This window comes from Streptomyces sp. NPDC057616 (assembly GCF_042800575.1).
In the GTDB taxonomy this organism is placed as follows: Bacteria; Actinomycetota; Actinomycetes; order Streptomycetales; family Streptomycetaceae; genus Streptomyces.
The window spans coordinates 113,241-156,295 of sequence record NZ_JBHVGU010000024.1 but is presented as its reverse complement, the minus strand read 5'-3'; the positions used below and the strand labels follow the sequence as shown (position 1 = coordinate 156,295).

Below are 43,055 nucleotides of genomic sequence, written 5' to 3'. Positions count from 1 at the left end.
CGACCGCGACGGAACCTTCGAACCGAAGATCGTGAAGAAGCGACAGCGACGTCTGACCGACGTCGACGAGACGGTCATCTCACTCGCCGCGAAGGAGAAACCATGAACAACTCCTTACCCAAGTCTGCCTAGGACACCAGAGAGGTGTTCGCCGGTCTCGACTGGGGCGAGAGTCACCACCAGCTCTGCCTCGTCCACAAGGCCGGGCACGTCGTGCACCAGGGCCGGTACACGCATACCGCTGACGGCCTCGAACGCCTTGACCGGCACCTGCACCGCCACGCTCCGCTGATGGGGATCGCCATCGAACGGGGCGAGGGCCTACTCGTCGAGCGCCTCCAGGCCGCAGATCACACGCTCTACTGCGTATCCCCGAAGGTCTCCGCCAGGGCACGGGAACGCTATCGGATGGCGCCGAAGAAGGACGACGCCTTCGACGCGTTCGTCCTTGCCGACAGCCTCTGCCACGAGTTCCGGCACTGGCGGCCGCTGCCCGTGGCCTCGCCGCAGCTGGCCGAGCTTCGGGCTGTCATCCGCGACCGGGAGCGCGTTGTCTGGAACCAGCGCGATCTCGAGAACCAACTTCGGGCCATCCTGCAGTCCTACCACCCGGCTGTACTGCACCTTTTTCTCTTCCCCGGACCGGGACATCAGCCTGCCATTCCTGAACGACTACCCCACGCCCGAGCAGGCCCGTCGGGTGGGGCCCGAGCGGATGAAGGCGTTCACCGGCCGTCACGGGTATTCCGGACACACCCGATCTGAGGTGCTGGTCGAGCGGCTGCGGACCCATCTGTTGAGCGCGGCTCCGGGCACGGTCGCCGGCAAGCAGCTGACCGCCGTGCTCTTCGCCGAGCAACTCGCCCTGCTCAACGACCACATCCGCGTCTTGAACAAGCGCGTGGACGAGCTGCTTGCCGTTCATCCCGACGCGCCGATCTTCCTCAGCTTCCCCTGCATGGGACGCTCCTGCGCGGCGTTCCTCCTGGCCGAGATGGGGGAGGACCGCGACCGTTTCCCCACCCCGGCCGCGCTGACGGCCGAGACCGGCGTCGCTCCGGTCACTCGGGCTTCCGGCCGAACCCGACAGGTTCGCTTCCGCTACGCGGCCAACAAGCGTATGCGGCACGCGGTGGACTGGTGGGTCTTCAACATGACCCGCGAAGTCCCCTGGGTCCGAGAGGCATATGAGCAGGCCAGGAACCACGGGCAACCCCACCATCGCACCATTCGAGGCCTCGGTGCCCGCTGGGTCCGTGTCCTCTGGCGCTGCTGGCAGGACCGCACCTGCTACGACCCCGCCCTGCACCACGGGGCCCCGCAGGAGGACCGACTGACCGGCTGAGAGCGATCTGACGCATCCGCGGGACGATCACAGCCTGGTCCCGCGGCGCTTCACCATGCCCCCGGACCCACTTCACTCGCCCCGGCTTCCAACAACATCCAAAAAAATAGGGAGGTTGACAGTGGGAGTCTGCGTGGTTCACCTGCGCAACTCGTTCCGTTACGCCGCCCGTCGGGACTTGGACAAGGTCGCAGGGGCCCTCAAGCCCGTCTACACCGCACCAGCGAGGACGCGGCCACGGAGCGGTTCCTGGAGTTCCAGGAGTCCTGGGGGAAGAGGTATCCGGCGATCGTGAAGCTGTGGTCGGACGCCTGGGCCGAGTTCGTGCCCTTCCTCTCCTTCGACGTCGAGATACGCAAGGTCATCTGCAGCACGAACGCCATCGAGAGCGTCAACGCCCGCATCCGCAAGGCCGTCCGCGCCCGCGGACACTTCAATGAAGCCGCCGCCCTCAAGTGCATCTACATGGCGCTGATGAGCCTCGACCCGACGGGCAAGGGCCGCAAGCGGTGGACCATGCGCTGGAAGACCCCGCTGAACGCCTTCCAGATCGCCTTCGAGGGCCGCCTGACCCCGAGCAACAACTGACCTTCAACAACCAAGATCAGGCGTTAAATTGACACACCCCCTCGACGGCCAAGGCGCCCTGCGCCCGGAAAACCCCTGAGTCCCAAGCGGCTCTTCAGACAAGACCAGCGCGAGAACCCGCTGAACAGCAGACACCTCCGAACGTCACCGTTCGCTGGCGTCGCCTAACGGCCGGGTGCACGATACATCGCTCGTGCACCCGGCCATCGTCATCCTCCGAGTCAGAAAGACCGGCTTGGTCCACCGCAAGGCACCCCTGACCGAAACCGGCCACCTGCGCCTGGCACAGTGCGTCGTCGACGATCAATGGATACTCCGCCGAGCGGCCGAACGCTTCCAAGTCTCACCCACCACAGCGAAACGGTGGTCTGAGCGCTACCGCGAGCAGGGATCAGCTGGGATGACGGATCGCTCCAGCCGCCTGCGCCTCAGCCCGCGACGCACGCCGACCCGCACCGAGCGGCGCATCATCAAAATCCGCGTCCTGCGCCGCTGGGGCTCAGCCCGCATCGCCTACCTGCTCGGCCTCAACCCCTCCACCGTGCACCGAGTGCTCAGCCGATACCGAGTCGCCCGGCTATCGCATCTGGACCGCACCACAGGCCGCGTAATCCGACGCTACGAGTAGTCCGCACCAGGCGACTTGGTGCACGTCGGCATCAAAAAGCTCGGCAACATAACCAACGGCGGAAGCCGTCAGGTCCTGGGCCGTCAGGCCGGTCGCAAGAACCGGATCGGCGGCGGTTACAGCTACATCCACAACGCCGTCGACGACCACTCCCGCCTGGCCTACAGCGAGATTCTCACCGACGAGAAGAAGAGACCACCTCCGGATTCTGGACCCGGGCGCAGAACGTCTTCGACCGGGCCGGGATCACCGTCCAGCGTTACCTGACCGACAACGGCTCCTGCTACCGCTCGCGCGCATGGTCCAGCCCCCTGGCCGACGCAGGAATCACCCACCAACGCACCCGCCCCTACCGCCCGCAGACCAACGGGAAGGTCGAACGCTTCAACCGCACCCTCCTTGACGAATGGGCCTGGGGACGCCGCTCAGGGGCTCCCCAAGCTCCTTCGGGTCAGGACGTTCCCTTCACACGCTTGAAGAGCCGGCCAGCGAGGTCAACGCCGGTGACCAGACCACTGCCGTCGCGGGAGAAGTAGCCGCGCTGCCCTTCGAGACCGCCTTCGGTGACGATGTACTCGTCGCCTTCGCCGGGAAGGAAGCCGATGCCTGCGGCCGGGTGGTCCGGAGGCATCTCCTCGTCCGATGCCGCGCGGATCTCCGGTTTGATCTCGACCGCCAGGGTGAGACGGGTGCCGTCGGTGGCGATGTCGAGGTTCAGAGCGTCGATCTCGTAGCGGCCGACGACTTGTTGGGCATGGCCCTCGTCGTACGGGAGTGGCTCCGCCGTCTTCTCGGCGACGCCGAGATAGTGCTCGAGGGCCCACCGCACGACGGACTGGTTGAACTGGTAGCCGTCCGGGCCGACGTTGGCCAGGGAGACCACAGCGAAGTCGCGCTCGGGCACGATGAGCAGTTCGGCGAACTGGCCGTTGCCCGAGCCGCCGCTACCGATCCCGTGGAGGCCGTCCAGGTCGTGCAGGAACCAGCAGATGCCGAAGCCGTCACCGAGCGTGCTGGCTCGCAGCTCGACCGTCTGCTCCCGCATGCGGTGCAGCTCCGCGGCGGGCAACACACCTTCTCCGTCGCCGAGTTGGAACCTGGCCCAGCGCAGCAGATCGCCCACCGAGGAGGCGAGACCACCGCCGGGGTTGTCGCCGCGCGCGCCTTCCTTGAATCCTCCCCAGGGTCGGGCGGGGCGCAGTTCGCCGTCGTCGCCGCGGTTGTAGCCGACGGCGAACTTGCGGACCATCACCTCGGACAGGCCGTACACGGTGTCCGCGAGGCCCACGGGCTCCAGGACGAGCGAGGCCATGGCCTGCTCGAAAGGCAGGCCCGTGACCTTCTCGATGATCCGTCCTGCCAGGTTGTATCCGGCCTGGCTGTACGAGGCGCGGGCCCCGGGCGGCGCGATCAGCGGCAGCTGGGGCAGCTTCGCCACAAGCCCAGCCAGGGAGCGGTCGCCCTCACCGTCGTCGATCAAGTTCCAGTCCAGACCCGAGGTGTGATTGAGCAGGTTCAGGACAGTGATCCGCTCCGCGGCCCGCTCGTCGGCGAGCCTCAGCTCGGGCACGTAGTGGCGCGCCGGCGCGGCCAGGTCCACCTTTCCCTCGGCGACCAGACGCATCAGTGCGGTCGCTGTGAAGGTCTTGGAGACCGAGGCCAGCGGGAACAGCGTCTTCTCGTCGACAGGCTGCGGGTTGCTCAGGCTCGTCACGCCGTGCAAGGCGTAGATCTCCTGGCCGTCAAGCAACACCCCGACCGCCACACCGGGAACGCCGAGCTCCGCGGCCTTCGCGTCGACGTACTCCGACAACTTGTCCTGCAACATGGCTCCCCCTTCGAGTACTTGCACTAAGTGCAAGGCGGAGCATAGATACCTGCTCAAACCAAGCGCAAGAAGATTTCATGAACTAAGTTCAAGTAGAGTTGTGACCATGCCGCGAGACACGCTGACCGTAGACCGGATCGTCCGTGCGGCCACCGAGCTGCTTGACGACGAGGGCCTGGACGGCCTCAACATGCGAAGCCTGGCGACGCGGCTCGGCTCGGCCGCGACGGCCGTCTACTGGCACGTCAAGGGCAAGGACGAGCTGGTCCGACTTGCCGCCGACGCAGTCTGGCACGAGGTCGAGCTGCCCGATCTCGCCGCCACCGACTGGCGCACCGCCGCCACCGCGCACGCCAACGGCATACATGCGATGCTCACCCGACACCCCTGGCTCGTCCAGGCATTCAGCAGCCACCTCCTGTACGGACCCGGCCAGGCCCAGCACCACGACCTGGGTCTCGCCATCTACGAGAAGGCCGGCTTCGCCGCCGCCAACGCGGACCGGGCAGCCGCCACCCTGTTCACCTTCGTGCTCGGCAGCGCACTCGGGCCCGCCGCACAGGTCTCGCTGCACCGCCGACTGGGCAAAAGAAGCGCAGGTGCCGAGCGTCTGATGGACGAAGCCATGGCACACGCCACCGAGACCGCCGCGCAGTTCCCGCGGCTGCGCGAACGCCTCGGCACCAGCGCCGCCTCGGAGTACGCCGCAGCGCCCGACGACACCTTCGCATTCGGCCTCCAGTCCATCCTGGACGGCTTCGAGGTCCGTCTCGCCGCTGACGACGCAAGCTACCGCGGGTGACCCACCCGCGGGCAGACCATCCATCCCCGCGCTGCCGGCAAGAAACCACTGGGACGGCCTGACCACCAACTCCAGCCACCGCGCCGCCACCAGTGACGGTCCGTCACCGTTCCCCGGAATCGATGACCTGGGACACCGCTGTAGGTGAGTGGTGCGCACAACCGAGCACTTGGTGGAGCGCCCGGCTCGGTACAGGGATGTCGGCGGTACGTCCCGCACCGTGGCGATGCCGAGGTCGCCGTGCGCGCGGAGACCGTCGCCTCGATGGCTGCCGTCGACTGGAGATCCACGCCCGCGAGGCGCTGGGCATCGACCCCGGCGACCTGCCCTCCCGAAGCTCGCTGCGGCCCCTCCTTCGACTCTCCGAGCCCCGCTCGCTGCCCGTGCCGTCGTACCTCCTCGGCGCCACTACACCGCGGCCCGTCGGTCCTAGCCTTGGCCCGCCGGCCTCTTCCTGCCGTGCCATTGTCGCCGAAGCGACCGCTGGCACCTGGTGGTTCAGCGATCTGCGCCGCCGCGTCCTCGGCGGCGCGGCGCTCGGCGTCACTCGTCTGCAGGGCAGCCTGAATCGGGACGGTCATCGGCTGGTCCGCGGCACCACCGTCGACTCCGCCGCTGGCCGATCCGTCAACGGCGTCCGCGCACGGACGGGGGGAATCCCCGCGCCAGGAACTCGACTGCGTCAGCGGCCGGCCGGGCGGAAAGAGCTTGAAGTGCGCGGCCCATGGTGCGGCAACCTCGGCAAACCGATTGCGGTCCGGTCAGTGCCCCGGATACGGTCCGCACATGTCTGCTCTGCTCTGTGACGTCTAGCTCGGATACCGGCCTCGACACCACCCTTGTATCCTCGAGCTGTCACGGAGCGTAACTTAAAGTGAAAACCTTTCGTGGTCTCGGCCTGCTCCGAAACCGGGACTTCTCCCTGTTGCTGAGCGGCCAGCTGGTCTCCTCCATAGGCGATCAGGCTCAGTCCATCGCCCTGCCGCTGATCGTGCTGACCCTCACCGGGTCGGCCACCCACGCCGGGTACGTACTCGGCGTCGGCACCCTTTCGTTCCTGGTCTTCGGGCTGATCGCCGGAGCGCTCGTCGATCGATGGGATCGCAGGCACACCATGATCTGGTGCGAGCTCGGACGGACCGCGCTCACGGCCGGTGTCACCGTAGAGCTGTGGCTGGACAGGCTCACGATGCCTCAGCTGTATGCGACGGCCGTGCTCTCCGGGATCCTCACCACCCTCTTCCAGGTGGCCAACACCGCTGCGCTGCCCAATGTGGTCGGTCCGCGGCAACTGTCCGCCGCGCTCGGCTATTCGCAGTCCGCCGCCAATGCGGTGCGCGTCTTCGGCGCCTCACTCGCCGGGGCGCTCTACGCCCTCGGACGGACCGTGCCCTTCGCCGTCAACGCGGTCTCCTTCGCACTGTCCGCCGCCTCGCTGCGCCTCATGCACGACCGGTTTCAGGTGGACGGGCACTCCGCGCGTACGAAAGCCGGTCTCGCCACCGAGATCCGCGACGGGCTCGGCTGGCTCTGGCACCAGCCGGTCATCCGCTTCCTCACCCTGGTATCAGCTGCCGACAAGCTTCGCTACGGCGCGGGTTACCTGCTGATCATCACACTCGCCCAGCAACTTGGGGCCTCCTCGCTGTGGATCGGCGTCATCTTCAGCGGTGCGGCGGTCGGCGCATTGGTGGGGGCGCTGGTCTCGGAAAGGGCCACACGCCACTTCCCGCTCGGACGGATCGCCGTGGTGATGTTGTGGTTGGAGGCGCTGATGTTCCCGCTGTACGCGCTCGCCCCCAACCCGGTACTGCTGGCCGCGGTCGCGGCCGCCGAATCACTGGTGGCTCCGGTGTACATGGTGGCCATGACCACTCACCAACTGGCCATTACCCCCGACGAGTTGCGGGGCCGTGCGACGAGTGCGGTCTCGACGCTCACCACGGGAGCACTGTCCGTCGGCACGCTCACAGGCGGTGCGCTGATCACCGTACTGGGCGCCAGGCCTCTGGTCTGGCTCTGCGGGGCATGGCTGCTCATGTTGGCCGTCCTCACCACGGCCAACCGGGCTGTGCGGCAGGCACCACCGGCAGGCGCGATCCCGCAACACACGGCCACTGTCCCGGCCGATGCCACGGAGATGGCCGGCTAGCCACCCCGGGCTGCGGCCACCGCTGCCCCTCAGTGGGAGCGAGGACGGTGATGGATCAGCGGTGGCCGCGGGTCACGCCAGGCACTCCAGCCGGGCTCCGGGCGGCCTCCACGTCCTCGCCCGGGAGCTGTCGGTGCCGACGTCGGTGACGACCTCGTGGGAGCAGCGCGTGCCACGCACCCACTACGCTGGTCTGGGCCATCAGGTTCGGCGTGAGGGTACGGCGCCGAGAGCCGAGAAGCCCGCGGCGCGGTGAACATCCCACGTTGCCGTCGGCTGGACCTGTCCATGAGACCGAGCAGGTGCGCGAGCCGAATGAGGTGTCTCGAGCGGCAGATGACAGCGAGCGCCTCACGCCCCACGATCTCGGTTCCTCCGCCAGCAGGCGCAGCCCGGACCAACGACGTCGGCGGTGGTCTCGCGGCTCCAGCGGATCCTTCGGCAGCGGCGGCTCGGTTGACACGTGAGATCTCCCGAACTACGCGGAAGCCTCGGCGTCCTCGTCCCGTGGCGGCCGCCCGATGCACGCCGGTGGACCGCCGTTTGTGTCACCGTCCGCTTGTGGGTGATCGACGTCGGCCACCACCGTTTCGCTCACCAGCACACGGACGCGGCTTGGCGCTGTTCGAGCACGGTGGTCACGAGCTCGTGTCCGGCTCTTGTCAGGGTCAGCAGGACCTTGCGCCGATTGGCGGGATTGGTCCTGCGGTCGACCATGTCGACGGCTGCCAGGCGCTCCGCCATGCGCAGTGCGGTGAACGGATTGACGCCGAGAGTGGCAGCCAGCGCGGTGAGGGTAACCGGGCCGCAGGTGTCCAGAACGACCAGTGCGCGGAGTTGGGGCAGAGTGAGCGACTCGGCGGTGGCGGCGAGTGCACGGGCAGAGATGGCCACGAACAGCTGGGAGGCGGCCATCACGGCGGCGCGCGAGAACTCCCTGAGCGGCTCGCAGCCGATAGAGGACGTTGACCTCCAGGAGGTGGTCGATCACGTCCCGGCAGGCGTCCCCGACTTCGGATGCCTGGGTGCGACACCAGACCGGTGTCCGCATCTGGAAGGCGATCTTCTCCGGTGGATAGTCGTGCTTGTCGGTGCGTTTTCCCTGTTCGAGGGCCGCGTGCGTCTTCACGAGCTCGCCGTCGCGGAAGATCTGCACCATGGTCGCCGTGGCCCGGACATCAACCTTGCGGCCGATCAGTTTCCAGGGAACCGAGTAGAGAGTGCGGCCGACCTTGATGTGGATGTCCGGTCCGACGGTCGCCGTCGACCAGCGGGCCAGGACGAAGCGGGTCTGCGGCAACGGCAGCAACTCGGCGGCTTCCAGGGCCTCGAAGACACCTCGGGTGCGGCGCCGTCGAGGGGACGGCACTTGCGGCGGCCTGCGACCTGCAGGCTCCAGGCCACGGCTTCGGCCTGCATCTGCTCCAGCGACGTGAACTCCCGACCCCGCCAGAACGAGTCCCGGACATAGGGCATCGGCCGCTCGACTCGCGGCTTGTCCTTCGGTTTCAGCGACCGGGCCGGATCGACCAATGCGCCGTAATGATGGGCGAGTTCACCATAATCTTTGTTGATCTTCGGGTCGTAGAGGTCCGGCTTGTCGACGCCGGTCTTGAGATTGTCGGGGACGAGCCGGCGAGGAACACCACCGAAGAAGTCGAAGGCCGCGACATGCGATTCGGTCCAGGACTGCTGGTCCATCCGCAGCACCGGACGCACGAACATGTGCCGGGAACACGGCAGCACCATCACAAACGCCCAGACCCGATGCCGTCGTCCCGTCCGCGGATTGGTCCACTGGCCCAGGAATCCGTAGTCGGTCTGGGCTTCCTCGCCCGGCGGGACTTCGTCCCGCAACACCGTGACCTGGGACCGCATGACCTCGTCCGGCAGGGTGGCATGCACCCAGCGGCGAAAACTGGAGATCGACACATCCAACTTCCGCTCGTCCCGCAGGCGTTGGTGGATCGTGGAGACGGTCACCGTCCCCAGCAGGCTCTTGAGGTAGTCCCGGTGTTTGTCGATCTCGGGCCAGGTCACCTGCCGCATCTGCCGGTCGGCCAGTCCCGGGAACCACTCCTCGATCAGCTTGGCCCAGTCGGCCTCGGTCATCGGCGGCCCGCCCGGGGTGATCCCGGCGGCCTCCGCCGGCGCCAGGTACTTCCTGATGGTCTTGCGGTCCACCCCCAGCGACGTGGCCAGAGCACTCTTGGACCGGCCTGCGTACCAGTGGATGAAGATCTCGGTGATGTCGACCACGACGAACGTTCTCCTCGCCATCCGGGCCTTCCGAACAACGAGACAGCGGACACCAGCCGCCTCCGCGACGACCAGGTCCACCAGTCCCGGCCTCCGCGCTACCCATGGCCACTCAGGTGGAAGCGACCTGGGGAAATACGTGATCGTCAAACCACACGTGCTGGGGAAATACGTGATCGTTCACAGGTAGGCCATGTACAGCGCGGACAAGCCGACGGCGAACTCCGCGATGGCGTCTACTGGCACATGGGCGACGACAACGCGAACGACGCCGGCGTCGCCGGCGAGTGGATGCGGGAGCCGACGATCCGTGCACGGCACGACCGTCACCGTGGACCTTTGCGGGGGCGCCCATGATCAGGGCGGAGACGGTGGTCACCGTGAGGGGCCGGCGCTGGTGCCGATCACCAGCGCGGTGCCGGGCATCATGCTGTGGTCCGTTCAGAGTGCAGCCGTCCCTGGGGGACGACACCGGCAGCGCCGACCCGGCCGCCCTCGCCGCCCTGTGCCTCAACCTCGCCGCCTACAACCACTACACCCCCGGCACCGAACCCGCCGCCCAGCACGCGCCCAGCACAGCGGCCGCCACCAGCGAGGCGGAGGACGACGAGGACGCACCGGAGGACGAGGCAAAGGAAGACGAGGAGGCCAAGCACGCAGCTGCCCAGGAGGCCGAACGGGCCCGCGCCGAAGCCGAGACCAAGGCGGCCGCAGAGGCCGCCGAGCGGAAGAAGGAGCACCACCGCAAGATCGCGGGGAAAAAGGCCTACCGTGCCGCGATCGAAGCCCGCCGCACGTTCCTACGGCAGCTGACCGCACGCAAGAACGCGCCCCAGCCGCTCGCCGCGTGGGTGACCCGGACCCTGCTGACCTGCCCCAAGCCCGTGCAGTCCTGGACCGGCGACACCACCCGCTCCGCGATCCTGGCCGATCTACTCTCCATCGGCACCAAAGAGAGGAAGGCGGCCAGCGCACAGGAACGGGCGTAGCTGTCAGATCTTTTGACGGACCATGAGGTGGGCTTCGGGGCCTGCGTTCTCGAGGCCGTCTCCGCCTCCGTCTCCTGCTCGGCTTCGGCGAAGACCCGGTACAGCGAGGCGACCGATGGGTTCTTGTCCTTGTTCTTGCCGGTCTTGATGGTGAGCTTCTTCGCGATGTCGGGGACAGGGACACCCTTGTCCTTGAGCGCGAGGGCGAAGGTGAGCATGTCGCTGTCGATGACCTTGGGCCGTCCGCCGTGGTTGCCCTTCTTCGCGACGCCGACTTGGCCTTCGAGGGTCTTCTCCTGGATGTAGTTGCGTTCGATCTGCCCGGCGACGGCCAGGACCGCGAAGAACATGGCGCCCATGCCATTGGGGTCGTAGATGCCGGTGAGCGAGCCGGTGAGGAGTTCGAGTTGGATGCCGCCAGCCTGGAGCTCGGCGGACAGCGTCATCAGCTCGGCGGCGTTGCGCGCGAGCCGCTTGAGCTCGTGGACGGTAAAGATGACCGGGGTGTCCGGGGCGGCCTCCTTGAACTGGTGGGCCAGCTTGAGTGCGGCCTCCAGCTCGGGCCGAATCTTGATCCGGGTGCTGATCTGCTCGTGGATGACCTTTTGGCAGTCGGCCGCGTGGAGGGCTTCGAGCCGGCTCACCAGTTCCTGGCGGGCCGTCGACGTCCTCGCGTACCCGATACGGATGGCCTTCGCGGTGCGCTGTGCGGGCACCGCGGCGGGGGCCGGTCCTTGCTTCCAGGGTCGGCCGGGCGAGCGGTCGGCGGGGACAAGAACTTCGAGTTCCTCCCGCAGCGCGGCAATGAGGACGAAGCGTGGCGTGTGGTACTTCGTCGCGGTCTTCCCGCCGCGCGTGCGGCAGGCGCTCCCGGCGGGCACTTCGCACTTGGGGCAGTCGCTGCGTTCTACCGCGTTTGCGGCTTGATCGGGCGTCAAGTCCACGCGATCAGTGCGTCAGAAGTGTCTCGCAGAACGGGCGAGTTCTGAGAGGACTTCTGCGAACGGCGACCTGGGGAAACGGATCACGTTTCGGGGCTCTCGCAGAACTCGCACAGATGGTCATTTATGAGAATGGCCCTGCGTCACTTCGGCTGCGCAGAGGTACACGGCCTCGCCGGAGCAAGGATCGACGGCCCCCGAGCACACGGAAGGTTCATCCGGCGGGGTTCGGAAGAACCGAACCCCCTCTTCCGGGGGAGTACGCCATTGTGGCTCTGACCTGCGAATTCGTACCGTCGATGGCATGAACAACAACGTGCTTGAGCTGGAGCGAGTCAGCCGGTCCTACGGCCGCGGCGAGCGTGCGGTGAACGCCTTGTGCGAGGTGGACGTCCAGGTGCCGGAGCGCTCGCTCACGGCGGTGATCGGGCCGTCCGGTTCGGGCAAGTCGACGTTTCTGCAGTGCGCCGCCGGTCTCGACCGGCCCACCTCCGGGGTGGTGCGTCTCGGAGGCCGGGTGATCAGCGAGATGAGCGAGCGAAGTCTGTCCCGGCTGCGGCGTACACAGGTCGGATTCGTCTTCCAGTCCTTCAATCTGCTGCCCGCGCTCACCGTGCAGCAGAACGTGCTGCTGCCGCTCCGCCTCGACGGGCGGCGCCGCGACCCGGCCCGCGCGCGGAAGCTGCTTGCCCGGGTCGGCCTGGACGGACGCGAGGAGGCCCGCCCCGGCGAGCTGTCAGGCGGGCAGCAGCAGCGGGTGGCGATCGCCCGTGCCCTGATCACCGAGCCCGAGGTTGTCTTCGCCGACGAGCCGACCGGGTCACTCGACCAGAAGACCGGCGCCGAGATCCTGAACCTGCTCCGTGAGGCGGTCGACCAACAGGGGGCGACCGTCGTGCTGGTCACGCACGACCCCGCGGTGACAGAGCGGGCGGACCGGGTGCTGCGGCTCGCCGAGGGACGGCTGGTTCACGACACCGGGGCTGGAGCGGCCTCAGCCAACGGCATCACACGTTCCCCCGCAGCTGCAGCAGTGAAGGGGCAGATCCGATGAGCATCCTGCGTCCTGCCGGCCTCGCCGTCGCGGCGATCCGCTCCCGCCCGTCCGCGCTGGCGGGCACCTTCGCGGCTTTCGTACTCACCGGGACCGTGGTCACCGCGAGCGTCGGGATGACGGTCTCGGCGTCATCTGTACCGCCGGGGGCCGATGCGGTCTCCCGCGGGCAGCTTGCCGAGCTGTCCGACATGGGCATCGCCTTCGCCAACATGATGGCGTATCTGGCGATCTTCGTGATCGGTCAGGTGCTGGCGCTCGCGGTGGCCCAGCGCGCGCGGGAGAGCGCGCTGCTGCGCGCGATCGGCGCCGAGCCCAAGCAGGTCCGCCGGATGGTCGCCGCCGAGGCGATCGGTGCCGCGCTCGCCGCGCTGCCCGTCAGTTACGGGCTCGGGACGCTGCTCGGCCGCGCCTGGCTGGATGTCATGGTCACGAACGGCATGGCACCGGCCGGTGTCTCCTTCAGGCTCGGCTGGCAGTCGCTGGTCACCACGGCCTCGGTGCTGGTGGTCTGCGCATATCTCGGCAGTCTGCTCGCCGCCTGGCGAGCTTCGCGCACCCGGCCGGCAGCGGCGCTCGCCGCGTCTGTGGTCCAGGGCGGTGCGCGTACGGGCCCGGTCCGGGCGACGGCGTCTCTGGTCGCCCTGGCCGGTGCGGTCGTGATGACCGTGGTCGCGGCCGTGGGCCCGGCCGAGGAAGCGGGCGAGCTGATCCCGGTGGTGGTGCTCGGCTACCTGGTCGCGATCGGTCTCGCCGGGCCGTGGATCGGCCGGTGCGCGATCGCGCTGTGCGCTCCTGTGCTGCGGACGTTCGGTAGAGCGCCCGGGGAGCTGGCGGAGGCTGGCACGCGGGCCAGGGTGCGCCGGTTGTCCGCGGCGATCACGCCGGTCGCGCTGGTCACGGCGTTTGGAGTGGTCAAGCTGTCCTCGTTTACCGGGACCGGGGAAGGGGGCGGGGACTGGGGCGAGATCTTCGGCACGCTGCTGTACGTCGGCTTCGCCGCGCTGGTTGCCGCCAACACCCTGGTGATGCTGGGCCTGGAGCGGCTTCGCGAGTTCTCGCTGCTGCGCGTGATTGGCGCGGAGCGGTGGCAGATCGTGCGGACGGTCGCGACCGAGGGCGCGATCGTCACGGTGGCCGGGGTCGGCTCGGGGGTGGTCGTGGGCTGCGCGGTGATGGTGCCGCTCGGCGCCATAGTCGGAGCACCGCTGAGCGGGGTGCCGGTCTGGTCCTGGCTCGCTGTCGCGCTGTGCGGCGCAGTGCTGGTCGGCCTCTCCTCGGGTGCGCCGCTGCTGCGGATGCTGCGGGTGCGTCCGATGGACGGCCTGACCCGCCACAGCAATTGACGGCTCGCCAGGAGGGTGGCCGGCAACAATTGGAGCCGCTGCGCGGCCGCGTGCCACGAGGAGAGACGACCATGAATCCCCCACCCCACCGGCAGTCCCCCGCCCCCTCGGGGCAGCGGCGCCCGCAGGTGCGGCGCCTGCTCCGTACGGTCCTCGGCACGCCGCGCGAGGCCGCGTACACGCTGCTCGCCCCGCTGCCCGGGATCCTCTGCGGGACCGTGTTGCTGACGCTGCTCGCCACGGGTGTGCTCGGAGTGGTTGTCCTGGTCGGCCCGGTACTGCTGATCGGAGTGCCGTTCGTGGCGCGCGCCACTGGGGCCGTGCACCGCGCGCTGCTCGGCAGACTCCTGGGCGAACGGATCCAGCCGCCGCCGGGCCGGCCCCGTTCGTTTGGCGGCCTGTTGGCCCGCGCCCGCGCCGCGCTGACCGACGCCGACGGCTGGCGCGCGGCCGCCTTCACCCTCGCCTTCCTGCCGGTCGCGGCGCTCCTGCTCCTGGTGTCCATGACGATCCGCCTGTTCGGACTCATCGCGCTGAGCTATCCGCTGTGGTGGTGGCTGGTCGAGTCGGACGACGGTCGGCGCGGTCTCGGATTCGGCGGCATCCAGCTCGACAACTGGCCGGCCGCGCTCCTGACCGGCCTGGCCGGCCTCCTGCCGATGGCGCTCGCCACCTGGTGCACCCGGTGGCTGCTCGACCTGGCCGTGCGGCCGATGGCCCGATCCCTGCTCGGGACCGGCCGCCTTGAAGCCCGCGTCCATATCCTCGAGGACACCCGCGCGCTCGCCGTCAAGGACTCCGCCGCCACCCTCCGCCGGATCGAGCGCGACCTGCACGACGGCGCCCAGGCGCGGATGATCGCGGTGGCGATGCTGCTCGCCCGGGCACGCGAGCGGCTGGCCCTGGTGCCTGGCGTGGAGCCCGAACTCGCCTCCGGGCGCGAGCTGGTGGACACCGCCCTTGCCGAGTCCAAGACCGCGATCGGCGAACTACGCGAACTCATCCGCGGCATCCACCCGCCGGCCCTCAACGACGGTCTCGACGTGGCCCTGGAGACCTTGACCGCGCGGGCCGGGATCCCCGCCACGGCACAGACCGAGGTGCCCCTACCGCTGCCGGAAGCGATCGAGTCGATCGCCTACTTCTGCGCGGCCGAGCTGCTCGCCAACGCCACCCGGCATTCCGGAGCCACCGCCGTCCATGTCGGCGCACGCATCGAGACCGCACGGGGCGAGACTGCGCCCACCGAGACCGTCCCCGCCGAAGCCGTACTCCGCCTCACCGTCGAGGACGACGGCCACGGCGGCGCGCACCTGCCCCGGGAGGGCACGGCACGGGGTACTGGCGGAACCGGGCTCGCCGGCCTCGCCGAACGGATCAGTACCGTGGACGGACAACTGCTGATCGAAAGTCCCGACGGCGGCCCCACCACCGTTACCGTCGAGCTGCCGTTCTCCGCCGAGGGTCCGACGCCGAGTCGGACGTCTTGAAGTGGGTACCGGAGCCAAGGGAGAGCGCATGCCACCCACCGCACCGCTGCGGATCGTCGTCGCCGAGGACGCGGCCGTCGTCCGCGAGGGCCTGGTGCAGCTCCTGCGCGACCGTGGTATGGACGTGGTCGCCGCCGTCGGCGACGCCGATGCCCTGGTGGCCGCCGTCGAGGAGCAGCGCCCGGACGCCGTGGTCGCCGACATCCGGATGCCGCCGACCCACCGCGACGACGGCCTGCGCGCCGCGCTGAAACTCCGCGAGCGCCATCCGGACCTGGGCGTTCTGCTCTTCTCCCAGTACGTCGAGACCCGCTACGCCGACAGGCTCGCGGCGGTCGGCCTTGCCGGACTCGGCTACCTGCTCAAGGAACGCGTCGTGGACATCGACGAGTTCGTCGCCGCGCTGCACAGGGTTGCCGGCGGCGGCACGGCGCTCGATCCGGAGGTGGTCTCCCAACTCCTGGCCGCGCGCCGCACAGCCGAGGCACTGTCGCCGCTCACCGGGCGGGAGCGCGAGGTGTTGTCCGCCATGGCCGAGGGCCGCACCAACGCTGGGATCGCGGACGCGCTCGGCGTCTCCCGCCGGGCGGTGGAGAAGCACACCGCCGCAATCTTCGACAAGCTGGGCCTGCCCCGCACCGACGCCCAGCACCGGCGCGTCCTCGCGGTCCTGCACTATCTCGACCGGCTCGGCTGAACTCAACGCGGTCGACGAGGCAGTGCGCGACTGCGCCGCCGTGCTCGGTTACGTGAGCCGCCCGCGGACAGCTGGCCTGCACCGGCTGGAGCACGCCGCCCGCCGTGTAGCCGCACCCACCCCACCTGTCACGTGGGGTGATGCTCAGGGATGGAATCGGCGATCACCTCACGCACCGTCAGTCCGCCTGGCCCCTTCGCGCGCGAATCACGCCGACGCCCGCGGAACGGGATCGGCTGGGCCGTCCGGCTCGGCACCATCCGCTACTTGGGCACCTTCCTGGAGAACCCCGAGGAGGTGCCCGCCGTGGTGGTCGGCTATGTCGCCGAGCAGCTCGGCCTGGACCCCGGGGAGCTCGCCGGGTACGGCGCCGGTGAGGCCCGGTGGGACCACCACGACCAGATCCGTAAGGAGTACGGGTACATGAAGTTCGAGTTCGACCAGTGGTTCGCGCTCGCCCGCTGGATGTACCAGCGCGCATGGATCGGCAACGAGCGCCCCACCCTGCTGTTCGACCTCGCGACCAAGCGCCTGGTGGACAAGAAGGTGGTGCAGCCCGGGGTGACCGTGCTGGAGTGCCTGGTCTCCGGCACCCGCGAGCGCGCCGGGAAGCGGCTGTGGGCCACGCTCGCCGCCGCCCCAACCCCCGAGCAGGCCGCACGTCTGCAGCAGCTGGTCGTCGTGCCCGCCGGCAGGCGCCTCTCGGAGCTGGACCGCCTGCGCCGCTCGCCGCGCGACATCTCCGCCAGCGGGGTGGGCAAAGCGCTGGAGCGTTACGAATCCCTGCACGCCTTCGGCGGATCCGCGTGGAATCTGGACGCGATACCGCCGGGACGGCTGCACGCCCTGGTGCGGTTCGCCGAGGCCGCCCGCGCCCAGGCCGTCTCCGACCTCGCCGGAGACCGGCGCCTGGCCACCCTGGTGGCCTTCGCCGCGGTCAAGCCGCAGCTCGCCGCCGACGAGGCGATCGAGGTCTTCGATCTGGTGATGGGCGACATCATCCGCAGCTCCGCCACCAAGACGACCAAAAGCAGCGGCTGCGGACGCTGAAGGACCTGGACGCCGCCGCGATCGAGCTGCGCAAAGCCTGGCTGGCCACCTGCACCACGGCCGCTGATCCCGAGGGCGACATACGCGCGATGCTCGACGCGATGGACGTCGGCCCCGTCCACGCGGCGGCCGACACCGTCAAGGTCCTCGCCCAGCAGCCCGACGACGGCGCCGAGCAGATGCTCGCCGCCCGCTACAACACGATCGCCCGCTTCCTGCTCGGCCTGCTCAAGACGTTCACCTTCGAGGCCAGCCCGGCGGGCGAACCGGTGCTGGACGCGATCGGCTTCGTGAAGTCCCTCAAGGGCCGCCGCCACCCGATCCAGGCGTGGGAGGCCCCCGCCAAGGTCCTCACCTCGGCCTGGCGGCACCTGGTCGTCCCGCCGCCGCCGATGCCCGTGGGCAGCGTCGAGAAGTTCACGGCTCGGCATGAGCGCCGCTCGGTTCAGGAGACCCCAGCCATAAAACTGGGGGTTCGCCAGCTCGATACGATCTGCCTTCCACGCCACGGCAAGGTCTATCAGTGCATCCAAGGCATCGAGATTGTGCCGGTGCAAAACTGGGCTGTGACGAGTGCGGCGCCGTCCCGTTTGGCCTCAAAGGCCGGGTGGCCGGCAAGTTCGTCGGACCGGCGGGCATTGGCATGCTGTATGGACAGCTGCACGCTGTGCAGCCCGGTGTCCACCAGGGCATCTAGCCGTTCAGCCTACAGACCCACTCCGCTGGTGACCAACTGGGTGTACAGCCCTGCCCCCACCGCGGAGCCGGTTATCTGCTCAAGGTCTTTACGTAGCAGGGGTTCGCCGCCGGAGAGGTGGGTTTGCAGGACGCCGAGTTCTGCTGCCTGGTGGAAGATGTCAGCCCATTGGCTGGCTGTGAGTTCCCGCGACCGGCGGGTCAGTTCCAAAGGGTTCGAGCAGTAGCCACAGTGCAAAGGACAGGCATGGGTGAGTTCGGAGAGCAGTGCCAAGGGCGGAGTGGGAGCGCTCATCGCAGGCAACCTTCTGTATGGAGCTTGTTCAGAAACGAGATGACGTCGTCGCGAATCGTGTTCGGGACAGGAGCCGGCGCGAGAATAGTGATGATCTCCTCCACGGTGCGGGTGCCATCCACGAGCTCGAGGACGGCGCGTCCAGAGCCGTGCAAAACGATGACGCGTTCAGGGAGAAGCAGGACGCTGGTGTTGCGCACCTCGTCGTGACGCAGAAGGGCGGCAGTCGGTAGGCGGGGACGCCAGGTGGATGGGTCATGCATTGCGGTGGTCCTGACTTCCGACTCCTTGAACGCTGTCAAGCAAGCTCCACAGGACATCGCACTTGAAGGACAGCGCGGCCAGTGCCTGATCTTGCTGTTCGCACGTAACTGCCCACTCGCGTACCCAGCCCAGGGCTTCGCTTCCGTCGCGGCCCTGGGGGACGCGGCCACGGAAATAGACCAGGCCGGACGCCCCCGCGGCCGCCGGCCCGTACGCCCCGAAGGGCATCGAGGACCCGCCGGGCCGGTCATGGGCGGCAGGCCGGCGACGCGCTGGGAGTGGACGTCAGCGTGTGAAAGAACTATTCGAACTGGATCCAGAGCTGGCGGGGTGCGGGGACGACCTGTTGCGCTCGGCTCGTTCCGCAGCGAGGACGCTTTCCAGCACAGCGGGAAATCGTCGCAGAGCCTCTTTTCTCAGAGTCACGTAGCAGCGCGTGCCCTCCATCCGTTGCCAAGTGAGTCCCGCCTCACGAAGGGTCTTCATGTGGTGACTGAACGTGGACTGAGCGATTCGAACGGTGAAGTCTGTGCGCACATGCTCGTTGCCGTCCGCCAGGACGCCCATGACGTGCAGGCGGACAGGATCACCCAGAGCCGAGAGCACTGCGGCGAGGGTGACCTCTTCGAGGTCGGGGTGGCTTACTTCCTTGGGCACAGTGGGAAAGCATACATCGATAATCGACGATTTTCGATGTAGTGTCCTCTCGAAGACACCCGACTGTGCTGATGTTTGCCGGCCGGCCGTGTCCTGACGCCAGCCGTACAGCAAGAGGAAGACGCCTCATGGAACACCAGCCCGCCCGACCCCTTCATAACCGCGTCGTCATCGTCACCGGAGCCGGTACGGGGATCGGCCGGGCAACGGCGGTCGCGATGGCCGAAGCGGGGGCGCACGTCCTTGGTGTGGGGCGACGCCAGGTGGCCCTGGAGGAGACTGCCGCCATGCACCCCGGCATCGCGACTCTCGCCACGGACCTGCGCGTGGAGCATGCCCCTGAGCTGATCATCGGTACGGCGATCGACCGATGGAACCAGCTTGACGTGGTGGTGAACAACGCCGGCGCCACCGCACGTGTCTCGTTGGACGAGGTGACACGTTCGCGCATCACCGACCTGTTCGACCTCAACGTGATCGCACCCACCATGCTCGCCCAAGCAGCGTTGCCTCACCTGCGCCGCAGCAAGGGCTCGATCATCAACATCTCCAGCACCTACGGCCATCGCCCCCACCCAGGCGGTGCCCACTATGGGGCGACCAAGGCCGCCCTGGAACAGCTGACGCGGACCTGGGCCGTCGAGCTGGCCCAGGACGGGATCAGAGTGAATGCCATTGCTCCCGGGCCGACTGAGAGCGAGGCTCTGTCCGTCAGCGGGCTCACAGCGGAGGAGGTGATGAAGGTCAAGAAGGAGCAGGCATCCCGGATTCCTCTGGGAAGGAGGGGAGAGCCGGAGGAAGTCGCGTCCTGGATCGTCCGCTTCGCAGATCCCACTGCAACGTGGCTGACGGGCCAGGTTCTCACGATCGACGGAGGCCTCGAACTGATCTGAATACGCTTTTCCGGTGATCCACCGGGCATCAGGCACCAGCAGAGATGCGACGGCTGCCGCGATCTCGTCGGCCTCGCCCATCCCTCCGAGCGCGACACCCATGCTGGAAGCATGCCGTCGGTGAGCATCTGCTCGCTCCCGTGTGACGCGGAACGCGGCGACCACGCCGGCTGCCGGCCGTCGTCCGTCCAGCCCGGCGTGCGGACCGGTCCGGGCGACATCCCTGGCCCCGGGATGCCACAGGTCGCTAACCTCTCCGGCACGTGGCCGGCGACCATATGAAGGCCGGTCGCGGTAAGAGAGGTTGGTCAGCTCGGCCGTGTGGTGCTCCGTGTCGGGTTCGTACATGTCCCAGGTTGCCGCCGCCACTGCCGCCTCGAGCGCAGGGTCACCGGCTGTTGAGAAGGAGCCGAAGTCCAAGGTCGCTGCCGGGACTGCGGCGTCGACGACCCGGATGTTGGACGGGACCAGATCACCGTGGACGGCGGTTCAGAGGTCGTCGGCAGGGCTCGCAGCGATTCAGTGGTCCCACTGGACCGGTCAGGACAACCGGGTCACCGCAGCGGTGAGCACGTTCCGGTGGTCGCGGGCGGCACGCTCGGCCGGAGCGGCCAGTGCCTCGGGGAGCGGGTGTGACCGTCTCGCAGGGGGCGGTCGTCGCCCTGCACGGTCAGCCGCCGCGTCCCGGGCGATCCCGGCACAGACGCCACATGCCCGGCCGCACAGTGAGTGCTCGGCCGGTCCCACACTACGATCAGGGCTTTCAGCAGATGGTGGGCGTCGTCCAGCAGACGCGATGGAGTCACTCTCGGCGAGAGAGCGGCGTCCGGCTGGCCACGTGCGCGTCGAACCGCTGCTGTTCCAGCAGGTTCCGGCCGAGACAGAGCGAAGAAGTTGGCGGACGAGGCCCGGCGCGGTCTGACCGCCCTGGTGGGGGCCGATGTCAACCCGTACGGCACCTTCCGCCCGGACCAGCGGGGGCGAGCCGCCTCCCTGGCTTTCAGCGTGCAGGTACGTATGCCGTTGGACGCTTTTGTGCCTGTGTGAGCCGGGGCGGCTGGCACTAGCCGCCCCGGCTGATCCCACCAGCTATTGCACGGCAGTGGAGTTCGCCAGCCACCGTGACCGCCGGTAGTTCCGTCGAGGTCAGATGCCCACCGGGTAGCGGCTGGTGATGGCGACGCGGTTGAAGGCGTTCATCACGGTTGCCAGCCAGGCGACTGCCGAGATCTGGTCTGCTGTGAGTATGTCCGCGGCGGCGTTGAAGTCCTCGTCACTGACGTGTCCGTCCGGCACGCGTGTGATCGCCTCGGTGAGGCGCAGGGCGGCGCGGTCGGTGTCGGAGAAGTAGCCGGTCTCTGCCCATGCGGGCAGCACCGCGATCCGGTCAGGGTTCTCGCCCTTCTTGAGGGCGTCGTTCGTGTGCATGCGCAGGCAGAACGCGCAGCCGTTGATCTGGGAGGTGCGGATCCTCAGCAGTTCGACCAGAAGGGGGTCCAGGCCCGCTGCGGTGGTGGCCTTCTCCACCTCCGCCGACAGGGCGATGAGGGTCTTGTAGGCGGCCGGGTGCTGCTCGCCGATGTTGACGCGCTGGGGGTCGGTCATGGTTCCTTTTGCTTCCTTCGTGCGGTGCGCGCTGCGCTTGTCGGGCACGTCTTGGTGGTGGATGGGAGCGTGCTCCGGCGGGGCCGGAGTTCGTGAAGGGTGTTGCCGCCCCTCTGCATGCCCCCGGGGGTTACGACTTCGGGTCTTCGACCTTGAGGTTGGCCCCGGTGTCGGAGACGAAGACGACCAGGATCTTTGCCGGCTTGGTCCGGCTGACGTTCTCGGTGAGGACATGGTGGGCGCCCGGCTGCTCGACCCAGTTCTCGCCCTGGTGGTAGGTGGTCACGGGCTTGTCGTCGAGCCTGCTGCGCACGGTGCCTTCGAGGACGTAGGCGTAGACGAACGCCTGGCCGTGCCGGTGCGGCAGCGCGCTTGCGCTGGGCGGGAAGGCGACGATCGCTGAGGTGAAGGTCTTGCCCTTCACATTCGCAAGCGCCTGTTGCAGCAGTGGTGTGAAGGTTTCGACGGAGTGCCTCGATGCGGCGACCGTCGTCGGCGCGCTGGCGTGGGCGGGCTGGTCGGAGGCCGAGCAGGCCGTGGCCCCTGTCAGTGTGGCAGCAGCCAGCAGGCCGGCGGCGGTTCGCATTCTTATCACAATGGGTCTCTCGATTCAGTCTTCCGTGATGCGGATGATCGTCTTGCCTGGGGTACGCGTGCCGGGGGCGAACGCGGTGGGTGCTTCGGCGAGCGGCTGCACAGCACCGACGAATGGCTGGAGCCGGCCGTCCCTCAGCCGCGTGGCGAGCTCGGCGAGCCGTTCGCGGTCGGGTTCGACGACGAAGAAGACCGCCCGGCCGTCCTTGGGCTGGACCTTGGGCGGCATGACGATGCTGACCAGCGTGCCGCCGGCTCGGACCAGGGTGGCCGAGCGGTCGAGGATGTCACCGCCGATCACGTCGAACACGACGTCGACCTCGCCGGCGTGCTCCAGCTTCTCGGCCTGCAGGTCGATGAAGGTGTCTACCCCGAGGGCGAGTGCCCTGTCCCGGTCGGAGGCCCGGCCGGTGCCGATGACGCGGGCGCCGGCCTCGCGGGCGAGCTGCACGGCAATCGAGCCGACGCCGCCCGCAGCACCGTGGATGAGGACGGTCTGGCCCGTGGTGAGGCCGCCGTGGTCGAAGAGGCCCTGCCAGGCGGTCAGTCCGGAGATGGGCAGTGCGGTGGCCACGGTGTGGTCGATGTCCGCCGGCAGCGGGGCGAGGTTGCGGGCCTCCACCGCGACGTACTCGGCGAGGGTGCCGTTACGGGTCCAGTCAGCCAGGCCGAACACTCTCTGTCCGACACTCAGGCCGGTGGTGCCGTACCCCAGCTCCGCGACGACACCGGACAGCTCGTGCCCGGGCACACTCGGCGTCCGGTCGCGGCCGGCGCGATCGGTCCACGTTGCGGGCCAGTCCAGTTCGCCACGGGTGAAGCCGGCGGCGTGCACGCGCACGATGACGTCGTTCTCGGCCGCATGGGGGTAGGGCATGTCCGTCAGGGACATACCGGCAAGACCGGCGTCACGGTCTCGCACAGTGATGGCTTGCATGCTGATCCTTACTGGGAGAGGCGGTGGCGAGCGCACAGTGCACTCGCGCGCAGGGCTCATGGCGGCTGCAGGGGGATGTATGCCGTTCTGCATGATCGATCTCACCTGCTCGCGCGTATTCCTTCGTCGCCCGTTATGCGTTCTCAGCAGGGAGACGAGATAGCCCCGCCGCGTGTGACAGCTCAGACGCGCGCGAGTTTCTCGGGGTTCATGACCCGGCGGTACGCGGTGATCAGACCGTCTGTGATCTGCACCGTGTCGACGGAGTAGATGCGGCCTTGCCGGTGGAAGACGAGGGCCAGCTCGCCGCCGACCTCCGCGAAGTCGATGCGGTCGGGGCGCCACTGGCGCCCCGTACGCACCATGACCTCGGCGACGCGCCCGCCGCCGTGAATGAGCTTGCGTGCCGCCAAGACCTTGCCGCCGCCGTCGGTGACGTAGACCGCGTCCGGGTGCAGGAGCCTGACCAGGCCGGCCAGGTCCCCGGCCTCGTAGGCGTCGCGGAAGACCGTAAGGACCCGTTCCCGCTCGGCCTTTGATGCCTGAGGCGTGGACTGCTTCGCCTTGGCCACCCTCCGTCGTGCCCGTGAGGCGAGCTGCCGGGCACCGGGCACGGAGACGTCCAGCACTTCGGCGATCTTGCCGAATTCAAGACCGAAGACGTCATGGAGGACGAAGGCCACCCGTTCCGGTGGGGACAGCTCCTCCATGATCAGGAGCATCGCCGACGTGACCGATTCGTCGACGAGTACCGGCTGCGACGCGTCCGGCCCCGTCAGCAGCGGTTCCGGGAGCCACGGTCCGACATAGGTCTCCCGGCGGAAACGGGCACTCTTGAGGATGTCGTACGACCGCCGCGCGGCCACCGTCACCAGCCAGGCCCGCAGATCGCCGATGTCCTGCAGATCTGCTCCGGCCGCGCGCAGCCACACGTCCTGGGTCACGTCCTCGGCATCGGCCACGCTCCCCAGCAGCCGGTAGGCGACGCCGAACACCGCGGGCCGGTGCCTCTCCCATTCGGCTCCGAGCAGGTCCTCCTGCCCAGACCGTCCGGGCCCGTACCCGTCACCCATACGGATCGCAACCTCCTCCAGCCTGCGGAGCCAGCGTAGAGCCGAGCTCAGGAAATCCGCTCTGACACGGCGGTCGTAAGTCGTGGGTCGAGCTGCTCTGGGGCTGGTGTCGGCGTACGGCGGTGTTTCCTGGTGAAGGCACTCTCACTGGGGCAACACCACCCGGAACCGACTCGCCGGGGGATGCTCAGCAGCGGGTCAGCTCGCTGTGAGGCTCGCCTTTCCCGGCCGTCCGTGTCAGGTCTCCGGTCGGCCGGCGAGCACGCGATCGTCCGGCGTGGAGGGCCGCACCCAAGGACAGCGCCCCGACGAAGCCGACGTACAGGTAGCCCGTGACCTCCAGCCCCCATGAGGGCGCCGCGACCCCGGCCGCGAGGGACGGAAGACTCAACGCCGTATAGCTGATCACGTAGACGGCCGAGAAAACCTCCGAGCGCGACTTCGCGGTGGTGACCGCGCTGATGGCGCGAAGGCTCCCGTTGAACGTCAGGCCGACGCCCAGCCCTGCGACGACTGATCCGCCCACGTATACGGCCGCCGACGCAACAGCGATGGCCAGCGCCAGTCCGAACGCGCCCAGCGTCAGGAGAGCCGCCCCTAGCGACGTGGCGTGCCGTGCCGTCTGCCGAACGGAGCAGAAGGCGCCCACGCTGTTGGCCAGAAACAGCGCCGCGATGCTGAGCCCGCCCGCAGCGCCGAACCGCACATGTAGGACGTTGCTCACCAGGGAGGGAGTGAGCGAGAGGAACAGACCCGTCACGGCCCACCCCGCGACAAGCGCGGGAACCGAGGCGAGGAACGCCGGCCGGACCTCCCGAGGGACCCGGACCCTTGGTCGCAACGACGCCGGTCGAAACGCTTGAGGGGCGGGTGGCTCGGGGATCCGGAGGACGACCGCGGAAAGAACGACGAAGGTCAGCGTAAGGACCGGAAAGACATACGCGTCGGGACGTGAAGTCGACTGCACCAGCAACCCCACGACTCCGGCACCGGTGGCCATGCCGATACTCGTGCCCACCGCTGTCATCGTCGGCCCCAGCTGCGGACGTCGCACAGGTGAGAGGTCGACCAGTCCGGCGGCAAGAGCGCCCGTGGCCGTCCCCGTGGCGATGCCCTGGACCACCCGGGCGATCAGGAGGGAGACGATGCCGTCGGCCGTCCAGAAGATGGCCGTGCTGGTCGCCGCCACCAGAAGGGCGGCAACCAGCACGGGGCGGCGCCCGAGGTGGTCGCTCAGCGATCCGAGCGTCAGCAACGCACCGAGCAGACCGACGACATACACCGCGAAGACCACCGTCAGCATCGTGACCGACAGGCCCCAGCGCTCCCGGTACAGCGGGTAGATCGGCGACGGTGCGCTTGCCGTGGCCATCATCACCACATTGGCACCGAAGAGCACGGCGAAGCCCGCACCTCGTCCGAGACGACGCCCGCCGTGAGAGCTACTCACACGTTTCATCACGTTGCCTCTTCTGGCGTCCTGATCAGCTCGGCCAGGGAGCGCCCAGCATGCGCTCGACCGTGGTGGTGCGGCGGAAGCCGGGAACGAAGTGCTCCAGCACATCGGCATTCACGGTTCCGTTCGTGGTCTCGGGGCGGTGCTTGAGACCGTCGACGTAGGCCTGCAGGAACTCGTTCTTGAAGTCGCCCCGCGGATGGGTGGCGGTGATCTCATCCACCTGGCTGCGGTCCAGCTCGTCCAGACCGAAGCCGAGCACGTCGGTCAGAACCCCGAAGTACGTGATGGCGACCTCCGGGCCCATCCGGTTGGGAATTCCCGGGGTCGTGTGCAGCGCGATCGCCGTCCACACCACGTCGGCGGCCGTGGCCGGGAAACCACGGTCGAGCATGAACTTGCGGGCGTGGTCGGCTCCATCGACCTCGAAGCGCTGCTCTGCGCCGGAAAACGGCGTCAACAGGCCCGTGTCGTGGAACATGGCGGACAGGTAGAGAAGCTCCGGGTCGGGGTCCAGGCCAAGCCGGTGAGCATGAATGGCGCCGAAGACGAAAACGCGCCGGGAGTGGTGGTAGATGAGAGGGCTGGTCATCTCCTGCATGACACGGGTGGCCTCGGCGACTGCCGCCGTTTCAGGAATTTCTACCCCCGCGATGATCTCGCTCATGACCTCTGCTCCTTCGGATATCGGTGTGTTACGAATGGACGGTGCATCCGTCTTCCACACTGCCAACCACCCGTCGTCCGGCGCTCCCTCGGTCCGGCCATGAGTCACCCGAATCCGGACAGGCAGGCGGCGGCATCGGGGGCTCCGCCACGCATCGGGTCGCGATCCTCGTCTACGACGGGGTCAAACTTCTGGACGTCGTCGGCCCCGCGGAGGTATTCGGGGAAGCGAACCGGCTCGGTGCCAACTACACGATCGTGCTGGTGTCACCGACCGGTGCCGATGTCACCTCGTCCATCGGGATCCGGATCGCGGTCGACGACGACGCCGCCACGGAGCCTGCTCCCGACACGTTTCTGGTGGCCGGCGCAGACCTCTACCCGCGCACACCTGTGCCCCGTGATCTGATCGAGGCCACGCGAACACTCTCACTCCGGGCCAGCCGTGTCGCGTCCATCTGCACCGGAGCCTTCATCCTCGGCGCCGCCGGCCTCCTGGACGGCAAGCGCGTGACCACACACTGGAAGGTCACGCACAAGCTCGCCGCCCGCTGTCGGGCCAGCCGCGTCGAACCCGACGCGATCTACGTCCGTGACGGCACCACCTACACCTCGGCGGGCGTGACCGCCGGCATCGACCTGGCACTGGCACTCATCGAGGAGGATCACGGCCCTGATCTCACCCGCGACGTCGCCCGCGCCTTGGTGGTCTATTTGCAGCGTTCGGGCGGCCAGTCGCAGTTCTCCGCCCCACTGCAGGGACCGCCGCCCCGATCTCCTGCCCTCCGTAGAGTCACCGACGTGATCACGGCGAATCCCGGGGGAAACCACTCACTTGGCGAACTCGCCAAGCACCTCAATGTGAGCCCTCGGCATCTCACGCGGCTCTTTCGCGAAGAACTCTCCACCACGCCGGCCCGGTACGTGGAAATGATCCGGTTCGACATGGCGAAAGCTCTACTCGACCAGGGGCATACCGCAACGCAGACGGCATCCCTTGCCGGATTCCCGAATTACGAGAGTATGCGGAGAGTTTTCGTGAGGGAATTGTCGCTCAGCCCCGCCGCCTATCAGCGCCGCTTCAGAACAGCGCGCCGGGACGACGAGGGGCAGTAGTAAGACGAAGCTGTCACTGCGTGGTTACCGCCACGGCTTCGTCCACCGCATCCGCGATACCTGCCGACAGCACAGCCTTCCCAGGCGGGCTCAGCGAATATCCACCAACGTGCCCGCTCACCAAGCCCGCCCCTCAAGCCCACCGCGACCTGCCCGCCCTCCCGGACCACCAACCTCTGCGCCATCGCAACCATGGCACCGGATCGCCTCGCTGCACGTCTGGAAGATGCCGCCACCACTCTCGCCGGCGGAGGGACCGTACCCGCCCGACACCACGGACCTCACCAAGGCCGGGTGACGACATCCGATCAAGATCGTGTTTCACGATACCGAACAGCTCTACGGGGCACCCCGGCCGGAATCGTTCGTATGCTTGCGCCACCACTCCGCGACTCAGCGCGCGACAAGACATGCCAGCATCCTGGCACGAACGACTCCTGCGGTGCTTGATCCTTTCTGGCGGCCCGGGCGCGAGCTGATGTCTCATGAGACACCTAAAAGTCTGGAGAAGGACGGCTTCGCGCCCCGCTCAGCTTCGAGGGCGCGGGCGTGCGGGTGCGCTCGCGCCGCGGCACCGACATGGGCCCTGCCTTCCCGCAAATCGCGTCCGGCGCGGCATAGCCGGCGGACGCCACCACTCGCAGCCGGCCAGGGAGGCGGTCAGGGGGCTTCTCTGCTACGTCGGCCACCCGAGGGCGTGTGCCGGGGCCGGGTCCCGGCCACGTTCGCGCGGCCGGGACGATTTCCACGGTAGCCGCGGACCTACGCCTTCAGCAGCGCGGCAGTCAGTTCGGCGGGCCTGGTGAACTGGGCCTCGTGACTGCCGGCGAACTCTATGACGGGGGTGCCCGGGCCGAGCCGCCGGGGGAACCGGGGTGTCCAACCGTAGTCTGCCGACGGCAGGGAGAGATCCTCGGTGCCCACGATGTACGAGGCGGGGACGCCGAGTGCGGCGGGGCAGATGGGCGCGACCGTCTCGGTGAAGTACCGCAAAGGCTGAGGCACCAGCAGACGGTGCACGAAGCGCTGGACGCCCTCGTCCGCATCCTGCATGAATCCCGCCGTGAACACCTCGTAGGGGAAGACGATGCTGTCGTCGCCTGATGCGGCGGCGATCCGCCGGAACATCTCCGCGTAGTGCGGCGGCACCTCGTCCATCAGCGACCGCCCCTCCGCCGGGACGAAAGCGCTCCAGTAGACGAGCTGGCGCAGCCGCGAAACCAGGCGCGGGGCCGCTGCGGTGAGCGGATAGCCGCCCCAGCTGTGGCCGACCAGAGCGACGTCCCGCAGGTCGTGCTGCTCGACGACGTCAACGATGAAGTCACCGACATCCGCCAAGCTGTGCTTCTGCGGATCATCGCCGTCGGCGAGACCGGGCAGATCCGGAGCCAGGACTCGGTGGCCCGCGGCGCGCAGCCGTTCGGCCACCAAGCGCCAGGTCCAACCGCTATGGCAGGCGCCGGAGATGAGGACATAGGTCTGTGCCAAGGCGTCTCCTGTGAGAGCAAGTATCGGCGGGGTGGGGGCGTTTCGCGCGGTGTACGCGTCAACGCCGGTGATCTAGCTGCAGTTGCCGTGCGGAGTCTGTCGGGCTGGGTCGGCACGCTGACGACATCGAACTCCGCCATCGCCGGCATGCTGCGGCTTGTGCTCCGCAGCCAACTGAGCGGGGCTGAACCGGACTTCTAGGTCGTGGCACGGCTGGGTGGGAGGTCCCCCCTCACCCTTCCGTGCTGGCTGGCGTCCGCGCTCCGACTCGTGTGAGATCCCTTGCCTAGGACGGCTATGACGAGGCCGGCCAGCAGAAAGGCTCCGGCCATCATCAGGAAGACCACGTGCACGCCTACTCCCGAGTCCAGGGCAATGCCGACGAGGAGCGGGCCGGCGATTCCCCCGATCCAGCCGACGCCATGGCCAGGAGCAGGCAGTGGAACCTGCCGACGGGTCGGTGCTCGATCAGCGCGCCGAGACGCACCGTGGCGTCGCGCGGAACCTGTGGGGACACGGCGATCCCACCTTTCACAAGTAGCGGAGGGCCAGGTCGGCCAGTCGCGCGGGGACTGCGCGAAGGAGGAAGAAGAGCAGAGGGAAGGAGGCAAGGGGGACGACAAAACGGCCGTGAGGCGTACGATTGCCCACACCGTGGCGGGCTGCTGGGGCGGCCCGCGGTGTGTTCAGGGGGGCGCGTGGCGGCCGGTGGCCGCCAGGCGGGTCGGCCGATGTGTGGGGTCACGTCACGGGTGCGGGGACGGGATGGCACGCGGACGATGGCGACGGACCTGCGGGCCGCTACTCTGCGTCGTCTCCGTGGAAGGTCGCGAAGGACGCTACGGGTTCGCGCGGCATGCGCAACTGGTTCAGGGGGTGCTCGGGGTCGGCGTACCCGAGGGCGAGGCCGCAGACGATCAGCTGGTCCTCGGGGATCTGCAGATGCCGGCGCAGCACCGGCGAGAAGTCGATGAGCGATGCCTGGGGACAGGTGTCCAGACCGTCGCCGCGCGCAGCGAGCATCAGGGCCTGCAGAAACAGGCCCGCGTCGACGAGGGCGCTCTGCTGCGGATGACGGCTGGTCGTGAGAACGAGACCGACCGGCGCACCGAAGAAGTCGTAGTTGCGCCGGTGATGGACGAGACGTGCGGTGGTGTCTTCGGCGCGGATCCCGAGCACGTCGCGGTAGAGGCTTTCTCCGAACCGCCGTCGGCGTGACCGGAACGGCTCGCGCCATCCGTCCTGCGGGGGCTGGTAGGTGTAGTCACGCCCCCGGCCGTCGTCGTTGCCGGAATGAGCACGCAGGAGGGCCGCGGTGAGTGAGCGTTTCGCTTCTCCGGTCACCACGTGGACCTGCCAGGGCTGGCAGTTGGAGTTGCTGGCGGACCGAGCGGCCAGTGCCAGGAGCCGCTCGACTGTGGACCGAGGGACGGGCGCCGGCAGGAAGGCGCGCACGCTGCGGCGGCTGAGCAGAGCGTTCTCCACCGAGGCTGGTGCCGCCGTCGGGGCCGGTGCCGTGGGACGGTTCATGGTCGTTTCCATGGTCAGGCTGTTGGAAGGGCGGGGCCGGAGAAGGGGCGCGAGGCCGGCTGGGGCAAAGCATTCGTCGTTCGGTTCCCGCCGGCTGGGCGGTGGTCGGCTCCGGGCCACGGCGTCGTCCAGTTCACGCCGCGGCGAATCGGTTGCTGAGCAATCACCATCGCGAGCTCCTCGTGTTCGATCAGATCACCACGCTCTGTGGTTCGCGTCACGCTAGAGGTCAGTTACGTTACAGTCAATAGTCGTAATGCAAAGTGATTCGGTGTCGTGCGTTCGACGTCCCAGGACCACTGAGCGGACAGCCCGACGTCGCATAGGGTGATGGTGCGGTGAGGGAGCCGACGCGCAATCCGGCTCCGGCTGGCCGTATGCCGGGAAGGGATGAGATGGCGAGGGCGAGAGCGACGCATTCCGAGGGGCGGGCGGGCGGGCGCGGGGGCCGCTCGGCCACGGAGCCGACGGCGCCTGCGGGCGGACGGCCCCGGAACCCGGCGATCGAGGAGGCGATCATCCAGGCCACGCGCATGCGGCTGGCCAGCGATGGCTACGCGTCCATGACGATCGGCGACATCGTCGCGGACGCCGGCGTCACCCGGCCGACGTTGTACCGGCGTTGGGCGAACAAGTACGAACTCGTCATCGATGCCCTGGAGTACGGACTGCGCAAGCAGCGCGAGGCCTACCCTCCGCTGGACATGGACCAGTTGGGTCCGCGCGAGGCACTCGTCGAGGCGGTCCGCCGCCTGGACCCCCGTTATCACAACGAGCAGGCCATGGCCTTGCACGGCAACTTCATGGCGGAGGTGGAGCGGGCTCCGGGTCTGCTGGAGCAGCTGCGGGAACACGGAGTGCAGCCCCGCTGCGATGAGCTGCTGATGACGCTCGTCTCGCTGCAAGGTCGCGGCGCTGTGCGGGAGGACGTGGACCTGGACATGATCGTCACCCTGTGCTTCGGCAGCTATTTCGCCGACTACCTCAGGACCGGGCAGCTCGTGCCGGCCGACCTCGCCGAGCGGGTCGTCGGGGCGATCTGGCCCGCGCTCGCCACACACGGCGAAGAAGGCAGCACCGCCTGAAAGACTTCCGGTGCCGATCTGTTGACCTGCCGATCCAGCGCTCCGGCCGGCACTACACCCATATTTCGTTACAGCTATTGACTGTAACGTAAACGCGAGGCAGGGTTCTCGAGTCAGACCAGGTGACTACACGAGAGGACCCGCGCATGAGCGAGGACAGCCGTGAGGCATTGATCGAGCGCAGCATCCCGTTCCTGTCCGAGGTGAGGAACCGTACGGCGGGCAAGGACCTGGAGAGCTGGCTGAACACGACGTACGGCCCGGACAGCGAGCTGTACCGGGACTTGGCGCGCCTGACCAAGATCGGCGTCCTGGATGAGGGCTGGGCAGCGAACATCGAGGTCGACGGCCCCCGCTACCGCCGCAGTCTCATCGCCGAACCGACGGACGAGACCCACTACTTCAGCATCACCGCGGTCTACATGGACAGCGTCGAGCGCTACCGGGGCCAGTACCACGCCCATCCCTATGGCGAACTGAATCTGGTCGTCCCGGTCGACGCGGGCGCCGAACTGGCGGGCCCGAACGGCTGGCAGGGGCCGGGCTGGACGGCACCCGCCCCGGGAAGCCACCACTACCCCGAGGTCCGCGGAGGAGCGCTGATCGCTCTCTTCTACCTTCCCGCCGGACGGATCTCCTACGACATTCGTCCCTCCCGCTCTGCCGGAGTGACCGCATAGGACGAACCGCGGATGAGATCGGAGCCAGGCCGCCCCTTTCGCCGGAAAGGTACGGGCAGCCGTGCGCGCTCCCGGCAGCAGCTGCAGGGCGGGGGCGCGCCTGGTGGCCCACCACGGCGGAGGGAAGGCATCCCACAGTCGGGCACGCGAACGTCCATGCCGGCAGCACTCGTCAGGGCCGGGTGTGCAGTGTCCCCGGACTGAACGCGAGGACGGGCACGTCCCGTCGGTGGGAGGTGGTTCGGACCCTCCGCAAAATGGTTTTCCGGTACGCGACAATGGTCGCCCCACGGCCAGCTACGGACCGGATCGGCCGGCGTCAGCGGCTCGATCCGGTCACGCATCGCATCAGTGATCACCTGCAACGGCGGTGGGCCATTCCGGCCTCACCGGCGAGATCAGATGAGGGCCTTGTAGGCGGCCGGGTGCTGCTTGCCGATGTTGACGCGTGGGGAGTCGATCATGATTCCTGTGATTCCGTTCGTGTGGGGTTGCGCCGCGCCCTCGGGCGCGTTCTGGCGGCGGCTGGATTGTGTTCTGGCAGGGGCGAAGGCCGTGAGGAGTGGTGCCCCCGCTGCGTGCTCCGCGCTACGACACGTTCGAATGCTTGCACTATTCCGTGTAATGGGAAATATCCGGAGAGGAAGCAGGTCAGGGGAGGGACAGGCGTGAGGCGGAGGTGCAGGATCGTGGATTTACTCATCTGCATGTGGCTTCCGGCTACTCGGCCCGCTACGGCGCCTCCCTGCCCAACGGCCTGGTGCAGCGTGCAGCGCGAGCGCGGGATGACCACGCTCGCGCTGACCGACCGGGACACCGTCGCGGGCACGGTCCGCTCCGCCAAGGCCGCCGCGGCCGCCGGTATTCGATCCGTCTTCGGCGTCGACGTCGCGGTCACCTCGCTCACCTCGCCCAGCCCGGCGGGCCGCCGGCCACGCACCCCGGTGCTCGGCGGCGCGCATGTGCTCGAGCCCCTGGTGCGGATCGCGCTGCTCGCGCAGAACGCGGCCGGGTGGGCGCGGCTGTGCCGCCTGGTGTCCGCGGCGCACGCGGAGAGCGACGGCTCGACGCCGGTCGTGTCCTGGCCGCTACTGCGCGCGCCGATGAGGACCTGGTGATGCTGCTCGGGCCGTCCTCGGAACCAGTGCGGGCCCTGTCCGCTGGACGTCCCGACGTTGCGGAGCGGCTGCTCACGCCGTGGCGGGAACTGGCCGGTGAGCGGCTGCGGATGGAGGCGGTGTACCTGGGGCGGCAGGGCACCGGAACGGGCTCGCTGCGGCTCGCAGCGCGCACGGTCGGCCTCGCTGATCAGCTTGGCGTCCGCGCCGTGCTGACGAACGCCGTCCGCTACGCCGATGCCTCGCAGCACCGGGAGGCCGACGTCCTTGATGCGGCCCGTCTCCTGCGCCCCGTCGACCGCCGCTACCTGAACGGCGGCGAGCGCTGGCTGAAGGATCCGGCCGCCATGACCGCAGCCGCCGAGCGGATCGCCCAAGCCGCCGGCGACGACCCGGCCCGGGCCGCACGGCTGCTGGCCGAGACGGAGGCCACCGGCCAGTCCTGCACCGTCACCCCGGCTGATCTCGGCCTGGGGCGGCCGCACTTCCCCGAACCGGCCGTCGTGGGCACAGGGCTCGAGCGTGGCTCGGCGATCCGGCTGCTGCGGAAGCGCTGCGGGGCCGGCATGGTGGCCCGCGGCCTGGACCGGGACGAGCACGCCGGGCGGCAGCTCGACTACGAGCTCGACGTGATCGAACGCCTGGGGTTCGAGGGCTACTTCCTGGCCGTGGCCCAAGTCGTCGCCGATACCCGCGCCCTCGGGATCCGGGTCGCCGCGCGCGGATCCGGCGCCGGCAGCATGGTCAACCACGCGCTGTTCGTCGCCACCGCCAACCCCCTGCAACATCATCTGCTGTTCGAACGCTTCCTCTCCGAGCGGCGCACGTCGCTTCCGGACATCGATCTGGACGTGGAGTCGGCGCGGCGCCTGGAGGTGTACGACGCGATCACCGAGCGGTTCGGCCGGGACCCGACCGCGGTCACCGGCATGCCCGAGACCTACCGCGCACGGCATGCCCTGCGCGACACCGGCCTCGCCCCGCCGAACCCGCACCGACTAGCTCGCCCGGTTCCTGCCCACGAACCCCGCCGCATAGATGAAGTCGACGAGCAGCACGGCCAGGTCCAGTGAGAGGTTCGTGCCCGACGCCACCTCTGCCCTCGCGGTAGTTGACCACGTGGTTGGCTCCGGCGGCCGTGGCCGGCCAGGCTTTCTCCGGGCTGCTGATCATGCTGAGCACGGTGGCGCAGGCCCACCGGGCGAGCTGAATCACCGCGTGTCCGACCGCTTCGGCCCCGCCCGCGGCGAGCACCACCTTTCCGTCGAGTGCCCCGGGCCGCAGCCGACAGGTCCCGTCGTCGGCGACGGTGAGCGCGCGGTGCGCGGTCACCGCGGGGACGCCGAGGGCGGCGCCGACATCGAAGCCAGCCTCATCGGTCAGCCGCACAGCCTGCTCGGCAGGCACGACGGTGAACTCGGCGGCGGTGCCGGTGGGCCCTACGGCGGCAATCATGAACAGCCAGACCCGCCACCCCGGCCCTGGTCGACACTCACCCCGCGCCTCGACGGCGTCGATCGTGCCGGCGCCCTCGAGGTGCGGGGTGATCTCCAAGAAGTGCTCGCCCCCGCAGGCTGGCTCACCGCCCCGGCCACGCTTACAGGCGGTACTCCCTGGGCCAGGTGTCCGGGCAGCGCACGACAAGGGCGGCGACGTCGTCGTCGAGCTTTCCGCCGCTGTAGCGGAGCAGGGCCGCGTGCAGCCGGTCGAGCAGTTCGCGGGGCGGCATCTGGCCCTGTTGCTGCGTCCAGACCGGCAGGGGGAAGAACGCGCCGGTGCGGTTCCGGGCCTCCGTCACCCCGTCGGTGTAAAGGAGCAGCTGGTCGCCGGGGGTGAAGTCGAAGGTGTCCACGCGGTGGTGCTCGCCGATGAGCGTCGTCAGGTTGAGCGGCGGCGAGGGGGTGCTGGCTTCAAGCAGCCGGGTTTTGCCCTGGTGGACGAGCAGCGGTGGCGGGTGCCCGCAGCTGAGGAGTCTGACCTGGCCGCCGTCGTGGGGGATCTCGGTGATGAGGGCGGTGGCGAAGTGCTCCCGCCGGTCCAGGAGGGGGAACGCGGCACCGTGACGAGTGATGGTGACCTCCAGGCGATGCACGACGCCGCTGAGATCGGGCTCGTCGTACGCGGCCTCTCTGAAGCAGCTGATCAGCGCGGAGGCCGCTCCCACCGCGGACAGGCCCTTGCCGCGCACGTCGCCGATGAGCAGCCGGATCCCGTACGGCGTGTCGGCCGCCTCGTAGAAGTCGCCACCGATCCGGGCCTCCTCCTGGGCCGCGAGGTACAGGGCCTCGATCTCCATGTTCTTCATGTGGCGCGGCAGGGGACGCAGCAGCACCTCCTGGGCGGCCTCGGCGACAAGCCGGACGTGGAACAGCGTCTCCTCACGCTGCAGCCGGACATGGCTGGCGTAGGCGGCCGCCAGGGTGACCGCGACGATGGCTGCCGACGTGTAGGGCGTTCCCAGGTCGGTGTAGACGAAACTGAGACCGATCATGACCAGGAGGCAGAACAGTCCGAGCAGGAGCGTGGGAAGCACAGGCCACATGGCTGCGGCAAGGGCGGGAGCGGTGGGAAGGAGGCGGCTGAAGGCGATCTGCCTCGGGGTGGAGAACGCCAGAGCAGCGATGAGGGCGCTGAGAATCACCGGTGACAGCGTGGCCGCTTCCCACCGACCGCCGCGGAGAGGATGCCGACGCCACGGCCGCCCAATCCCGATCACAAAAGGCATCATAACGATGGGAACCAGGCATCGGGCTCGGACGGCAGACGCAGCTCAGTGCTGATGATCAGACACATGGCAGGATGCGACGCCATCCGGCCGACGAGGGCGCGCCGGGCCCGGCGCGCCCTCGCTGGGACCCCTTACTCGGTGCGCCGCGAGAGCTGTCCCCCCCTCACGGCCCATCGGTCTGCTCGTCACGCCGTGGGTTCACCCTCTCCGGACAGGCGTCTTGAGTCATCCAGGTCCACGCAGCGGTGTTATCAAGGGTGTATGCAGGGACATCTCAGCCGATTGCGGACCTCACGTCCTCCGCCCGCCGATGGCCGGCGGACTCGGCGCATGTCCCTACTGGGCCCGCGCAGCGCGGCGGGGCAGGTGTTCCTTGTCCAGAGCGTGATCGTGGTGCTGCTGGTGGTGGCCGCGGTGGCGGGCATCATGCTGCAGGCGGCGCGCGACGCAGTGCGGCAGGGGCGTCGGGAGTCGGTGGTGGCGGCCCAGTCGTTCGCCAGCGCCCCCGGTGTGAGCCTGGCGCTGCGCAGCCAGGACCCGACCGCCGTGCTGCAACCGCGAGCCGAGGAGGCGCGCAAGCGGGCGGGCATGGACTTCATCGTCGTCATGAGCACGGACGGAATCCGGTACACGTATCCCTACCCCGCCGAGATCGGGAAGAAGTTCGTCGGCACCATCGAGCCGGCGCTCCAAGGCCGTACCGTCGTCGAACAGGCGGGCGGTCCCCCTCTGCCGGCGGGCAAGGGGACGGCCATCCAGTCAGTCGTCCCGGTGACCGATGCGCGCGGCCGGATCGTCGGCCTGGTCTCCGCGGGGATCATCGTCAAGAACGTGGCGCGGCTGTGGATGCCGCAGCTGCCGATCGTCCTGGGCGTCGGCGCGTTCCTGCTGGTGCTGGCCGCGGCGGGGACGACTGCAGTGTCCCGGCGACTGCTGCGGCAGACCCATGGGCTGGCCCCGACGGAGCTGGCGCGGCTGTACGAGCACCACCAGGCCGTGCTGCACGCGGTGCGGGAGGGAGTTCTGATCATCGGCGAGGACCGGCGGTTGCTGCTGGTCAATGAGGAGGCCAAGCGGCTGCTGGGCTGCCGGCGGACATAGAGGGGCGGCACGTGCGGGAGCTGGGGCTTCCCGAGCAGATGGAGCGTGTGCTCGCGTCCCCGCAGAAGGTCACCGACGAGGTGTACCTCGCCAACGACCGGTTGCTGGCGGTGAACAAGCGGCCCACGTTCCCGGAGGCCGACCACACGGGCAGCGTGGTCACGTTGCGGGACACCACGGAGCTGGCGGTGGTCTCGGGGCGGGCCGAGGTGGCGCTGGGGCAGCTGAAGCTGCTGTACGAGGCGGGAATGCGGATCGGGACGACGCTGGATGTGGAGCGCACCGCCCAGGAGTTGGCCGACGTGGCGGTGCCCCGGTTCGCCGACGTCGTCGCGGTGGACCTGCTGGACTCGGTGGTGCGCGGCTCTGAGCCGACCACGGAAGGCTGGCGCCACCTGCTGCGGTCCGCGATCAGCGGAGATCAGCGGATGCTGCCGTTCTACCGGCTGGGTGAAGTGATCACGTACTCGCCGGAGACTCCGCAGATGCTGGCCCTGGAACAGAGCCGCGGTGTCTTGGAGGCGGACCTGCGGCAGGCCCACGGCTGGCAGGAACAGGATCTGGAACGCACTCGAAGGGCGCTGGAGCTCGGGTTGCACTCCCTGGTGACCATGCCGCTGCGGGCACGTGGTGTGCCCCTGGGCCTCGCGCACTTCTACCGGACGGAGGGCTCGCCCGCGTTCGAGCCGGAGGACGTGGCCTTCGCGGAAGAGCTGGGCGCGCGGGCGGCGGTGGCCATCGACAACGCCCGGAGGTACACCCGCGAGCACGCGATGACGGTGACACTGCAGCGCAGTCTGCTGCCCCGGGGCCAGCCGGAGCAGGACGCCCTGGAAGTGGCCTGGCGTTACCTGCCGTCGGAGGCGGGAGTGGGCGGGGACTGGTTCGACGTCATTCCGCTGCCGGGCGGACGGGTGGCGCTGGTCATGGGCGATGTCGTCGGCCACGGACTGCACGCCTCGGCGACGATGGGGCGGCTGCGCATCGCTGTGCACAACTTCGCCACGCTGGACCTCCCCGTCGACGAGGTCCTCGGGAAGCTGGACGATCTGGTCGTCCGCTTGGATGACGAGGATGACTCCGGCGGCGCCCCCGACGACCAAGAGGGGGCGGGGTTGACCGGAGCGACCTGCCTGTATGCGATCTACGACCCGGTGGCGGGGATCTGCACGATGGCGCGTGCGGGGCATCCCGGCCCCGTGGTGGTGAACCCGGACGGGACGGTCCTCTGCCCGGAGGTACCGGCCTCGCCTCCGTTCGGCCTCGGAAGCTACCCCTTCGAAACCGCCGACGTGCACCTGGCGGAGGGCTCCCAGCTCATTCTGTACACGGACGGGCTGGTTAAGAACTCAGCCCACGACATCGACACCGGCCTCGACGGACTGCGCCGGGCGCTGGGCGGAGCAGGGGCCGGGCAGCGCACTCCGGAGGAGACCTGCCGTGCGGTGATCGAGGCATTGAAGCCGGACCGGCTCTCGGACGACATCGCACTGCTGGCGGCGCGGACCCGGCAAGTTCCGTCCTCGTCGGTGGCCGAATGGAATGTCCCCTCGGACACGGCCGTTGTGCCCTCGGTGCGGGCCGAGTGCAGGACGATTCTGAGCGGGTGGGGGCTGCGGGAGACCGCGTTCACCACGGAGCTGATCCTCAGCGAGCTGGTCACGAACGCGATCCGGTACGGAGCGCCACCCGTGAAGGTACGCCTGCTGCACGGACGAAGTCTGATCTGCGAGGTGTCGGATGCCTCCAGCACCTCTCCGCGACTGCGGCGGGCGGCGACCACGGACGAGGGCGGGCGGGGGTTGTTCCTCGTGGCGCAGTTCGCCCAGCGATGGGGGACGCGGTACACGTCTCACGGCAAGGTCATCTGGGCGGAGCAGATCCTGCACGACGGCGCATCCGATCCCACGGACGACACGCCGATCGACGTTCTCCTCGAACAGTTCGGGGATCCCCTGATGTGAGGAGCAGGTGTCGGTGCCACGGGACGATTCCCGATTGACGACGCCCGGTGCCTCCTGGGCGGATCGAGTGCACACCCGCTGACAGATCTCGAGCGAGACGAACAGACCCGAAACGACCTTGCGCGTGATTCCTCCGTGATGGGTTCGGGGTCGGCCGCCATCGCGCCCGGGACGGTCCTGTGGCCGCTACGAGCCGACCCCGTCGGCTACCCGAGGAAAGCCAAGCGGGCATCGAGGCCGAGGTCGTGTACAGAAGCGACAAGGCCTCCGCGTTGTCCGAAGAACACAGCCCGGTGCCGGTCCGGCCGATGTACCGGGTCAAGGACCGCGCCATATGCGGCTGGTCGAAGCACCCCAGCCGGCGCACGACCTCCCGGGCCGACAGACCCTCCTGGATCAGTACCGCCGCCTCACGCGCGCGATGGATCTGCGTGAGCGCGTGATACGGCTGGACCTGCGCGGGCACGTCGATAGCAGCGGGCAGGGGGCGCGGACGATCGAGGGGCCGGCTCGCAGCGTGACGTCTCGGCCGCCCCGCGGCGGCCGTCACCGTCGTTCGCCGAGAAAGTCGAGGATGTGCCCGAACACGTCCAGGGCGGCGCCTCGGCCGAGGAACGTGTCCAGGTGACCGTAGCCGGGGATCTCGGTGTACGACACGTCGAGGTGGGGCTGCCGGTGGGCGAGGATCTCGTGGCAGAGCTTCTGGGAGTCCAGCCACAGCCCGTTCTCGCTGCCCGAAAGCAGCAGGACGGGGGTGTCGATGCCCCCCGCCGCATCGAGGGCGTTGGGGGGCAAGGCCCGGTAGCGGTGGTCGGTGTCATGCCAGCGGACCACGCTGCGGGCCAGCTCGACACGGCGCAGGTGGGGCAGGATCCACAGCGGCGCGGGGCCGAGGAGTTCGGCCAGCCGGTCGTGGGTGGCCCCGGACAGGTTCTCGTGCACGAAGAGCGAGGCACCCGTGCCCCAGGCCGAGTTGTGCAGGATCTGGCAGGTCGGGTCCGGGCAGTTCGCCTTCCGGGAGGCCAGCGCGAACAGCGGGGTGTACTTCGACCACAGGCCCACCTTGCGGAAGTCGACCGGTATGTGGTCGATCCGGGTCTTCAGCAACTCCCCCGCCACCGACATACGCAGCGATGTCCGGCCCGCGAGCTTCGGGGTCAGGAAGACACCCTGGGACACCACGCCCGCGAGGCCGGGCACCAGCCCCGCCGCCATGCTCAGGGAGAGGGTGAGGGAACCGATGCAGTGGGCGACCACGAACAGCGCGCGGTCGCCGATGCGTTCGCGGATGTACGAGACGGCCTCGGGGATGTCGTACAGGGCCACATCGTCGTACGTGTACGTCTGCCCGGTCTCGTTGTACGGCAGCCGGCAACTGCCCCGCCAGTCCAGCAGCCAGGGCTCGTAGCCGTCGTCGAGGAGCACGTCGACGAGGTTGCGTGTCTCCGGCAGCAGGAACATGTCGGCGGACGCGGTGTGTCCGTGCAGGAGCAGCACGGCGGGCCGGTCCCACTCGCCGGTGTCGATGCGGGTCAGGCCGAGCCGCGCCCCGTCGCTCGCCCGGAAGGGGATCTCCTCGACGGCTGCCGTATCGAGGCGGTGGTGGAGGCGGCGGGGGGTCGGCATGGTCCGGACCCTGCGGAGCGCCGGCCGGGCGGGGCGGGAGTTCGTCGTCCTGAAGATCATCGGTGCTTCTCCGTGAGGGTCGGGGTGCGGCGCAGGTCGAGCAGGTCCGCGGCGGCGCGGGCGAAGGGGCCGAGCAGACCGCGGCCCATCTCCAGGCCGAACCAGGCGAGCCAGGTCAGCTTCGCGGCCCGCTTCTCCTGGCTGGTCAGGCGCGGGTCGACCTTGATGCCGTCGATCTGGTCGCGGACGTAGGAGTCGGCGGGCACGACGACCTCGCCCGCAAGACTCGCCGACTCGCCCTCGCGGCCGATGTGGACGGTCAGCGCGCGGGTCTGCCGCCACAGGTCGCGCCGGGCGCGCGCGTACTTGCGTCCCTCCAGCCACCAGTGGCCGCCGTCGGCATCGCGCAACCGCAGCCGGTAGGACAGGAGTTGGTGCTTGAGGCCGTGCTCCTGCGGGATTCCCTCCTCGGGGCGGATCCAGACGTCGCCGCGCTCGACGGCCAGCGGTTCGGGGTGCACCGCCGGGCACACCACCTCGCCGGAGACGTCCACCCGGCGTTCCCTCACCAACTGGTACATGCTCGCGATGGAGAGGGTCAGCGCCATGGAGCAGGGGGTGTCGGCGGGGGCGCCGACCGGGCCCACGCCGCCCTCGGTCGTCTCCGCGAACCACAGGTAGGGCTGGTCGTCCTTGTGCGGCAAGCGGGCGAGGCCGTCCTGGGCGAGCCGCTCGAACGTCTTGAGCTGGGCCTGTGCGTCGTAGCGGACCGCGGGCGGCAGCCCGAGCGCCTCGACCAGCGCGGTGGTGCGTTCGCCGCCTGCCGCCGGACCCTTCAGGGTCGCCTCGCACAGCTTCTGCGCCGTGGGGCTCTGCAACACCCTGGTCAGGAAGGCGAGTTCGGGAACCGGGTCGGCTTCCAGGCGGGCCAGTGCGTCCGCACGCCATTCGTCCCAGTCCTCGACGCGGACGTGCATGCCGCCGAGCGCCATGTCGCGTACGACGTCGTCGAGGGTGTTGGGCACACCGGTGAGGTTGTAGTCGTAGCCCCAGGCGTCGGGTTCGCAGATCGCGGCGACCGCGGCGCGGCTGACCCAGTCGACGGGGGCCGCGTTCAGGTACCGGAAGGCGGGCACAGTGCGGAAGCGGCCGAAGGCCGAGATCAGGCCGCTGCTGAGATCCTGCGGGTTGTAGGCGCCGGTCTTGCTGTGGCCGCCGATGCCGCCGGGCCGTAGTGCCGTGACCACCAGGCCGTGGTCGCGGGCCCGGCGCAGGGCGACCTCGGCGGCCCACTTGGACTGGTCGTAACCCGAGATGAGGCGGTCGACGTGGGCGAGCGGATCGTCCTCGCCCATGGAGGTGATGCCGACCTCGTTGAAGACCGCGATCGAGGAGATGTGGTGGAGCGGCTTGGGCCGGCCGGTGACCGCGAGTTCGGCCAGGGTCAGCGTGCCAAGGACGTTGCTCGCGCGCAGCGACTGGTAGCCGCGCAGAAAGTCCACGGCCGCCGCCACGCCGACGATGCTGTCCAGTTCGCGGGCCAGAGTGTGCCACAGCTCGTCGGACAGGCCGAGGCGCGGCTGCCGGATGTCGCCGCGGAGCACGGTCACCCGTCGGCGGACTTCCGACGACCAGGGAAGCGAGTAGCTCGTCAGCGCCGCGCCGAGCCGCGCGACCGCCGCCTCCTCGTCCGCCGCACGGACCAGGCAGTACACATGGGCGTCGCTGTGCCGCAGCAGGTCGAGCAGCATGTGGCTGCCGAGGAAGCCGGTGGCGCCGGTCAGCAGGATCCGGCGCGGCGGCAGCGGCTCGGGCACGTCGGCGAACGGCAGGCGGTCTGCGAGCGCGAGGTCGGCCAGGATCTGGTCGAGGTCCTCGCGGCGGGCCCGGGAGCAGGCGTCGTCGCCGGTGCCGGCCAGGTGGCTCGCCCTCAAAGCCGGTTGGGTGGGAGGTGACAGGACGGGGAGGGTGCCCGGGGCGAGGGCCGCAAGGGTGCCCGCCGCGAAGCGCGGGTCGGTGCTCCGGGTCGACGAGGTGCTCGCCGGGGTCCCTGAATCGCCCGTTGCCGACATCCAGCGTCGGGCAAGGCTGATCGGCCGGGCGTCGGCGAACACCTCGTCCAGGTCGAACTCGATGCCCAGCGTGTCTTCCAGCTCCGCGACGAGTTCCACGGCGTGGACGGAGGTTCCTCCGGCGTCGAAGAAGTCGGTGTCGGGCGGCAGGTTCCCGCCGGGCAGATAGCGGCCCGCCGTGGGGGGGAGGGGTGCCGCCCCGCTCTTTCCGTCCCAGGGGGGGGGGGGAGGGGCGACAGTCC

30 protein-coding genes and 8 pseudogenes are annotated in these 43,055 nt (G+C 69.0%); 19 read left to right on the top strand and 19 right to left on the bottom strand.

Going from position 1 to position 43,055, the window contains the following annotated elements:
- The 5 genes and pseudogenes from ACFU97_RS28555 to ACFU97_RS28535 form a co-directional block, all read left to right on the top strand.
- Positions 1-94: pseudogene (locus ACFU97_RS28555) on the top strand (transposase); the annotation flags it as partial.
- Between the two features lie 50 nt (positions 95-144).
- The gene (locus ACFU97_RS28550) at positions 145-765 is read left to right on the top strand and encodes a transposase (RefSeq protein WP_384262005.1); all 621 of its coding nucleotides are present in this window, start codon (positions 145-147) and stop codon (positions 763-765) included.
- 1 nt (position 766) lies between these two features.
- Positions 767-1,345 (top strand): transposase, encoded by a 579-nt coding sequence (locus ACFU97_RS28545; protein WP_384262002.1) that lies wholly within the window; start codon positions 767-769, stop codon positions 1,343-1,345.
- A 127-nt stretch (positions 1,346-1,472) separates the two neighbouring features.
- Positions 1,473-1,933: pseudogene (locus tag ACFU97_RS28540) on the top strand (transposase); the annotation flags it as partial.
- Positions 1,934-2,168: 235 nt separating this feature from the next.
- Positions 2,169-2,983 (top strand): annotated as a pseudogene (locus tag ACFU97_RS28535) (IS481 family transposase); the annotation flags it as partial.
- Positions 2,984-3,012: 29 nt separating this feature from the next.
- Here the strand turns inward: ACFU97_RS28535 and ACFU97_RS28530 are convergent.
- Positions 3,013-4,389 carry a serine hydrolase domain-containing protein gene (locus ACFU97_RS28530; protein WP_384261999.1) on the bottom strand — a complete coding sequence of 459 codons (1,377 nt, stop codon included), beginning with the start codon at positions 4,387-4,389 and terminating at the stop codon, positions 3,013-3,015.
- A 106-nt stretch (positions 4,390-4,495) separates the two neighbouring features.
- On the opposite strand from ACFU97_RS28530, the gene ACFU97_RS28525 reads away from it, so the two are divergent.
- From ACFU97_RS28525 to ACFU97_RS28515, 3 genes are all read left to right on the top strand, one after another.
- Positions 4,496-5,191 carry a TetR/AcrR family transcriptional regulator gene (locus ACFU97_RS28525; protein WP_384261996.1) on the top strand — a complete coding sequence of 232 codons (696 nt, stop codon included), beginning with the start codon at positions 4,496-4,498 and terminating at the stop codon, positions 5,189-5,191.
- An 874-nt stretch (positions 5,192-6,065) separates the two neighbouring features.
- On the top strand, positions 6,066-7,343 hold the full coding sequence (locus ACFU97_RS28520; protein ID WP_384261993.1) for an MFS transporter: 1,278 nt from the start codon (positions 6,066-6,068) through the stop codon (positions 7,341-7,343).
- A gap of 188 nt (positions 7,344-7,531) precedes the next feature.
- Complete coding sequence (locus tag ACFU97_RS28515) at positions 7,532-7,810, top strand: DUF6479 family protein (RefSeq protein WP_384262039.1); 279 nt, start codon at positions 7,532-7,534, stop codon at positions 7,808-7,810.
- A gap of 127 nt (positions 7,811-7,937) precedes the next feature.
- On the opposite strand, the gene ACFU97_RS28510 is transcribed toward ACFU97_RS28515, so the two are convergent.
- The 4 genes and pseudogenes from ACFU97_RS28510 to ACFU97_RS28495 all read right to left on the bottom strand — a co-directional run bounded on the left by ACFU97_RS28510 (position 7,938) and on the right by ACFU97_RS28495 (position 11,307).
- Positions 7,938-8,258, bottom strand: coding sequence for a MarR family winged helix-turn-helix transcriptional regulator (locus tag ACFU97_RS28510; protein ID WP_384261990.1), 321 nt, complete (start codon positions 8,256-8,258; stop codon positions 7,938-7,940).
- 247 nt (positions 8,259-8,505) lie between these two features.
- Positions 8,506-8,712, bottom strand: a pseudogene (locus ACFU97_RS28505) (IS21 family transposase); the annotation flags it as partial.
- A 62-nt stretch (positions 8,713-8,774) separates the two neighbouring features.
- Positions 8,775-9,623, bottom strand: a pseudogene (istA, locus tag ACFU97_RS28500) (IS21 family transposase); the annotation flags it as partial.
- A gap of 745 nt (positions 9,624-10,368) precedes the next feature.
- Positions 10,369-11,307 carry a recombinase family protein gene (locus ACFU97_RS28495; protein ID WP_384261987.1) on the bottom strand — a complete coding sequence of 313 codons (939 nt, stop codon included), beginning with the start codon at positions 11,305-11,307 and terminating at the stop codon, positions 10,369-10,371.
- Positions 11,308-11,836: 529 nt separating this feature from the next.
- Here ACFU97_RS28495 and ACFU97_RS28490 point away from each other — a divergent pair.
- The 5 genes from ACFU97_RS28490 to ACFU97_RS28470 all read left to right on the top strand — a co-directional run bounded on the left by ACFU97_RS28490 (position 11,837) and on the right by ACFU97_RS28470 (position 17,169).
- Positions 11,837-12,586 carry an ABC transporter ATP-binding protein gene (locus ACFU97_RS28490; protein WP_384261985.1) on the top strand — a complete coding sequence of 250 codons (750 nt, stop codon included), beginning with the start codon at positions 11,837-11,839 and terminating at the stop codon, positions 12,584-12,586.
- Complete coding sequence (locus ACFU97_RS28485; RefSeq protein WP_384261982.1) at positions 12,583-13,932, top strand: FtsX-like permease family protein; 1,350 nt, start codon at positions 12,583-12,585, stop codon at positions 13,930-13,932. Before ACFU97_RS28490 ends, ACFU97_RS28485 begins: the two co-directional genes overlap by 4 nt.
- A 71-nt stretch (positions 13,933-14,003) precedes the next feature.
- Positions 14,004-15,422 (top strand): sensor domain-containing protein, encoded by a 1,419-nt coding sequence (locus ACFU97_RS28480; protein WP_384261979.1) that lies wholly within the window; start codon positions 14,004-14,006, stop codon positions 15,420-15,422.
- A 28-nt stretch (positions 15,423-15,450) separates the two neighbouring features.
- Entirely contained in the window at positions 15,451-16,119 is a 669-nt protein-coding gene (locus ACFU97_RS28475) for a response regulator (RefSeq protein ID WP_384261976.1), read from the top strand.
- Between the two features lie 150 nt (positions 16,120-16,269).
- Entirely contained in the window at positions 16,270-17,169 is a 900-nt protein-coding gene (locus ACFU97_RS28470) for a DUF4158 domain-containing protein (protein WP_384261974.1), read from the top strand.
- 706 nt (positions 17,170-17,875) lie between these two features.
- Here the strand turns inward: ACFU97_RS28470 and ACFU97_RS28465 are convergent.
- Both ACFU97_RS28465 and pqqD read right to left on the bottom strand, forming a co-directional pair.
- Entirely contained in the window at positions 17,876-18,160 is a 285-nt protein-coding gene (locus tag ACFU97_RS28465) for a radical SAM protein (protein WP_384261972.1), read from the bottom strand.
- Positions 18,157-18,462, bottom strand: coding sequence for a pyrroloquinoline quinone biosynthesis peptide chaperone PqqD (gene pqqD, locus ACFU97_RS28460; protein WP_384261969.1), 306 nt, complete (start codon positions 18,460-18,462; stop codon positions 18,157-18,159). The genes ACFU97_RS28465 and pqqD overlap by 4 nt, the downstream gene beginning before the upstream one ends.
- Before the next feature lie 747 nt (positions 18,463-19,209).
- Between pqqD and ACFU97_RS28455 the strand changes: the two genes are divergently transcribed.
- Positions 19,210-19,974 (top strand): SDR family NAD(P)-dependent oxidoreductase, encoded by a 765-nt coding sequence (locus tag ACFU97_RS28455; RefSeq protein ID WP_384261967.1) that lies wholly within the window; start codon positions 19,210-19,212, stop codon positions 19,972-19,974.
- A 1,146-nt stretch (positions 19,975-21,120) separates the two neighbouring features.
- Here the strand turns inward: ACFU97_RS28455 and ACFU97_RS28450 are convergent.
- From ACFU97_RS28450 to ACFU97_RS28425, 6 genes are all read right to left on the bottom strand, one after another.
- Positions 21,121-21,579, bottom strand: coding sequence for a carboxymuconolactone decarboxylase family protein (locus ACFU97_RS28450; protein ID WP_384261965.1), 459 nt, complete (start codon positions 21,577-21,579; stop codon positions 21,121-21,123).
- A gap of 130 nt (positions 21,580-21,709) precedes the next feature.
- Positions 21,710-22,165, bottom strand: coding sequence for a cupin domain-containing protein (locus ACFU97_RS28445; RefSeq protein WP_384261963.1), 456 nt, complete (start codon positions 22,163-22,165; stop codon positions 21,710-21,712).
- A 24-nt stretch (positions 22,166-22,189) separates the two neighbouring features.
- Positions 22,190-23,110, bottom strand: coding sequence for an NADP-dependent oxidoreductase (locus tag ACFU97_RS28440; RefSeq protein WP_384261961.1), 921 nt, complete (start codon positions 23,108-23,110; stop codon positions 22,190-22,192).
- Positions 23,111-23,292: 182 nt separating this feature from the next.
- Positions 23,293-24,183, bottom strand: coding sequence for an RNA polymerase sigma factor SigJ (sigJ, locus tag ACFU97_RS28435; RefSeq protein WP_384261959.1), 891 nt, complete (start codon positions 24,181-24,183; stop codon positions 23,293-23,295).
- Between the two features lie 187 nt (positions 24,184-24,370).
- A complete protein-coding gene (locus tag ACFU97_RS28430; RefSeq protein ID WP_384261957.1) occupies positions 24,371-25,582 on the bottom strand; it encodes an MFS transporter in 1,212 nt (403 codons plus the stop codon).
- A gap of 85 nt (positions 25,583-25,667) precedes the next feature.
- Entirely contained in the window at positions 25,668-26,306 is a 639-nt protein-coding gene (locus ACFU97_RS28425; protein WP_384261955.1) for an HD domain-containing protein, read from the bottom strand.
- Between the two features lie 134 nt (positions 26,307-26,440).
- Here ACFU97_RS28425 and ACFU97_RS28420 point away from each other — a divergent pair, with 134 nt between their 5' ends.
- Positions 26,441-27,421 (top strand): GlxA family transcriptional regulator, encoded by a 981-nt coding sequence (locus tag ACFU97_RS28420; protein ID WP_384262036.1) that lies wholly within the window; start codon positions 26,441-26,443, stop codon positions 27,419-27,421.
- Positions 27,422-28,183: 762 nt separating this feature from the next.
- Here the strand turns inward: ACFU97_RS28420 and ACFU97_RS28415 are convergent.
- Together ACFU97_RS28415 and ACFU97_RS28410 are read right to left on the bottom strand one after the other, a co-directional pair.
- On the bottom strand, positions 28,184-28,909 hold the full coding sequence (locus ACFU97_RS28415) for an alpha/beta fold hydrolase (protein WP_384261952.1): 726 nt from the start codon (positions 28,907-28,909) through the stop codon (positions 28,184-28,186).
- An 801-nt stretch (positions 28,910-29,710) separates the two neighbouring features.
- Positions 29,711-30,439, bottom strand: a complete 729-nt coding sequence (locus ACFU97_RS28410) for a nitroreductase (protein WP_384261950.1) — start codon at positions 30,437-30,439, stop codon at positions 29,711-29,713.
- A 395-nt stretch (positions 30,440-30,834) separates the two neighbouring features.
- Between ACFU97_RS28410 and ACFU97_RS28405 the strand changes: the two genes are divergently transcribed.
- Together ACFU97_RS28405 and ACFU97_RS28400 are read left to right on the top strand one after the other, a co-directional pair.
- Positions 30,835-31,524 carry a TetR/AcrR family transcriptional regulator gene (locus tag ACFU97_RS28405; protein WP_384261948.1) on the top strand — a complete coding sequence of 230 codons (690 nt, stop codon included), beginning with the start codon at positions 30,835-30,837 and terminating at the stop codon, positions 31,522-31,524.
- A gap of 146 nt (positions 31,525-31,670) precedes the next feature.
- The gene (locus tag ACFU97_RS28400; protein ID WP_384261945.1) at positions 31,671-32,204 is read left to right on the top strand and encodes a DUF4863 family protein; all 534 of its coding nucleotides are present in this window, start codon (positions 31,671-31,673) and stop codon (positions 32,202-32,204) included.
- Positions 32,205-32,418: 214 nt separating this feature from the next.
- Here ACFU97_RS28400 and ACFU97_RS28395 read toward each other — a convergent pair.
- Positions 32,419-32,548, bottom strand: a pseudogene (locus ACFU97_RS28395) (IS5/IS1182 family transposase); the annotation flags it as partial.
- Positions 32,549-32,883: 335 nt separating this feature from the next.
- Here ACFU97_RS28395 and ACFU97_RS28390 point away from each other — a divergent pair.
- Positions 32,884-34,338, top strand: a pseudogene (locus ACFU97_RS28390) (PHP domain-containing protein); the annotation flags it as partial.
- A 581-nt stretch (positions 34,339-34,919) separates the two neighbouring features.
- On the opposite strand, the gene ACFU97_RS28385 reads toward ACFU97_RS28390, so the two are convergent.
- The gene (locus tag ACFU97_RS28385) at positions 34,920-35,963 is read right to left on the bottom strand and encodes a PP2C family protein-serine/threonine phosphatase (protein ID WP_384261943.1); all 1,044 of its coding nucleotides are present in this window, start codon (positions 35,961-35,963) and stop codon (positions 34,920-34,922) included.
- A gap of 417 nt (positions 35,964-36,380) precedes the next feature.
- Here ACFU97_RS28385 and ACFU97_RS28380 point away from each other — a divergent pair.
- Positions 36,381-39,115, top strand: a pseudogene (locus ACFU97_RS28380) (SpoIIE family protein phosphatase).
- A gap of 546 nt (positions 39,116-39,661) precedes the next feature.
- Here ACFU97_RS28380 and ACFU97_RS28375 read toward each other — a convergent pair.
- Both ACFU97_RS28375 and ACFU97_RS28370 read right to left on the bottom strand, forming a co-directional pair.
- Positions 39,662-40,741 carry an alpha/beta hydrolase gene (locus ACFU97_RS28375; RefSeq protein WP_384261940.1) on the bottom strand — a complete coding sequence of 360 codons (1,080 nt, stop codon included), beginning with the start codon at positions 40,739-40,741 and terminating at the stop codon, positions 39,662-39,664.
- Positions 40,742-40,797: 56 nt separating this feature from the next.
- A partial coding sequence (locus tag ACFU97_RS28370) for a thioester reductase domain-containing protein (protein ID WP_384261938.1) occupies positions 40,798-43,055 on the bottom strand: 2,258 nt, incomplete at its 5' end.

Coding starts and splice junctions, on each gene's coding strand:
- ACFU97_RS28530 (WP_384261999.1), bottom strand. CDS start 4,389: ATGTTGCAGGACAAGTTGTCGGAGTACGTCGACGCGAAGGCCGCGGAG.
- ACFU97_RS28525 (WP_384261996.1), top strand. CDS start 4,496: ATGCCGCGAGACACGCTGACCGTAGACCGGATCGTCCGTGCGGCCACC.
- ACFU97_RS28510 (WP_384261990.1), bottom strand. CDS start 8,258: ATGGCCGCCTCCCAGCTGTTCGTGGCCATCTCTGCCCGTGCACTCGCC.
- ACFU97_RS28490 (WP_384261985.1), top strand. CDS start 11,837: ATGAACAACAACGTGCTTGAGCTGGAGCGAGTCAGCCGGTCCTACGGC.
- ACFU97_RS28485 (WP_384261982.1), top strand. CDS start 12,583: ATGAGCATCCTGCGTCCTGCCGGCCTCGCCGTCGCGGCGATCCGCTCC.
- ACFU97_RS28480 (WP_384261979.1), top strand. CDS start 14,004: ATGAATCCCCCACCCCACCGGCAGTCCCCCGCCCCCTCGGGGCAGCGG.
- ACFU97_RS28475 (WP_384261976.1), top strand. CDS start 15,451: ATGCCACCCACCGCACCGCTGCGGATCGTCGTCGCCGAGGACGCGGCC.
- ACFU97_RS28470 (WP_384261974.1), top strand. CDS start 16,270: ATGGAATCGGCGATCACCTCACGCACCGTCAGTCCGCCTGGCCCCTTC.
- ACFU97_RS28465 (WP_384261972.1), bottom strand. CDS start 18,160: ATGAGCGCTCCCACTCCGCCCTTGGCACTGCTCTCCGAACTCACCCAT.
- ACFU97_RS28455 (WP_384261967.1), top strand. CDS start 19,210: ATGGAACACCAGCCCGCCCGACCCCTTCATAACCGCGTCGTCATCGTC.
- ACFU97_RS28450 (WP_384261965.1), bottom strand. CDS start 21,579: ATGACCGACCCCCAGCGCGTCAACATCGGCGAGCAGCACCCGGCCGCC.
- ACFU97_RS28445 (WP_384261963.1), bottom strand. CDS start 22,165: ATGCGAACCGCCGCCGGCCTGCTGGCTGCTGCCACACTGACAGGGGCC.
- ACFU97_RS28440 (WP_384261961.1), bottom strand. CDS start 23,110: ATGCAAGCCATCACTGTGCGAGACCGTGACGCCGGTCTTGCCGGTATG.
- sigJ (WP_384261959.1), bottom strand. CDS start 24,183: ATGGGTGACGGGTACGGGCCCGGACGGTCTGGGCAGGAGGACCTGCTC.
- ACFU97_RS28425 (WP_384261955.1), bottom strand. CDS start 26,306: ATGAGCGAGATCATCGCGGGGGTAGAAATTCCTGAAACGGCGGCAGTC.
- ACFU97_RS28410 (WP_384261950.1), bottom strand. CDS start 30,439: ATGAACCGTCCCACGGCACCGGCCCCGACGGCGGCACCAGCCTCGGTG.
- ACFU97_RS28405 (WP_384261948.1), top strand. CDS start 30,835: ATGGCGAGGGCGAGAGCGACGCATTCCGAGGGGCGGGCGGGCGGGCGC.
- ACFU97_RS28400 (WP_384261945.1), top strand. CDS start 31,671: ATGAGCGAGGACAGCCGTGAGGCATTGATCGAGCGCAGCATCCCGTTC.
- ACFU97_RS28375 (WP_384261940.1), bottom strand. CDS start 40,741: ATGCCGACCCCCCGCCGCCTCCACCACCGCCTCGATACGGCAGCCGTC.